Here is a 57,671-nt window from a genome sequence, read left to right as displayed (position 1 = left end):
CGCTGGTTGCCGTGCCCTGGAAGGCATGTGTCTGCGTGGGGCCGCCGTTGTCCGCGAGCGGCGCCAGCGCCAGGGCGCCGGGACTTACCTGAGTGAAGTCGGGATCGATGGCCGCGCAGGAGCCGTCGCTGTCCAGGTTCTGCCCGATGGCGTTGAAAACGGCCAGGTTGACGCAGTCGCCGCCGGCACCGTTCCCGGCGACGATCGAGTTCTTGATCGTGAGACTGCTGGCATTGCCGATGCCGCCGCCACCGAGGGCGCCGGTCACCGAGTTGCCGACGATGGTGGCGTTCTCGATGGTCATGACGCCGGCGTTGCCGATGCCGCCACCGCCCTGGCCGGTCGAGCTGTTGCCCGAGACCGTGCTGTTGCGCAGGGTCAGAGTGTCGAAGTTACCGATGCCGCCGCCGCCCTGACCGCCCGAGCTGTTGCCGGAGATCGTGCTGCCGACAATGGTCATCTGCGGCGATGTGTTGCCGATGGCGCCGGCACCGCCGCCGCCATGGTTGTTGCGGAAACTGCTGTCGACGATGGTCACGGCACCCGAGGTGCCGTCGATGTCGAGGCCGCCGCTCTTGTCGAAGGCCTGGTTGCCTTCGACCGTGACCCGCTCCAACGTCAGCGTCGTGCCACGGAAACTGATGGCCCCGCCGTCGTTGGCCTGCGTGCCTGTGCCATCGGCACAGCCGCCGCGCAAACTGAGATCGCGCAGGGTCAGTTCGGCTGGCTGGTTCGCCTGCAGCAGGCGGAAATCGGCGGGCGCCCGGTTGCCATCGAGCACGCAGCCGAGGGTGGAGCTGCGCTCCAGGGTGGCGCCGCGGCCGTCGATCAGCAGCGTTGAGTCGATCAGCGGCAGCGCGTTGTGGTCGAGCACCGCGTCTGCGCTGAGGAAGGTGTAGTTCGAGCCAATCGCCAGCAGCACCGTGTCGGCACCGCTGCCAGCCGGACAATCGCTGTTGTCGACCTGGGCATCGGCGTTGGCATTGCGGATGGCCTCGGGTAGCGAGCACAGGCCGTCATTGGCGATATCGACCGCGCCGGGTGCGACCTCCAGCGTGGCCGCGATGGTCAGCGTCGGACCCAGGAGGGCGAGAGCGAGAGCGCAGGCGAGCAGACGGTTGGGAATTCGCATCGTGAAGTGACCTCTGGCCGGAAACATCGTCGGTTTCGAGGTCCCCGAGGCACCGGGGCACGGTGGGGACCTGATCTGCGCTGACCGGGTCCCCACGGGGAATTCCTGGTGTCAGCAAGCAGCGCATTGGCCCCTTTTCACGGGGCGTGGCCACTCGCTCATCGATTATTTGCATACCAGACAAAGGCTCAACTGGCAGATCTGCTAGTTTGGGTCCGCTGGGGCTGGAACCGCGCACTGCAGATCGCTTTGCTAAACTGGTCCTGGCAGGGCCTCCTGGAGGGGTCATGGGATACGCGCAAGCCGACCATTCACGCGACTTTTCCTGCTTGCTGCAGCGCTTGCTGGCCTCGGAGTGTGGCGAGCCGGTTCGCGCCGTGCTCATCGAGAGCGCCCGTGAGCGGGGCGTGGCTGGCGTTGCGATGTTCAGCCACGAAGAGGCCGGCGCGCTGGAAGACACGCTGCGCTTCCACTGGGCGGAAGACCTGTCCGGCGCCCTCGGGGACGTTCCGCTGCTCGCCTTCGCCGAGGAGGTGGCCAGGCGCTCGCCGCGTCGCTTGTTCAACTGGGTGATGGTGCGCGACAAGCCCTTCTGGTTGGGGCAGGTGGCGCGCTATGTGCCGTTTTCGAGGACGCTGGCGCTGCATGCAACGGCGCGGCCGGGGATGCCCAGGCTGCAGGATCTGGTCGTGGTGCCCTATCGCCACCAGGGCCATTGCCATGCCTTGTTCTTCGGTTTCCATCGCGCCCCGGACGCCAGGGTGGTCGAAGAGCTCAACACCATCGCGCTCGCCTACGTGGCGAAGTGGCTGACCGAGCTGGTAACCGGGCGTCAGCAGACCCAGGCCGCGCGGGGAACACGCTTGAATCTCAACGAGCGACAACTGGAGTGCCTGCGTTGGGTGGTGGCCGGCAAGTCATTGCACGAGGTGGCGGCGATCACCGAGATGAGCTACGCCAACGTGCGCTATCACCTTGAGAAGGCCAAACAGGAGTCTGGTTTCGGCAGCCTGCAGCAACTGACGGTGCAGGCTGCCCTGGAGTACGACTTGTCACCCCTGGGGCCACGGCACCAGGCGTGAATTTCCTCAAGGGCAGCCTCGTGCTCTGGTAGGAGCGCCCTTGCGGCGCGACCGCTATTGCGCTGGTGTCGCTGGCCGGTCGCGACGCGAGGTCGCTACAGGCGAGCTTGGGGTTCATGCAGGCTCTCCATGAACCCATATCGTAATTTCTTGACGCGTCATTGCGAGGAACGCAGTGACGAAGCAATCCAGGATATCGCTGCATGCCCCCGGATTGCTTCCCCCTGATCTGGTCCGGGGTCGCAATGACGCCGGGCGTTCATGGTCCGTGGGCAGTTTCGGGTCGAGACAGGTGGCTCTCCATGAACCCATGTCCTAAGTCGTTGTATTGCCTTATTCCGGCAAGAGCCGGCTCTTGTAGCCCGAAGTGCGCGTAGCGCCCTGCGGGAGGTGGCGCCAGAGAGCCCCGCTGAGCCGCTGCGCGGCACAACGGGCTACGCGTACCAGGCGGGTTCATGGCCAGCATGCAGTGTCGAGCCGACACAGATGGCTCGCCATGAGCACAACAGGGTGGCAGATCACCCCGGTGCAATGACTCCGCTCTCGGCCAGACGATCCAGTTCGGCCTGATCCAGTCCCAGCCGCTCGCTCAGCACGGCGCGGGTGTCGGCGCCCAGCTGCGGTGGTGCTCGGTGGTAGGCCACGGCGGTCTCGGAAAACCGGAGTGGATTGGCCACCATCGGCACCTCCACGCCGCTGCCATGCGCCAGATTGAAACGCATGCCGCGGGCCTGGACCTGCGGGTCGGCGAAAACCTGATCCAGCGTCTGCACCGGCGCGCAGGGGATGCCGAGGCTTTCGAATTCGCGCAGCCAATCCGCTGCCGGTCGCTGGCGCAGTGTCAGGCTCAGGGTGTCGATCAGCGCATCGCGATGAATCACGCGCTCGGCGTTGCTGCGGTAGCGCGGATCCTCGGCCAGCGCGGGCAGGCCGATCGCCGCGCAGAGCTTGCGGAACTGGGCGTCGTTGCCGACCGCCAACATGAAGTGGCCATCGGCGCTCGGCATCATCTGGTAGGGCACGATGTTCGGATGCGCGGTGCCATGGCGCTGCGGTAGCTCACCGCCGACCAGATAATTCATGGCCTGGTTGGCCAGCCAACCCACCTGGCTATCGAGCAGCGCCAGGTCGATCTGCTGGCCCTGGCCGGTGGCTTCGCTGTGGCGCAGCGCGGCGAGGATGCCGACGACCGCGTACATCCCGGTCATCAGATCGGATACGGCCACGCCGACCTTCTGCGGACCGCCACCCGGCGTACCGTCGGGCTCGCCGGTGATGCTCATCAAGCCGCCCTGGGCCTGGATGGCGGCGTCGTAGCCGGCACGGTCGGCATAGGGTCCGGTCTGGCCGTAGCCGGTGATCGAGCAATACACCAGCGCCGGATTCAGCTGGATCAGGCTGGCGTAATCGAGGCCGTATCGGGCCAGCGCACCGACCTTGTAGTTCTCGACCACGATCTGACTCTGCCGCGCCAGTGCCCGCACCAGGTTGGCACCGGCGGGCTGGGTGAAATCGAGGGTGACCGAGCGCTTGCCGCGATTGGCGCTGAGAAAATAGGCCGATTCGGCCGTGGCGGCGCCGTGCCCGTCGGCCAGCCACGGCGGGCCCCAGCGGCGGGTATCGTCGCCGCTACCCGGACGCTCGACCTTGATCACCTCGGCGCCAAGATCGGCCAGCAGCTGCGTGGCCCAGGGCCCCGCCAGAATGCGCGACAGATCGAGGACGCGGATCCCGGCCAGTGGCCCCATGGCCCCGGCGCTCAGGGAGCCGTGCGACGCGCCAGGCGCATGCTGTAGGCAAAACGACCAGCGGGGTGCAGGCTGAAGGTGGCGCAGACGATTCGCCCCTCCAGTGCGTGATAGGAGCGCACGACGCGCAGGGTCGGGCTTTCGGCCTCCACGCCGAGCAGACTGGCCTGCTCCGTCGGCATACCGATCGCATCAAAAGTCTGATCGACATGGCCCATGCGCCCGAAATCCAGCAGTTTCAAGGCTGAATCCACCGCGGTTTCCGGCTTCAGCAGTGCCGCCGCCGACACCCCGCGGGCGGGACGTACCAGAATCTCGGTGGTGCAGATCGGCTCTTCCATATCCACGGCAAAACGCAGGCAGAACACGCGGATGATCTCGGCGCCGGTGCGCACGCCCAGTGCCTGTGCCATTTCCAGCGGCGACGGCATGCGCTCGCTGCGCTGCAGCTCCAGCCGCGTGACCCGACCGAACTGCAGCAGATCGTCGATGCCGCTGACCTCCTGCTGGTAGCGCATTGGTGGCACCGGCGCGGTGACGTGCGTGCCGGCACCCGGACGACGCTGGATCAGGCCCAGCGAATGCAGACGCGCCAGCGCGGCGCGCACCGTGTGGCGACTGACCTGGTATTCGGCGCTGATCTCGAATTCGGTCGGAAACTGGCTGCCCGTGGCATAGGCGCCCGACTCGATCTTGGCCAGCAGATCGTTGGCGAGCGACTGGTAGCGGGGTGTGGCGCGCGGGGTCTTGGTCATCACCGCAGTATCCGGCAAACCGGGCGATTTCTCCAAAGGCCACGCCGCATGGTGGCAGTGCTCATCCGGCTCCCAAGGCATACCGCGTACGACCAAGCACAGCGGCCACCAGCAGGAGCGTCCAGATCAGCAGCACCGGCAGCTTGACCCGAGCCAGCAGACGCGCCAGCCGCGCCTGATCCTGCTCGCCGCCGGCGCCATTCGAGATCTGCGCGAACAGCGCCGAGAACGGCCGCAGCCGCCAACGGATGATCAAGCCCAGGGCGATGATCAGCGCCATGATCGCGAGTTTCGCCGACAGCCAGGGCGCGCTGCGCCACAGGGCTGCCGCCAGACCGATGCACGCGCCCACCACCACAAGGCGAATCGCCGCGTCCATGCCGGCCAGGCCAGCGTGCCAGCGGCCCCGTCGCTGCGCGTATTCGGCCCAGACCAGCAACAGCCAGACTGCAGAGCCCAGCCAGACCAGCTCTGCCCCGGCGTGCCTGTCGGGCAGAAACTGGAGACTCATCGACATCGCCAGCCCGCTCGCCAGGGTCAGCACCAGGGCCGTGCGTGGCAGCATGTCGAGCCAGCTCATGGCGTTGGCGCAGAAGCGGCGCACGCTCATCGGCTGTGCTGGATCAACCACCCTCCCGCTCAGGAAGAACACGGCCAGATCGGTACCCAGCCAGCAGCCGATGACCAGCAGATGGACAACCGCGAGCAGGGCTTCATCCATGGCCGGCGCAGGGCATCAGAAAGGCTTGGCTGTGCCGATCAGGGCGACGCTGGCAATGCCGAGCCAATAGACATAGGCCAGCCGTCGACCGAAGCGGATCGAGCGTTCGAGGCGAGCCTCGATCAGGGCATCTCCCGGCGACTGATCGAGCCGACGAAACAGCAGCGTCCATTCGCGCATGATGAGTCGCAGCTTCAGACCGATCACCAGCATCAGCGCGTAGATCAGGATCTTGGCCGGATACCAGAGCATGCCGGCCTCGCCCCTGAACGGACCGTGGCCCAGCAGCGAGGAGACCGCGCAGCCGATCAGCAAGGGAATCAGCAGGAAGCGGACCGATTCATCGATGCGGGTCAGCCGCAGGCCACGATCTGTTTCCCGATAAACAAAGGCGGCCCAGCACAGCCCCAACCAGCTCAGGGCCAGAGTCCAGATCAGCCATAACCAGGGGCCGCCAAAGGGTGACACCGTCCAGATCGCGCCCATGTGCAGCCCCAGCGGCAGCAGCAGGATGATGCCGCTGCGGGCCAGGATATCGATGCGGTAGGCGGTTTCCATGTGGCGCCGTCGTTCCGCCAGCGGCAGCTTCCGATTGACGATGTGGTAGCTGGTCTGGAACACACCCCATTCGCCACCCAGCCAATAGACCATGGCCAGGATGTGCGCCCATTTCAGCAGCGTCAGCTCGCTCAGCCCCATCTCGGCCTCCGGCCAGTCCGATCGCCAGCTGCATGCGTAACCCAGGAAGGCCCTCTCCGGTGCCGTGAAGGGACGGCGCGGTCGATCCTGAGACGCTTCATTATCCCTTTCCGCTGTCGGACTGGTCCGTTGCGGATTCGGCTTCCAGCACCTTTTGCCTGTACACCGTCCAGGTGGTGGCGTTGGGCTGCGACCATTCTCGCGGAGCCGCCAGGAATTCCGGTGCTTGCTGCTTCAGATAGTCGTGGAAGGGCTGCGGCAGTTCGTCGACCCCGCCGAGCAGTTTCTTGCCATAGCCCGAGTAGATCAGCAGACCGGCGTGATCGCCCATCTTCATCCAGGGCAACCACGGACCTTCACGAAACCAGGCGATGGATATCGGCGCCGAGCTGATCGCCTCGTCATCGAGTTCAGCCTTGCGCGCGTAGAAACCGAAATGCTCGGAGCCCACGTACACCGGCCCGGTCGAAGACTCCGGATAGAGATCAGGCTGGATCGGATTCGGATAGGCCAGCGGCACATCGAAGCCGAGAATCACGTCATCGCCCATCTGCCGCAGCGGCAGCAAGCGAGGCGGTCCATCGTCCTCCCGCGGACCACCACCCAGCTGCTGATTGACCGGATCGTTCTGCACATCAAAGACTTTCAGCGTGGCGCCGGTCCAGGGGTTGTGCCATTGCTGCAGAATCTCGCCGGTCTTCGGATCCTTGTAGACCGCATATTCGCGCGACAGCATGCGCCAGCTGCCGTCCTCCAGCTGCTCCATGCGCGCCACATTCATGCCCTCGAAGCCGAACAGCAGTTTCGGGCGCTCGTCAGGAATGGCCGCAAACACCTGCCCCGACCACCAGGTCACCACGTCCTTGCCATCCAGGCTGCCGCGCATCTTCAGGTAGGCGCGCAGATTGTCGTCGGGTTTGGACAGATCGAGCGCATCGGCGACCACCGGCATCATGAGCGACGCCAGCAACAAGGTGCTCAAGGCCACACGCAGCATGAAACAGATCTCCAGGAATGGGCTCGGGCACCGACACGCTGCCCGATGCACCACGAGCATAACCACCTTCATGAGACTGCGCGCAGACACAGAACCCGGTTTGCGGCGCGACCGGCAGCTCGCCGCTCGCCGGCACTGGCAGACGGCGCAGGCCCCCAGCAAGAGCTACAACGCGGAGAACGCAGAGGACCGCGGAGGACGCGGAGAGAAGCAAATCTCATCTGGATACGCTCTTCTCTGCGTTCTCGGCGTTCCTCTGCGTTCTTTGCGTTCAATGTCTGACCACAGCCCACCGCGGCTCCCGGTCTTGGCGGTTACACCGAAACACCGCGGTCGCGACGCGAGGTCGCTCCTACCGAGGTCGCTTGATCGCGGATGAATCCGCTCCCACAGGGCCGCGGCGCCAAGGAGCGCCCTTGCGGCGCGACCGGTAGCTCGACCCCTGCGCGCGGGCACGCGGTGCAGGCCGCCCGCCAGAGCTTCAACGCGGAGAACGCGGAGGGTCGCGGAGAACGCGGAGAGAATCAAATCTCGTCTGGATACGCTCTTCTCTGCGTTCTCGGCGTTCCTCTGCGTTCTTTGCGTTCAATGTCTGACCACAGCTCACCGCGGTTTCCGGTCTTCGCCGATACACCGAGACTCCGCGGGTCGCGACACAAGGTCGCTCCTACCATGGACCTCGCTTCTCGTAGGAGCGCCCTCGCGGCGCGAATCGGTCGATCAACGCATGTCAAGCTCAGAAGCGCGCGCCCCGGCTACAATCTGCTGCAACGCAGCACTGCACTCCGGAGCGTCCGCGCATGCATCCCCGCCTGATCCTTGCCCGGCTCAAGGACCATCCACTCCGGCAGCCGCTGAACATCGAGTTTCACGCCAGACCGCCAGTGCCGCTGGCGGGTGCGGCGCTGGTTTCGCATCTGGTGTTCAAGCATGGCGCACCCACCGAGCAGGCCGAACGTGAGAATCTGGCACGCTGGTGTCAGGGTTTGAGCTGCACGGCGGTCGACAGCTCCGATGCTCACCTGACCCTGGAGACCGCCGCTTTCCGCATGCGCTGGGAACTGCATACCGAATTCTCCAGCTACACCTTCTTCCGTTCGCTGGAGGATGGCGAGCAGCTGGCGGCGGACGCCACGGCCTTCGACGGCATTCACCTGGACTGGATGCAGGGCATACCCGGCAAGCTGATGGTGGCCACCCAGATCGAGCTGCGCGCGGTCGGGGACATCCGCCCGGAGTCGGTGCTGGCCGGCCTGTCGCCCAATGGCAAGACCATGGTGGCCTCGCGAGTCGCCGACCACGCCGCCTGGATCTTCACCGACTTCAAGATCGAGAACGGCTTCTCGCGCTTCCTGGTGCTCAACGAAGCCATGACCCAGCGCCAGGCAGGACGAACGGTGCAGCGCCTGCTGGAAATCGAAAGCTACCGGATGATGGCCTTGCTCGGTCTGCCGGTGGCCAAGGAGGTCGGGCGCTGGCTGTATTCGAGCGAGCGACAACTGGCCGATCTGATGGACCAGATCAATCGGGCGGGTTCGCCCGAAGATGAGCGTCTGGCCTTGTCGGCGCTGTCGACACTGGCCTCCGAGGTCGAGCACTCGGTGGCGCGCACCACCTTCCGTTTCGGCGCCGCCAAGGCCTATCACAGCCTGGTCATGCAACGCATCGAGGAATTGCGCGAATCACGCATTTCCGGCCTGCCCACCTTCAATGAGTTCATGCAGCGCCGCTTGTTGCCTGGCATGAACACCTGCGAAGCCATCAGTCGGCGTCAGGAAGAGCTGTCAGCGCGCGTCGCCCGCAACAGCCAGCTGCTGCGCACCCGGGTCGACATCGAACTGGAACGCCAGAATCAGGAGCTGCTGGCGCAGATGAATCAGCGCGCGCGACTGCAGTTGCGCCTGCAGGAAACGGTCGAGGGCCTGTCCGTGGTGGTGCTGACCTACTATGGCTCGCAACTGGTGGCGTATCTGGCCAAGGGCAGCAAGCACCTGCACCATCTGGACACCGACATCATCACCGCGGTGTCGATACCGCTGATCGCCGTGGTCGTGGCCTGGGCCACCTGGCGCCGACGTCGGACGATCAACGAGGAGTAGGCGCTCCGGCCGGCTGCCCGAACGCGTGCCATCCGCAGCAACGAACATGCATGATCATGTTCCCCGGCAGCCCGGACCTGCGACCGTGCATTCCTCATGACTGCGCCCGACCACACAGCGGGCGAGGCTCCGCCAGCCATCCGATTCCGGGAGGCCCTGGGTTTCTGGCTGAAACTGGGTTTCATCAGCTTCGGCGGCCCGGCAGGGCAGATCTCGATCATGCATCAGGAACTGGTGGAGAAACGCCGCTGGATTTCCGAACGCCGATTTCTGCACGCGCTGAATTACTGCATGTTGCTGCCCGGCCCGGAGGCGCAGCAACTGGCAACCTACATCGGCTGGCTGATGCACCGCAGCTGGGGCGGCATTGTCGCCGGTGCCCTGTTTGTGCTGCCCTCGCTGCTGATCCTGGTGGCGCTGGCCTGGCTGTACCTGGCGTTCGGCGAGTTGGACGTGGTGGCCGGTCTGTTCCACGGCATCAAGCCTGCGGTGGTGGCGATCGTGGCCCACGCGGCCTGGCGCATCGGCAGGCAGGCCTTGAGGAACCGCTGGCTGTGGGCGATTGCTGCGGCGGCCTTCCTGGCGATTTTTCTGGGCCATGCGCCGTTTCCGATGATCCTTGCCGGCGCGGCTTTGATCGGACTGGTCGGCGGACGGCTCGCGCCTGAGGTCTTCGCGGTGGGAGGCCCTCGGCCCGTGGCTGACGGCATCCACCCACCCTGTGTGATCGACGATCACAGCGAACTCCCGGCGCATGCGCGCTTTCGCTGGCGCCGACTGGCATGGATTCTGGCCTGCGGGCTGCTGCTGTGGGCCATCCCGATGGCCTTGCTGACCAGTGCTTTCGGCTGGGAGCACACGCTGACCCAGATGGGCTGGTTCTTCACCAAGGCCGCGCTGCTCACCTTCGGTGGTGCCTACGCGGTGCTGCCCTATGTCTATCAGGGCGCGGTGTTGCACTACGGCTGGCTCAGCCCCACGCAGATGATCGACGGCCTGGCGCTCGGTGAAAGCACGCCGGGTCCGCTGGTCATGGTGGTCGCCTTCGTTGCCTTCGTCGGTGGCCATGGGCAAGCCCTGTTCGGTCCGGAACAGCTGTTTCTCGCCGGCGCCGTGGCCGCGACCCTGGTGACTTGGTTCACCTTCCTGCCGTCCTTTCTGTTCATCCTGGCCGGCGGCCCGCTGGTGGAATCCACCCGCGGAAACCTCAAGTTCAGCGCGCCTCTGACCGCGATCACCGCCGCGGTAGTCGGCGTCATCCTCAATCTCGCCCTGTTCTTCGCCGGCCATGTGCTCTGGCCTGATGGCCGCGCGGGCACCATCGATCTGTCCGCGGCCTTGATCGCGATCGCGGCTGGGCTGGCGCTGTTTCGATTCCGTCGCGGCGTCATCGAAGTGATCGCCGCGAGCGCACTGCTGGGACTGATCCTGCGCAGCAGCGGGCTCAGCGCCTGACACTCGAGTGGGTCTTCGCCAGAGAATCCCTAGTCCGCATTTCTCACACCTGTTGCGGAGGATCGCGCAGGGCTTTGCGACTAGCGCAAGGCGCGACAACGAGGAATGGTGATTCCATTGCGAGGAGGAGCAACGCCGCGATAGTCGCAAAGAACCAGCGAGGTCCGCAAAGCGGGCAGATGCAGCCAAACACTCCGTGACTGCTGCGTGCCTCGGAATCGCCTTGTACCACTAGGGAATTGGGGGCATCTGCTCGCGCAGGTGTGAGAAATGCGGACTAGCCCCCCAGCACCCGCAACAGCAGCCAGATCGGCGCGCCCAGATAGAAGGCCAGACGGATCAGCCACTCCAGGATGTGGCGGACTCCGGCAGCGCGACCGGGTTGCCACCCTTGCGCCAAGGCGTTGCCGCATTCGGCGCCCACCCGCAGCACCGCAGCAAACAGCATCAACCCCAGCGACCAGGATGCCCACCAGATCAGCAAGCCGCTCAACCAGGCCCGCAAGCCATAGGTGTAGTACTCGCCGAAGGTGCCGCCGAAGGCGATATGCTGGTGCAGGCGAAAGGCGGGCAGCGCCGCAACCAGCGGGAACAGGCCGAACTTGGTCAACCCCTGATCCAGCCAGGGACGCAAATTGGCGGCTCGGGCGGCGGCGTAATCGGCCATGTGTCCGAAGGCCGTGTCGATCAGTGTCACCGGCGCTCCCGCCGCGGACAGCGTGCGCAGCAGTGCACGCGGATCTGCGCAGACGATGCCAACGGCCAGGCGACGGCCTGAGACCAGTTCCAGATCGAAGCCGACGCCTGGCAAAGGCAGACGCCAGAGCCGGATGGCCGCAATGCTGGCCACGGGGATTTCGATCCTTTGCCAGCGCTGTTGCAGCAACAATTGCCCGGCGCGGACTCGAGCGGTACCGCCGCAGATGCGTGCGATCACCCATGCAGCGATGGCGGGTGCCAGCACCCCGGCGACGAAGATCTGAATCTGCACCAGTGAATTCACCTGCATGCCGTCGACCTGCAGCATCCGCACACCGAGCACCAGCAGCCCCAGGCCAGATCCGAGACGCAAGCAGGCGCAGACCCGCCGCCAGAACGGCGACAGCAGGGTCAATTCGAGGGCCGATTCTGCTTGGTGCAACGGCGCTCGCGCGGGCACTCGCACACGCCGCCATGCACGCCAAAGCTGGACGCTGGCCAACGCCAACAGCAAGGCCAGCGCCGCGCGGCCTACCCAGTCGCCCCAGCGCACCATCAGCGTCATCGGCGGATTGCTCACGGGTAGCTCGCCGGCCAACACCGCTTGCTGGCCCATTTCGGTACTGACCAGCACCTCGCCACTGGGGTCGATGTAGGCGCTGAGGCCATTGCTGGTGACCCGCAATTGCGGCATTCGGGTCTCGATGCTGCGAAAACTCGCCACCTGCAGATGCAATCGGGCCCCGATGGGATGGGCACTGAACCAGGCATCGTTGGATAGGCCGATGATGGCCTGGGCGCCGAGGCGCGCGCCGTCGATGGCCAGGTCCGGGCGCACATCGTCGAGACAGATCAGCGGCAACACCTGCAACTCGCGGCCATCGGCGGCGCGCAGCGGAAACACCCGCGCCCCGGATCCGGGCTGCCAGCTGCCAGTCCACGGCAGCCAATGCCTGAGCAACGGGCCATCCAGCCATGCCGGCACATGCTCGGTCAATGGAAAGGGATGGGTCTTGCGGTAGTAACCGAGCAAGCCCCTGCCCGGCTCGACGAAGGCCGCCGCATTGTATTCACCGGCAGCGTCCAGATCATAGGTGCCGAAGACCAGCGCCACGCCAGCCGTGCTGACGAAGTCGAGGATCTCCTGATCCAGCGCCGCTCCATCCTCGCTGCGCGGGTGGCCGAAAGTGGTGGGATAGACGGTCTCCGACCACAGCAGCGCATCCACGCCATGGTGCTCGATGGCCGCGCGTGACAACCCGAAGTGGGTATCGAGCACCTGCCGGACCACCGCATAGGTCCCCAGCTCGCGCCGCAGCCCCTCGTAATCGACAATCCCCGACTGCACCATGCCGATGCGCAGTGCCGCCACCGGTTGCTCAGGCGAGGTGGATTCCAGGCTGGATAAACGCAGCCAACCATAGCCTGCCATCAACAAGGGCAGCAGCGCCGACATCGCCAGCGGCAGCCGCAGCGCCCGCAGGCCGTCACGCCTACGCTGCCAGGCCAGCGCCAGCGCCTCGTTCACCAGGATCAGCAGCAAGGTGATGCCCGCGGCACCGCCGAGATCGGCCACCTGGCGCAAGCGCACGGCCGATGCCAGGCCGTGGCCCAGCGTGTCACCCAAGAGTTTCGGGATCAGCTGCTCGCAAGCCACCCAGGCACAAGCGCCGGCCAGCGCGAACAGGATCGGCCCGTGCCACGCGCGCGCCCAATGGCGAATGAGCGCGAAGACCAGCACCTGAGGCTGCAGGATTGGCGCCAGCAGACAGAGTGCGAGCACGCCGATCGGCGATCCGCCACCGGTGTAGCTGCCGATCGCCACTCCGAACCAGGTGAACACCGCCACCGCAAAGGCCACGCTCATCAGCCAGCCACTCAACAACGCGCCCGCCATTGTGCGGGCGCTGTTGAGGCTCAGCAGCCAGGGCGCCAGCGCGACGAAGCCCAGCGGCCAGCCACCCTGCGCATACAGCCCCAGCAGCACGGCGCTGACCAGGATGCCGGCGAGCATGAGCCATCGGGGAGTAGCGGATTGCGGCATGGTCTGGCCCTTGGGATTGGAAAGTCACGCTTGAGGTAGCCCGAAGGTGCCGCGCAGCGGCTCCCCGGCATTCCTGGATGGGGCGGGTGCCGGGGAACGCGCCTGCGGCGCGCACCCTTGGCCTACCTCAACGAGCGAAAAACGTCCAGACACGTCTGGAACCGCAACAGCCTTCAACCGCCCGCTTCACGGCTCGTGGGCCGTGTGGAGCCGAAACAGGTGGCTCGCGATGACGTCTGAGTCCGGCCCCTCATTCCGGCGGCGGCGGAATCTCGATATGCCGGATCGGCATTCCCGGTGGCGCCATGTCCGCGGGCACCACGCGGTCTTCGGGTACCGGTATGACCGCACCGTCGGCATCGCGGAACACGTAATCCGGCGAGAACATCAGGATGGCCTCGATCGGCTCGCCCTCGTCAGTCACCTGGTGGTGGCGCACATAGCCTTCCGGCAATTCGAAGTCCTCCGGCACCGCCAGTCCTTGCAGCGGCGGGCTGGTGCCAGGCGGATTGAAGGCGGCGATGCCGCCGGTTTCACCGGAGTCTCGCAAAGCCTTGATCAGCTCGGCAGCTGTCGGTTCCGGGTCGGTCGGTGACACATAGGTGGCGATGTCATTGGCATCGCCGGTGCGCCAGTCGGCTGGATTCGATGAGGTAGTGCTGGTGGCGGCCGGCGGCACCGGTCGCGGCAGCTCGGTCGGCATCTTGATGTCCTGCGGGTCGGCAAGCTCTGGCGCAGGCATCGCCGATATTGGCGCACCTGCGGAGCGATCAACGTCCCGTTTCATCAGCGGTGAATGCAGAAAGAGGTAGCCAATCAAGGTCCCCACCAGCGTCAAAACCAGCACCCGCAGGAAACGCGACCGCCCATGCCCCGGCGGTCGCTCGCGGATGATGCGCACACCATCGCCGTCCGCAGGGGACGGCGTGGTGTGCTTCTGGTCAGAGACCGACATCAGCCTGACTCAGCCTTGCCCGTCAGGGGCTGGCCGGATTGTAGACCGACATCGACCAGCCCATGCGCTCATGGCCGTACCGGTTCCAGATCGGACTCTTGCCACCGCTGAAACTGGTGTAGCGCGGCGCCCCGGTGCCGGTGCTGCCACCCCACAGACCCGCGGAGACAGTGCCCCCGGTGTAAGTGGGATGCACATCGTCGGACTGGATGTAGTCGTAGCTGCTGCTGGAACTGACAAAGTGCGTGTTGGCATCGCGCAAGGTCGATTTCAACGTGTTGGAGATGCGGTTCACATAGCTGCTTTCGCTTTCACCCGCCACGTAGCGCAGGGCCTCCGAATCGATCTGACCGTCGCCATTGCTGTCGTAGTCAGCGCCCATGAACTGGGCGAAGCTGTCGGCGCACTTGAAGCCCTTGAGGCGGGCGTTCTCGCACATCCAGTAGTTCATCTTGGCGATGATCGGGAGGAAGGTGTTGCGCATGTTCACCGTCGCACCGGTGCTGGCGTCCTTGCAGGTGCTCTGCACGTTATCGGCGTTGTAGCCCGGGTAGTACAGGTTGGAAATCACCTTGAGCTTGGTGTTCGGGCTGGCGTTGGCATTGATGTAATCCATCGCCGCGGCCACATAGGTCTTGCAGTTGGCCAGCGCCGTATTGAGCACGCCGTAGTTGCAGGTGCCCGACTGCCCCTTGAAGCTGGTGCGCGCCTGCAGACCATCATTGCCGCACATCTCGAAAGCCACCACGCGGGTGCTGCTGGCCTGCATGTATGAGCGTTCGGCCACGATCTTGTTGTTGTAGACATCCGAGGCAACCGCGCCGGACTTGGCTCGACGGATGCTCTCGATATCGGCATTCCAGATGGCCGACAGGTACTCGGCATCGACGGTGGGCGCCGAGTATTTCGCCGCCTTGCTGACCGAGCCGTTGTAGCCGGCATAGATGGAATCGCCATAGGCGACAACCCGATACTTGGCCGTGGTACCGGCCCGATCGACCGTCCACGACACGTTCTGGTTCAAGGTATTTGCTGCAACCTGGCCACCCAGAGCCAGTAACAGAATGGCAGGCAGTGACCTGCGGACTAAGCCACAAGAAAAAGTATTCATGATCCTCCCCATGAATAGATGTACGCCGCAGAAGTCGGATGACTTCTGTCCCAGTGACGAACAACATCAGTGCGGCCCGGAACCCGATGAAGGGCTTCCCATCCGGACCGCGGCGCAATGTACGCTGGCGTATGGATGGACGTCAATCAGTGTGACAGCGCATTGGAACATGAAAATTTTTTGTGCGCTGCATCAGCAACTTGTCTGCATTTTGAAGGCAGGCCACACCGGGCGTGCTGGTCCATGCAGATCGATCACGCTGCGTTGCGGCAATCAGGATTCAAAGCTCGTTTGCTAGCCAAAAAATATTTTCGGAAGCAGCTACCGACGAGCTCATGCGGCTGCGACAGCGGGTCTGGCTGATGGGTTTCAGGCGCCCGCCGAGGCGCTCTCGAACCTCTCGTTGATGCTGCCCGACCAGACCTCAGTCGGCTTCGAATTGCGTGGCGTTGCGGCCCTTGATGTGGGCGTAGAAACGCTTGATCTCGGCCATGTCGGCATTCACGTCGCCGGTCGGCTTGAAAACCGGACCGAGGCCGCTCACCTTGCGCTCGTAGTCCATGTAGGCCAGCACGATCGGCACCTGCGCGGCGATGGCGATATGGTAGAAGCCGGTCTTCCAGTGACGAGTCTTGCCGCGTGTGCCTTCAGGCGGCACTGCCAGTTGCAGCGGGCCGTCCGCCTCGATGATGGCCTGGGCCGACGCCGCCACCAGATTGTTGGCCTTGGAGCGATCCACGGCGATGCCGCCCAGCCAGCGCATGACCGGGCCGAATGGCCAACGAAACAAACTCTGCTTGCCCATCCAGTACACCCGCAGATTCAACACGAAAGCCACCATCAGCGTGTACGGCAAGTCCCAGTTGCTGGTGTGTGGCGCAGCGATCAGCACGCATTTGCCGGCGCGGTCAGGCAATGTGCCTTCCACCTTCCAGCCCGCAAGATGCAGAAACGCCCGCGACACTGCGCGCAGCAGGATGTTGACGACGGGCGTATCAAAAAGCGTTCGCTGCAATGGAGGGCCTGCAATGGCAATGGAGCGCTCAGGCCGTCAGCAAAGGCGCGATGGCTGCGCGAAGGCGTGGAGCATAGCGTCCCGAAAGTGTTCAATCTGGAAAGCCCGGCCGGCCTTCTACGATGCTTGACCAGCAGACTGGCCGGGTTGGCTTCCCTGCATCAGAGCAGAGCAAACTCGTGCTCGCCGCGTTCATAGACCACATGCGCCCTGCCCACCAGCATCGGATCCACCTTGCCAATGGTCTCCAGACTCTTGTTGGCATAGGGCAGCTTGTGCAGCACATAGCGCATGGCGTTCAGTCGGGCGCGCTTCTTGTCGTTGGACTTGATCACGGTCCACGGCGCGTCAGCGGTGTCGGTGTTGAGGAACATGGCCTCCTTGGCGCGTGTGTAGTCTTGCCATTTGTCGAGGGAGGCCAGGTCAACCGGCGACAGCTTCCATTGCTTGAGCGGATGTACCTTGCGCTCCTTGAAGCGCCGCTTCTGCTCCTCGCGACTGACCGAAAACCAGAACTTGATCAGATGAATCCCGCTGCGCACCAGGTTGCGCTCGAATTCGGGCGCCTGACGCATGAACTCCTGATACTCGGCGTCGGTGCAGAATCCCATGACCCGCTCCACGCCGGCGCGGTTGTACCAACTGCGGTCGAACAGCACGATCTCGCCCCGCGTGGGCAGATGCTGCACATAGCGCTGGAAGTACCACTGCCCGCGCTCGACCTCGCTCGGCTTTTCCAGCGCGACGACATGCGCGCCGCGCGGGTTCAGGTGCTCCATGAAGCGCTTGATCGTGCCTCCCTTGCCGGCGGCATCGCGGCCCTCGAACAGGATCATCACCCGTTGACCGGTTTCCCTCACCCAGGCCTGCAGTTTCAGCAGCTCGGTCTGCAGCAGATACTTCTGCTTCTCGTAGGCCTTGCGGCTCATCAGATTCTTGTAAGGATAGGCGCCATCACGCCAGCCCGGCGCCAGCTCCATGTCCAGCACCGCAGGATCCTTGGTCTCGGGCGCCGCACCTTCGCGTTCCAGCAGGTGCTCAAGCAGGCGCCGACGATCGTCAGGCGATTTGCCATCCAGCAAGGACTTGATGGTGGCGATCTCGTTTTCCAGCGCCGCGACCGCCCCCGCATCGGTCTCGAAATCAAGAATGGCTTTCGCACTCAACCGGGGAGGCACATCGCCCTGGGAAGCCGGCCTGGGAGATGCAGCATTCGTTTTCAGGGCCGTCACGCTGCCGCTTTCGCGCTCACGTCTGGATTCGGACATGGAACACCTTCGGACTGATCGGAACAATCCTCCATTGGGCACCCGAATTCAGGCGCGGAGCTTGATGAGAGTCAAAGCTGGCCGCCGCCTCGGATTCACGAGGCGACAACCGCCCTTGATCTCCGCTCAGCGCAAAGCGGCGCCGCAGCGCGGCGCCCTCCACAACAGCGACCCGAAAGCCCCGGTGCCCGACGCTGGAATGCGGTTCATGGAGAGGATCTACCGCAAGACCCGCGCCGCCGTCTCAGCTCCCGGCATCGCCCCGACGCTCGATCAGCAGCGCCTTCAGTTCGCGAATCTCGGCACGCATCGAGCGCACCTCCTCGTGCAGGTCCATCTCGATGTGATCGCGGGCCTGCTCCACCACCTCGACCAGCGCTTCGTGCTCGGTTTCGGTATAGCTCTGCATGGCATTGACGATGATGGCAATGAACAGATTGAGCATGGTGAAGGTGGCGATCAGGATGAAGGGCACGAAGAAGGCCCAGGCATAGGGAAAGCTCTCCATCACCGGCCGGGAGATGCCCATCGACCAGCTTTCCAGGGTCATGATCTGGAACAGCGTGTACAGCGAACGACCGATATGTCCAAACCAGTCCGGATACTGGGCAGCGAACAGATTGGTCGCGATCACGGCGAAGACGTAATAGATCACCGCCAGCATCAGCACGATTGACCCCAGACCCGGGATGGCGGCAAGCAGCGCACCGACCACCCGTCGCATCGAGGGCACGATGGTCAGCAGCCGCATCACCCGCAGCACCCGCAGCGCGCGCAGCACCGCGAAGGGGCCAGACGCCGGCACCAGGGCAATGCCCACCACGAGAAAATCGAAGATGCTCCACGGATCACGCCAGAAGGCAGCGCGGTACACCCACAGGCGGATCAGGATCTCCACGACAAACACCGCCAGAATGGCGCGATCCACCAGCAGGATGCCCTGCCCTGCCGCCGCCATCACCGCCGGCGAGGTTTCCAGCCCCAGCAGCACGGCATTGACCAGAATCAGGACAATGATCAGCGCCTGCACGCGCGGGTGGTTGATGAAGGCGCGTAGGCGATCACGCATCGGAGCTGGGGGTACAGACGGCAGCATGACGGGCTTGGGTTTCGCGATTGGGGTCGCGCATTCTTCGTTGTTTTGCCTGGAGACAACAAGCGGCTCAATGTCGCTCCGCGCGCTGCGGCCGACCGCAGCATCGGCTGGCGCCCGCACATTTCAAGATTCTGCCCGCGCTGCGCCTTCCGGTTGCCCGGAGCGCGGGCCAAGCTGGTGACGTCAGCCAATCTGGAGCCCCTCATGCCCGTACCCGCACCCAGGCGCTGCCTCTCGATGATGGCCCTGCTGATGCTGTCCATCGGGGGAGCTGCACTGGCCGCACCTGCCCAGCGTTGGATCAAGGCTGACACCGGCCTGTTGCCCAACCCCGACGCGCAGGCCTTGCCGACGACGGCACTGTTGCGCGGTTCCGAGGTGGCATTCAGGTGGCGGATGCCCGACTCGGACTACTGCCTGATCGAGAGCACCGGCCTTTTCGGCTACGTCCGCTGTGAAACTCTGGACCCGAAGCCGCTGGCATCGGCACCCGCTGCGGCAGTTACCATCAACGCCAATACCCGCTGGGTCAACACGGCCAATCTGCTACTGCGCAGCAAGGCACGCGCCGATGCGACCGTGCTGGGCCGCCTCGGCTTCAATGCGCCGGTGCAACTGCTGTCGGACGACAGCTCCGGCGACTACTGCGAGGTCCTCTCGGAGCGGTTCGGGCACGGATACGTGGCTTGTCGTTATCTCGCCAACAGCCCCGAGGACGAGAACGCCCTGCTAAGCCGATTCCAGGGGAATGGCCAGCCCAACCCGCGCTTCGATCCGGTTCGCGCCTTCTGGATACGACCCAGCTGGGAGCGGCTGGAAGTCCACGCCCAGGCGCTGGCCGATCGGCATCGCGAGGCTCCGGTCGGTGAACGCTGGCCGCGCGACGAAGACCTTGAGCAGATGAAGGCGGAACTGGCCAAGGGACTGTTCGCCCCGGCGCCGCCGGCGCTACCGGACTGGGCTGAGATGAAAGTGCTCATCGCCGCAGGGCGCCAATCGCAGACGCCGGAAACCACCACCGAATCGGAGGCGCCGACGGAGTTTGACCGACTGCGGCGAGAGATCCTGATGTCCAACTGGCCTTCCTGGCTAGGACTCTGGGGAGAAACCTTCGATGACCTGCACGGCAGCGGCAAGGGCCCGATATACGGTCTGGTCGAGGCACTGGATTTCCCGGCCGCCGTGCCCTCCTGGCTCAGGAGCGAGCAGGAAGTAGCGCCGCCAGACACAGCGCAGGCCCTCAGTGGCCGTTTCGGCATCATCCATCGCTGGCTCACCAAGCCGCGGCCTGCTCCAGCCGCTGACGAGAACTACGCCACACCGGGTCTGTACGACATGCTGAGTCGCACCCAGGTACTGGTTCGCCCGGTGCAACGGGTGCGTCTGTATCGCGATGGGCATCTGGACAGCGAAGCAACGCATGCCCGCAGCAGCGAGACGCTGTGGCGCGACACCGAGGAGCCCATGTGCAACGGCTGGGAGCTGGGATTCCGCTTCGGCGCGTCCGACGCGGAGATCTGGGCCTATTTCGGTGATGCCGAATTCAGCGAACAAGCCCGCAGCTCCGCACCGCGCCGGCCTGGCAGCCTGTATGAATTCATCGTGCCGACAGCGCTTCCGCACGACCGGGCCCTGGTCAGCCTGCGCCAATACCCCATGGATCGCGCAGCCACCGGTTTCGTCCACGGCAGCGAGTTCGCCTTCGACTTCGACCACGACGGGCACCCCGACATCCTGGTCTGGGAAGGCACCGGCCATGGCCCCGGGCATATGGACGGGGAAACCACCACCGACGACGCCTGGTACCGGCTGGTGCTCGCGAACATCAACGGCCGCTGGAAGATTCTGGGCAATGACAGTTTCAGCTATGGCTGTGGATGCTGAGCAGGACATCAGCACCCGTGCAGCGGGTCCAGGGAGCTTGTTGGACAGACCGGTTATCGTTGAACAACGCCGTGGGTTATGGAACTTTGTTGCGCCGGATCCTCGTCAATTTGAGATCGGAAATAGTCCGAGTACGCGAAGGTGGTGCGCAGCGGTGAGTAGTACAGCGCCTTGACGCCCGTCGACTCGGACAGGTCCACATCGATGCGGGCTGCGGGGTCCGCAGGCCGTTTCGTCTCACGGACGATCTCGTCGGGGGGCAGGAAAACGACCGCGTCGTAGTCCGGATCGCGCCAGAGCCAGGCGCGAGAACGTCGCAGCATGGCGACTAGCGAACCGGCAATGGACGCTTGAGGCGTCGCTCAGCGCTCTCCATGAACCCATATCGTAAGTTGTTGTTGCGTCATTGCGAGGAGCGCAGCGACGAAGCAATCCAGGGTACCGCCGCACGCCCCTGGATTGCTTCGCTACGCTCTCCATGAACCCATATCGCAAGTCGTTGATTTTCTTTGTCCACCTGTAGGAGCGCCCTTGCGGCGCGACCGCTGCGGCGGACCTGCGGCTTGCCGGTCGCGACGCGAGGTCGCTCCTACAGGCGGGTTTGTGGTTCATGGCCCGTGCGCAGTGTCGGGCCGATACAGGTGGCTCGCAATGACGCCGGGGGGTTCGTGGCCCATGGGCAGTTTCAGGCCGATACAGGTGGCTCGCTATGGATGCATCCGTCGCGCCCTGCTCTGGCTGCGTCATGTCCGGACGATCCCGTCCAGCTTCAGTCAGCCGCTGCCAAACCTCCAGAAGATCTTCCATGGCGTCCTCGTTTGACGGCCGCCAGTCTCGGCGATGCGGCCAGCATCTCGCAAGGCATTCCTATTCCGGCACAGCCCGGCTCTGGTAGCCCGAAGTGCGCGCAGCGCTCTGCTGGCGGTGATGCGACCAGCCCCGGTGAGCCTCTGCGCGGCACACCAGGCTACGCGTAGCAGGCGAGTTCGGGCGGGCCGGCCAAGGACCTGGTCGGTCCGGAGCGGATGTCCCTGCACGTCCAGGTCATCGCCCAGCTCGACCACGTCGGCTTCGGCGAAGTAGCCCCGTGAATCCGCTGATCACCCACGCCGACGCCGCCCGTGAACCCGGCCGAGCGGTGCTGGCAGACGTAGGCCGGCAAGCGCTGGTGACCCTCGAACTACCCATGCTGCCCAGCATCGGCCTACCCGATCGCGACCGCCTCATCGCCGTAGGCGAAAACGGCCAAAGCTGGCGCGGCCTCGTACGCGGCACCACGGTGTCCGCCAGTTGGAGCCAGAGCCTGATCGTCCGTCAGACCATCGAGGTCGAGCGGCATTGAGCAATTCGGGCCCGTCAAAGACGCCGGGCAATACGTAGCGCGGCTCCCGCACGCGTCGGGTGTGAAGTAGCGCGGCTCCGGCGCGCGTCGACTCCCGGTGAGCCTTGCACTTGTTCGCGCCGGCGGCCGCGAGTCACGTTCGGAGCGAAACCCCACAACCAGGATTCAAAGCAACCCCATGCCCAACCTCTGGCGCCAATTCCAGGACCTGCTACCTACCAGCACCACGCTGATCGGTACTGTCGTGACCACGCACGCCGACCACACCGTCAGCGTCCAACTGCTCGACGGCGGCCTGCTGCGCGTCGCTGGCACCGCCGCCGATGGCGCGCGCGTCTTCGTCCGCGACGGCCGCATCGAGGGCGAAGCACCCGAACTGCCTCAGATTGATATCGAGATCTGATCGCTTCGAACCGCACCACATCACATCGGGCCGCAAGGCCCACCCACAGCCCGCTGACCGCGGGCTTTTTTCATTTCCGCCAAAGGAGACAAGCCATGGTCACCCCCGTGATCGAAGGCGGCATGGTGTCCATGCCGATCCACGAGTTTCAGGAGATGCTCGAGCACGCCGTCGAACTCGGCGCCCGCAGAGGGCTCGCCGACGTCGGCCTCGAAGGCGATGACGCTGCCCGCGATATCCGCGCGCTGCGTGGTTTGCTCGATGCGCACAACGCCGCCGAACACACCACCTGGCAGACGGTCATCAAGATACTGACCACCGCGCTGGTGATCGCGCTGGCGACCAGTGCCGCCATCCACTTCAAGCTGTTCGGAGGGCGCTGATCATGATGACCCTGCTAGGCAGTCTGCTCGGCTTCGTCGCCAGCGCCTTTCCAGAAATCCTCAAGCTGCAGCACGAGAAAGAGGACCGCAAACATGAGTTGGCGCCACCTTCGATCGCCAGGTCGAAATGCAGAAGCTCGGCCACACCCGAAAGGTGGACGAGCTCAACATCAGCGCCGATATCAAGGAGACCGAACAGCTCTACAACTACGCCAACCGCGAAAGCGGTGTGCGTTGGGTCGAAGGCCTGCAGTCCAGCGTGCGGCCAGTCATCACCTACGCCTTTTTCGGCCTGTTCGCAGTGGTAAAGCTGACCTCGCTTGTCACGCTGGCACAAGCCGAGGACCTGACCTTCGCCAGCGCACTACAAGTGATCTGGGACGGCGAGACCCAGGCCCTGTTCGCCACCGTCATGAGCTTCTGGTTCGGCGGCCGAGCCCTCCAGCGCGCACGAAGCGTCAAATGAGCGCACCCAACGCACACCTGCAGACCAGCGACCCAGGCATCGCCCTGGTCAAATGCTTTGAGAGCTTCTGCGCCAGCATCTACCGCTGCCCGGCAGGCAAACCCACGTTCCGCAACCGCATGTCCGTTACCGATCTGCGAGTATCCTCGAATCAGCCCCCGATGCAGCCGATGACCCCGAGCACAGCGATTGACAACCCGCGCTGGTGTCCTTTCTGTAACCCGGAGCCGCAACGGGTATTCCTGCGATCGCGCAATGTCTATGCGCTTTGGGATGGGTTTCCCGTCACCGACGGCCTTGCGCTGATCGTTCCGTATCGGCATGTGCCGACCTGGTTCGACGCCGCCGACACCGAGCGTGCCGAGCTGTTTTCTGCCATCGACGCCGTTTGCTCGATCATCCGCGGGCGCGGCGGCACACTTCGACGATCTGTTGCGCCGCGGCGGTTCCTTGCGGCTGCTAACCGGCGACTATCTGGGAGTCACCGATCCGGACGCACTGCAGCGCCTGATCGATCTGCGCACGATCCACGGCGCGGCTAGCCTGGACCTTCGCGTCTATGTGACGGCCGGTCGCAGCTTTCATCCGAAAGCCTATCTGCTCACCCGCAGCTACGTGGATGGCGTCGCCTACGTTGGCAGCTCCAACCTGTCGTCATCGGCGCTCGGCGATGGCATCGAGTGGAACTATCGCATCGAGTCAGGACGCGATGCGGCGGGTATCGCGCTGGTTCGAGGGGCTTTCGAGACACTGTTTCGAGACCCGGCGACCCGCGATCTGGATGAAGTATGGCTGGCCGACTAACTTGGGCGACGGCCGGCCTTGGCATCGCTATCGACTGAGCCGGCGGGCGAACCGCCCGAGCCCAAACCCGGATCTCCCTGTTCCCAATGCAGTCCAAACCGAGGCACTGACCGCCCTCGTGGCCACCCGCGTCGAAGGCCTTCCGCGGGCTGGTGCGGGAACTGGTCGACTGGCGCCTCGCCGAATACCCGTCACGGTTGTCGGTCAAGCAAGACACGACCGGCTTCCTGATGAAGGCCAGCCACACCGGCGGTAAGCCAATCCTTTTCCTGCCAGATCGCAAACAAAATCCAGCGAGCGGCCGCTCGAGACGGTCACCCGCCGTGAAACGCTTGGGGGATTTTTTGAGATGGGTGTCCCGGCTCCGTGGTGCGGTCGAAAACAGGGTGTCCATCGTCGCTTCGCCCCCCATAGGGCGCGCCCGCGCTAATGATCCTGCTCAATCAATCTGCCTTAGGTAGGTTGTAATCGCTTGAATGTCCATGCGCCTTCGCTTAGAGCGGTGACGATGCCGGACGGCAAGGACAGCGGCAAAGCTATCGACCCACGTGAGCCGGCGGTGCGCAGCCTCCTACATTCCCACGGACAGCCTGCCCGCCGTTGGCGCGCTGGTTCAGCTAACCTGGTCAGATGAGCAAACTCGAACGCGGACTTTACGAACAGCTGGTTACCGGTCAACTCGAAAGGGCTCTTCGTGACCTCGATGCCCGGCTTGAACCGGAGACCTCCACCCTTCATCCCGAGGAAGCGGCGGATCGAATCTCGCTTCACTTGGGGCGGCTGTTGCGGCAGGCGATCGCGAGTCTGGAGAGCAAGCACCGCCCGGAGCAGGGTGCCTTGCTGGCCAGGAAGATCGTCGAGTTGCTTTTGGCCATGCCCGGGAAAGGGGTCGACCCCGGCGATGCCCCTGTCGCGCCGGCCAGCGTGTTGCGCTCGCTGCTGCGCCGGCTGCCGGATGGCACGCGGGAAGCCCTGCTACCACCCGTGATCCCGCTGCTCGATACGACGCTGCTGACCAACGCACCCGGGGAGCCTCGGGTCGGCGTGCAGCTTCAGTCGGAGATCGTGTCTGCGGATCGCATCGACGTGCTGATGGCCTTCGTCCGTCGCAGCGGTATTCGGCCGCTGCTTGCGGGGCTGCGTCGACATACACAAGATGGCCGGCCATTGCGCCTGCTCACGACCACCTATACCCAGTCGACCGAATTGGCCGCGCTTGAAGCCCTGCGCGACGCTGGTGCCGAGATCCGGGTGTCGTATGACACCTCAGGCACGCGACTGCACGCCAAGGCGTGGCTGTTCCATCGCGCCTCCGGATTTTCCACTGCCTTCATTGGTTCGTCGAATCTCACCCATTCGGCACAGGTGACGGGCCTGGAATGGAACGTCCGGGTTTCCGGCGCGCGCAATCCGGATGTGGTCGACAAGTTCTCGGCCGTGTTCGACAGCTACTGGGAAAGCACAGACTTCCGGCCCTTCGACGCAAAGGAATACCAGGACTTTACGCGTCTGCCCGAACGCAATGGCCCACAGATCTATTTGAGTCCGGTGGAGATCCGGCCCGAGCCATTCCAGGCGCGCCTGCTCGATCAGATCGCGCTGTCCCGCAAGCAGGGCTATCACCGGAATCTCCTGGCGGCGGCTACCGGCACTGGCAAGACTGTAATGGCGGCGCTGGATTACCAGCGCTTGCGACCGCAGCTGCCGCGCTCACGGTTGCTGTTTGTCGCCCACCGAAAAGAGATCCTGGATCAGAGCCTCGCAACCTTTCGCCATGCGCTACGGGACGCGGCCTTCGGCGAGCGCTGGGTGGACGGCGCAAGGCCAACTCGCTTCGAGCATGTATTCGCCTCGATCCAGAGCCTCAGTGCCGTCGGCTACGAGGATATGGCGCCCGATCACTTCGACGTAGTGATCATCGACGAATTCCATCACGCTGCAGCCGCCACCTACACGGCACTGCTCGGGCACATCAGGCCCATCGAGTTACTCGGGCTCACGGCCACGCCGGAACGCAGCGATGGCTTGATGATCCTCAAGTGGTTCGATCACCGTATCGCCGCCGAATTGCGGCTGTGGGATGCGATCGACCAGCACCGGCTCTGCCCCTTCGCGTACTTCGGGTTTCATGACGGCATCGACCTTCGCGCCGTACAGTGGCATCGCGGAAGCGGCTACAACGTCAACGAACTGAGCAACCTCGTCACCGGCAACCACGTCTGGGTGCGCCGTGTGCTCAAGGCGATACAGGATCAGGTCGACAATCCCGGACGCATGCGCGCGCTCGGGTTCTGTGTATCGATCGCGCACGCGCGCTTCATGGCCGCCGAGTTCACCCGGCATGGGTTGCCGTCAGTGGCCGTGTGGTCTGACTCCGATTCGCGCGAACGCGCCGACGCGCTGAGCGGGCTGGCCGATGGCACGACACGCGTGGTGTTTTCGGTGGATTTGTTCAACGAAGGCGTCGACGTGCCGCGGGTCGATACCTTGCTGCTGCTGCGGCCGACCGACAGCCCGACGCTGTTCCTGCAGCAATTGGGCCGCGGATTACGCCGCTACCCGGGCAAGAACCAGTGCACGGTCCTCGACTTCGTCGGCCACCACCGCAAGGAGTTCCGCTTCGACCGGCGTATCGGCGCACTGCTGCGCGGCAACCGCAAGGCGCTCGCCGAACAGGTTGAACAGGGCTTTCCGTTTCTTCCGGCGGGCTGCCACATGTCGCTGGACGCGGTAGCTGAGGACATCGTGCTGCGCAGCATTCGGGAAAGCTTGCCGTCGAACTGGCCACAGCGCGTCGAAGAGCTGGTGCGCTGCGCGCTGGAGCAACCCGACCTCACGCTGTTGGATTTTCTCGAAGCCAGCGGCCTTGCGCTCGATGATGTCTATACCGGGAACCGCTGCTGGTCAGACCTTCGCGAAGCCGCCAGCCTGGAAACGCATGCCCGCGGCGCGCACGAGGACGCGCTCAGGCGCGCGCTCGGCCGGATGCTGCACATTGACGATCGCGAACGGATCGACGGTTATCGAAGTCTGCTCAGGCATCCGTCGCCGCCGAGCGTGTTCGATGCAGATGAGCGGACGGCTCGGGTCATGTCGATGCTGGTCGTTTCACTCGTCGATCGAGCAATCGCGGTGGCATCGCTCCAGCAGGGCCTGGACCTGCTTTGGCAACACCCGCAGGTGCGGGCCGAACTTGTGGAACTGCTGGAGGTGCTTGCGCGTCGCGTGGATCACGTCCATCTGCCGCTGCAGTCGCATCCCGCAGTGCCATTGCAGGTACACGCGTGCTACAGCCGCCTCGAGATACTTGCCGCCTTCGCAAATGGCGGCACGTCGCGGCCACTCACATGGCGAGAAGGGGTCCGCTGGCTCCCGGATGCCCAGGTTGACCTGTTCGCATTCACGCTGGACAAGACCAGCGGGCATTTCTCCCCCACAACTCGCTACCGCGACTTCGCGATATCGCGAGACCTGATCCACTGGGAAAGCCAATCGTCGACCCGCTCGGACAGCGACACCGGAAGGCGCTATCGCAACCACGTCAGGATGGGCACCACGGTGTTGCTGTTCGCCCGCCTGCACGCCGATGACCGGGCATTCTGGTTTCTTGGACCGGCGACTTACGTCTCCCACGAGGGCGAACGCCCGATGGCGATCAAGTGGCGATTGCAGCATCCGTTGCCCGGCGACCTGTATGCACAGTTCGCGGCGGCGGTCGCCTAGACCGTGGCGAAGGACTGGCGCCCGTGCGGAGCAGGCCAAGGCCGAGTGTGTAGCCCGCATAGGTTGGGATAAGCGCATCCCAACATCGTTGTTTCCGGGAATCCCCTCGTTGGGGTTCGCTGCGCTCACCGCCAACCTATGCTGCGGGCGGCGACGTTGTTCACCCAAGTGCCAGCCCACTTGGGACCTCTGGTCGTCAGTGCGAGCGACCTGTTTTGGCCCGAAACTGCACACGGGCCATGAACCCCCATGGTGCCGGGCGTAGCCCGATGTGCCGCGTAGCGGCTCACCGGGGCTCTTTGTGTCACTGCCCGGAGAGCGCTGCGCGCACTTCGGGCTACGCCAAGCCGGCTCATGTTCGCCTACTGAAATTCAATGACTTGTGGGTTCATGGAGGGCGCAGCGAAGCGATCCGGAAGCGCAGCTTGAGAAGCACTGGATTGCTTCGTCACTACGTTTCTCGCAATGACACATCAACAACTTACGAAAATTCGGATTCCGGACGGATTCCGGACACCCACGCGGATTCCGGACACCCACGAGTGAGAATTTCTTGCGGCTTTTTGCGCATTTCGCCGACTGAGACCGGGCGCTCAGTTCGGGATCATCGACGCCATGACTTACGCCCGCTCGCCAATGATTCCTCGCGGCTCTCCCTGAGTCTTTCACTGCACAACCCCGATGGCGGCCCAGAACGCTTATCTGGAAGCCATCAATCCGGCGACGAGGCCGCCACGTCGCCGAGAACTCAAGACGGCACTGATGCGCTATTGCGAGCGGGATACGTTGGGGCTGGTGAGGATTGTGCAGGCGCTGGCGAAGCGTTGATGGCGAGACTCAACTGAACAAAATCGCACTGGGCGAGCTAAAATGCCGGTCAGTGTCTACGTCAAAACAGGTGTCCGCCATGAACTACCTGGATCGCATTCAGATCGATGCAAGCGTTTGCGGTGGCAGGCCGGTCATCCGCGGAACCCGTGTCCCAGTTGCGATTGTCGTAGGCAGTCTTGCGGCAGGGATGAGTTTCGACGACGTCGCACGCGAGTACGACCTCAGCGATGAGGACATCCGCGCGGCCCTGGGCTACGCCAGCGCCCGCGTTGGCGAGGAATCACTGCATCCGTTGCCTGCGCGCGCGGCGTGAGGTTCTTGCTCGACGCCAACATGCCGCGTTCAGCGTTGGTGGCACTTCGCGCGTTCGGCCATACCGCCGACCATGTGCGTGATATCGGCTTGGGCGACGCAACGGACGATCAAATAGCCGCAAGCGCTGCCGATGCGGCGGCAACTCTGGTCTCGCGGGATCTAGATTTTGCCGATGTTCGACGTTTCCCACCGCAGGACACGCAAGGCATCCTGGTGTTGCGCTTGCCTGACGATACGCGCGCCGACGAAATAGCCGCAGTGATGACCCGCTTTCTGAGTACGACGATGGTGGCGCATCTGCCCGGTCATCTGGTCATTCTGGAGCGAGACCGCGTGCGCTTCCGACCGGCGCTGCCGGTCGATTGAGCCTCGCGGCGGGCCTCGACGATAGCCGGCGAGAGCAAGCGACGACTCATGCCGTGCTCGTGCACAGTCCCCAAGAAGGCCCGGTCAAGCCGCGCACACATCGGGCTTTCTATTTGGCACTGGCTCGGGCGACGGTGGGGGCGAGTGTGGTGTTGCGCAAGCCGCCGCAGGGTGGATGATCAGGAGAGCCTCAGCACTCACCCGGAGTGCTGGAGTCGCGAAGCCGCGCTCCGAGTTGCGATCGTCGATTGCCGACCCATTTCGGCCGTTCGGCTTGCCCCTGGCGCCGGACCAAATACAGCATCCAGCTCAGCCGCCCAGCTCTGACATCGTGCCGGTCTCGGGCTTGCTTCGGACGCTGCCACTGACCGAGGTTGATGAAGTGAACCCGACCAGTGCTTGCAAGGCAGAGTCCCGCTAGGCTGCATTTCTCACACCTGTTGCGGAAGATCGCGCAGGGCTTTGTGACTAGCGCAAGGCGCGACGACGAGGAATGGTGATTCCATTGCGAGGAGGAGCAACGCAGCGATAGTCGCAAAGAACCAGCGAGGTCCGCAAAGCGGGCAGATGCAGCCGTACACTCTGCGTGCTGTGTGGCCACCGATTCGCCTTGCGCAACAACGGAATCGCGGCATTTGCACGCGCAGGTGTGAGAAATACGGGCTAGGCTACACCGAGTCGGGCCCGCAGCTTTTCCGACGCGGTTTGGCCGAGCAGCGTCTGATCGGTCGCGTCGAGTTCGGTGGACGCGCCGCGCTCGACGAGCAAACGCAGGATTTCCGGATTCGCCGCGATCGTCAGTGCGCGCCACCCGGCCGCGTCCGCTTGATCGACGGCGAATCCCGCGTCCAGCAAACATCGCACCGTCTCCACCGCCCCGACGACGCCGCCCGCCGCGCTTGCGCGATGCAAGGCGTTTCGGCCGTCCGGACCCGGAGCGGAGACATCGGCCCCTTCAGCAATGAGTAGCGACACGAGAAGGAAAGTGTGCTCGCTTGCCGCGCGCATCAGCGGCGTGTCGTGAGGCCGGCGAATCAGCTCTTCCATGAGCGGACTGATCGACGCATAGCGCTCCGCGAGTTGTCGCTCGTCGTCCCAGAGGAGTTGGCCATCCTGGCCCTTGGGAAGACCGAGGCCTGAGTGAAGTGCGATGGCCGCGTCGCCCGCGCGAGCGTTCAAATTTGCGCCTGCGGCCCGCAACGCGCGCAACGCGCGTTGCTGGAACGCATCGATTTCCGGCGACGAACGGAATTGGATGCCTCCGAGACCGAACAGGGCCGCGTCGACGGCGCACGCACATGCTGAGCCCGCTACCTTGAGAAGGAACGGCACGGCCCCTCCATGGATCTGCGCGGCGTAGACCAGTGCAGCGGGCTCGTCTCCCGGACGAACATCCATCACCTCGGCCTGGGTTTGCATGCCGTCGTCGTTCGAACCGGGAAAGTACACCGGCAAACCGCAGGTCTTCAGCGCGCGCAGAGCGTCCCACTTGCCCCGAACAACACAGTAGTCCGAGAGATCGCGCGCCAGTTCCACCCACTCTCCGAGGGGAAGCGGGCCGCGATGGGCAACCGACGAATGGTGACCAGGCAACGTGGTCGGATTCAGCGTGAGCTGAATGTCGAGCGTCTGACCGTCGTCAACAAGCGTTCGCAGATACGGTGCCAGCCGGTCGGGGCCATGATGCTGCGCGTCGGCCATCCACATCTCGGCCATGACGCCCCTTCCATGCCAGCCAGGCTTCAGCCGTTCCATCGGCGTCTCGCCGGTGAGATCGGCGAAACGTGGGTCCGCGCCATGAGCGAGAAGGGCGCTGATGGCTGAAGTCTGGTTGGAGGAGATCGCGTGAACGAGCGGGGTGTGACCGTTCTCATCAGTCGCGTCGACGTCGGCCCCACCGTCAACAAGCGCGTCGATCATTCTCGCGTGACTCACGCTGGCGGCGTAGTGCAGGGGCGCGCCCGAGGAATCCTTCAGGTTTGGATCGCCGCCTGCATCCAGCAGACGGCGCATGATGTCGACATCACGGCTCGCCGCGAAGTGCATGGGCGTGCTGCCATTCGTGAAGCGCTCGCTGACATCGGCGCCCGCCCGAAGCAAGGCATCGACGTGGGGCAGCTTGCGCTTTTCGATCGCGAGGGCCAGCAGAGAGCACCCGGAATTGAGTCCGAGATCCACGGAGGCGACAAGACCGTGCTGAGCGAGCAGTGCCGTCAAGCGGGTGGCGTCTGAATCTTGCAGCGTCTCGCGCATCCGCGCGCCGATGAATGCCCGGCTCGTTTCCAAGTCATCGGCGGCAACGTCAGCGGGCGCCAGAGTTCTGGCGAGTTCCGCGTGACCGACAGCCAGTGCAATGTCCGCGGCGGTTCGTCCCTTCGCGTCGCGCGCAGAGCGATCGGCTCCCGTGCTCGAGCAGGGCCTCGACGGCAAGGGTGTTCTTGACCATCGCTGCTCGCATCAGCGGCGTGTTGCCGTTGGCATCCACGAGATCGGGCGACAGACCCTCTGCGAGCAGTCGGCGAAGCATCCGCGTCGACGGCACATCAATGGCCACCCGCACGGCTTCCGAGATCAGGGGAGGCGGCAAGGGCCGGCTCGGCGGTCGCGATGGTGCTGGGGGTGAGGCCGGCCATGCGCAGCAGAGCGGAGAGCGCTCCGGGTGCGGGAACGGTCTCCCCGTGGTACAGACGGCCAATACGCGCCATCACTTCATCCGGCGCGACAGCCGTCCATTCCAATCGCAGGTCCCGGAACCTGAGCGATGTGTAGACGGGGTGGTCATGGTCGGCCCCGAAGATGTCGAGGTGGAAGCGGCTCCAAGCTGGGTGAACTCTGCGGGCCGCGATTCGATGCGGGTCCAGCCATCGACCGTGTCCGGCATGGACGACAGGCCGAGGGGTCGAAAAAAGCACAGCAGGCAAGCGCGGCGCACGATCGACAAACCAGATATCCGGTGCTTCGCCTTGCGAGCCGTGGTTGTATCCGACTTCGCCCAGTTGAACCTGATGACCGGTCATCCGCAGCACCATCAGCAGATAGGCCAGCGTCTCCTTGGTCTTGGCGCCCGCCTGAGCCAGCGCCTGAATGATTTCGAGGCGTGGCACCGTTGCCGCCTCCGCCAGGATTTCGCGGGACTGACCCTTCACTTCCACCGATGCGCCCGCGGCCAGCAAGGCCTTGACCGCGCGCGTCGATCCAGCGGCGGCGGCGAGAGCGAGGGCGGTTCGGTGATCGTCACTGAGCCCGTCGATCTCCGCGCCGTGCGTCAGGAGCCAGGCGATCGCATTCGCATCGTCAACAACGGCGGCAAGATGGAGCGGCGTCCAGCCGAGCCCGTCCATGGCATGAGCCCCGCGCGCCACGTCCGCGGGGGCGACCGCAGACAAGCGCCCTTCGCGCACGCCGGTGTGGAGCAGGGTTTCCGCCCAAACCGAGGCCAGATCGCGAACCGGTGATTCTTCGGACATGCGGCGCTCCTGTCGTGATCAGAAACCGGGCTTAGAGTGCACTTTCAACCGACCGCTTGTGGCCGACGTCTGCCGGTCAACTTTCCGCCGTTGCCGGTCAGTTTCGCTGGCGAGAGTGGTCAATTCTTGTGGCCAGACCGGCCAGATGGCTAGCGGTTTGCAGCACCCGAGCTACGTCCTGCCGGATCGTGCCTATCGGTACAGTTGCGCGTCCCATCGGATAAGCATGAGCATGGCCGGCAAGTTCGTAGTGAAAGCCGCGAGCAACGGCGACATCTACTTCCGACTGCAGGCGGGCAACGGCGGCAGAAGCGACCCGTAAGTCTCCAAGGTACCAGGAGCGCCGCCCGCGCTGGAACCGCAGCGTCTTCGACCCGGCCCTCGCCGCAGTCTGACCCCAACCTGCCAACCACGTCTGCCGTCCAACTTGCCCTTTTGAACCAAGCGTAAGTACTTGATCTGCCTCATGTTGGAAAAGCCGTCGATTGGTTCTTGGCTCTCTGGGGTCCAGGGGGACAGAGAGTGGGGGTGGGGTAGAGAGCACATTTAGGGCTTTTGGGCCCTCGACGGCAAGAAGCGAGGTCCACGCGCTGACCCCCAGGAACCCGCAGCCGTGCGCACTCGTCGCGCTTTCGGGCTGGCAAGGAGAGTCGGTTGGAACCGAGGAATGGTGGGGCAGAGCACCCCACGGCGCAAACAGTGAGGGCTGGGTCGGGGAGAACGGATGCGGGCGTTATCCGACGATCATCGAAAAGCACTTGCAGAAAGCTTTTGCATGTGTGCATCCCTACCCGTCGACTCGCGTCGCGGCAAATGACGACCACTGCTGATGTTTGGCGGCTTTGGACCGCAGGAACTCATCAAGATCCAGATTTCCGCACTTGAAGCCGGTCCGATCGTGGGCAGACTTGTCGAGCGCGCAGACGATCAGCGCCACTGGATGCCAGCGGCTTCGTAGTCGCGCATGGCCAGGATCAAAGCAGCGGTCGGCTGCGGCGGATTTGCAAGCGCGTCGAGCACGTCCCGGTATGCCTTCGACGTGACCGCCAACTGCTCGGCATCAGCAATCACGTTGCGCGCGCGCTCGAGAACTGGCGCCAGGACAAACTGGCTCAGCGTCACCCCTTCCAACTGCGCAGCACGAGCCAGCATCCGCTTGTCGTCGGGATGCAGTCGGATGTCCAGGCGATCGGTCGCTGCGTTCATCGGGATACTCGGAGTGTCATCCGCACATGGTACGGGGAACGGACACCTGCAACACCAGTTGTGGCTGGACACGGCCGAGGTAGGTTGGTGAAGGTGGCGTGCCGCCTTCCAGGCACAAGTGCATGAGTGGATCGCGCAACAGGGACGTCCCGACCCTGACCTCATCAATGGCGATCCCATCATCACTGGCTTGTCGCCGTTCAATCCCGAAGCCGCCGGACCACCTTGCCCCTGATGACACTGGGCAGTTCGATGTATATCCTTTTCGTATCTACATCGGGATCTCGTCATGACCACTGCCAAGGTGTTCCAGTCGGGCAACAGCCAAGCGGTGCGGCTGCCCAAAGAGTTCCGCTTCAACACGGGTGAGGTCGAGATTTATCGTCGCGGCAACGAAGTGGTGCTCCGCGAGAAGGCGCAGAGCCTTAGCCGGCTGCTCGAAGACCTGCCGCCTTGGCCGGATGATTTTGTCGAGCCTTCCGACGCGCCGCCGCAGGAACGTGAGGTGCCGTGATGGGGATGCGCTATCTGCTCGACACAAATATCTGTGTGTATGCCGTTTCCGGACGTCACCCGCTAGTCACGCGCAAGCTAGACCGCCAAGGCACCGGCAAGGTCGCCCTCTCGGTCATCGTGCTGGGTGAGTTGATGTTTGGCATCAGCAAGAGCCAAAGGCGCGCGGACGCGTTGTTGCGCCTGGACGCGCTGCAGCAGATCGCCGAGGTGAAGGAACTGCCGGTTGACGCAGCCGCGCACTATGGCGAGATCCGTGCACAACTTGAACGTGCCGGCACGCCAATTGGCAACAACGATCTGTGGATCGCCGCGCATGCGCGCGCTGCGGGCCTGATCCTGGTGACCAACAACGAGCGCGAGTTCGCCCGCGTTCCCGAGCTGAAACTTGAGAACTGGGCGGCATGACCACGTCGGTTGCTCAGGCCTGACCGCAATGAACTGATGACGATGGTCGCGGACCCCGTGCTACGTCTGGCAAAACGGACGCATCGAAAACATCGCTGCGGCCATCGGCACCGAACCCAACTTCGTGTCGAAATCCACCGAGGTTTCTTAGGCCGGACAGGTTTCTTGTTGCCCAAGAGCGGGTCGAAGGATTCACACCGGACACGACTGACGAGACTGTCGCGGATACGCTGAGCCAATCCAGCGAGTTCAGGCGCAACTTGCATTTTTGCCACATACGGCAAACAATGCCCATCAAGTCCACAATCTTGCCGTATATAGCAAATGCAGACCCTCCAGGAATTGGGCGCTTCCGTCGCGGAAAGGCGCCGTGCACTCGGCCTGCAGCAAGGTGAAGTGGCGGCGCGTACGGGCCTGAGCCAAGCGTCGCTGTCGCGCTTCGAGCGCGGCAAAGTCGCCGAATTCGGATCCCGAAAGCTGTTGTCCGTGCTCGCGGTGCTCGGCATGGAATTGAGCTTGGCCGAAATCGGCGCAGCGGGCTCCCTCGATGAACTGCGGCGCGAACGGAGTGGAGCGTGAGTTTGTCGGTCTATGTGCAGGGACGCGAAGTCGCCAAACTACAGGCCATCGGCGACTTCAAGAGCTCGTTGATCTACCACGAGGCCACCGCCCTCGACGACTTCGTGTCGCTGACCATGCGCGTACGTCGCGACCCTTATCTTTGGGACGACGTTCTCCACCCGATCTTCCAGATGAATCTGCCGGAAGGCTATCTGCTGCAGGTGTTGCAGGAGCAGTTCGGCCCACACATTGGGGCCAGTCCGATCGCGCTGCTGTCGGTCATCGGGCGCAACATGATCGGGCGCGTCCAGGTTGCACCGCCTGGCGCGAACATCGACCAACCATCACAGCCGGTCGACGTCGCGGCGCTGCTGCAGGGCGACAATTCCGAAGAGGCCTTTGCCGAGTTGGTTCGCCAGCACGCCACCAGTGGCGTATCCGGTGTGGTGCCCAAATTTCTCGATAGCAGTGCTCAGGCGATCAGCGCACCTCGCTTCAAGAAGTCCACGCTGTTTACCCACCGGCACATCATCAAAGGCTCATCGCGGCTGTTGCCCTTCGTGTCGCTCAATGAGCATCTGTGCATGCAGGTGGTGCGTCGGGTGATGCCGGCCGCGGTCACCGAGGTGTCGCAGGATGGCCAGGCGCTGGTCGTTCACCGCTTCGATGTCGATGGAGAGGGCGCCCGCCATTGGGGCCTGGAAGATTTCTGCGCGCTGCTCGGAATGCGCCCGTCGGCGAAGTACGAGACGACGTGGGAACGCATCGCCAAAGCCGTGCGCGATCATGTGCCGATCCGTCAGCGGCCTCAGACTTTGCGCCAGATGGCGACGCTGTTGCTGTTGACCTACGCACTGCGCAATGCCGACTGCCACGCCAAGAATCTGGCGCTGCGCTACACCAATCAAACCGACGTGCACCTCGCACCGGCGTTTGACGTGCTCACCACGGCAGCTTACCCGACCTATCAGAACAACCCGCCCGGCATCTCATTCATGGGCAAGAAGACGTGGGACCCGGGCAAGCACCTGGGCACCTTCATCACCGCCACTTTTGGCGTGCCTCTGCGTGATCAAATCAACCTGATCCGTCAGATCGCCGATGCGATGTCCGACATCGCCCCCCAGGTTCGCGATGCAATGAGCACGCATGCAGGCTTTCACGACATCGGCAAGCGAATGCTGCTTGCCTGGCGCCAGGGCATCGACGGTCTTCACGACCGGCGCGTCTATTCCTTGCCTGCTCCAGACCTGAGCACCGCCTTCGACAACATCTCCGATCCGTCGCCGGTCAAGGCGGAACGAGTGGTCGTTGGTCGCTCCGACTTGCTGGGACGGCGAAAGTAGTGCGGCGACTATCCCTGGCAGGTCACCTTTCTGCCCATTCGGATCATGATCGCGCTCTCGCGCAGGCCACAGGAGACAACCCTTGGAGATGATCGTCCTTTGCGGCATCCAGGCCTCCGGCAAGAGCAGTTTTGCTCGGGAACGATGGTACGAGTCGCACGTTCGCATAAACCTCGACATGCTGCGGACGCGCAAACGCGAGGACATTGTCTTGTATGCGTGCCTTGCCGCGAAAGCGCCCATCGTGGTCGACAACACCAACCCCACCCGTGGCCAGCGGCTGAGGTACTTGTCGCTTGCGCGCGCCGCAGGGTACGAGTCGGTTGCGCTTTACTACTTCCAGTCAACCGTCGACGATGCCGTGGCGCGAAACGCAAGCCGCGCCGAACACACGCGTGTACCGGAGATTGCGATCCGCGGCACGTCGGGAAAGCTGGAAATCCCGTCATTGGGTGAAGGCTGGGATCGACTGGTCACCGTATCGATCGCCGCCATCGGCGGATTTGAGACCAAGGAAGAACCATGAAGTTTGATGACCTCGACAAGCGAATGCGCGTCTACGAGACCACCAACGATCTGTGCGTGTTGCGCGGATTGCACATGGTTGCGCGCATCGACGGGCGCGGATTCACCCGCCTGACGCGAGAGTTGCAGCCGTTCGAGGCGCCCTACGACGAGCGCTTCCGTGACTACATGGTGGCAACGACCACACACGTCATGGATTGTGGATTTCGCGCGTTGTTCGGGTACACCCAGAGCGACGAGATTTCGATTCTGCTGAGTCGTGACGACGATACCTTCGGACGCAAGCTGCGCAAGCTCAACTCCATCCTGGCGGGCGAGGCCAGCGCGATGTTCACCTCGCAACTGGGCGCGCCGGCGGCATTCGACTGCCGCATCTCGCAATTGCCGGCCGAGCGCGATGTGCTTGACTATTTCCGCTGGCGCCAGGAAGACGCCGCGCGCAATGCCCTCAACAGTCACTGCTATTGGCTCCTGCGCAAATCCGGCGAATCCGCCACCGCCGCGACCCAACGCCTGCGCGGACTGACCACCGCAGCGAAAAATGAGTTTCTGTTTCAGGCCGGCGTCAATTTCAATGACCTGCCGAGTTGGCAGAAACGCGGCGTGGGTGTCAGTTGGGAAGTGGTCGAGGTTGAGGGACGTAACCCGCTCACCGGCGAGGTGACCACGGCCACCAGACGCCGGCTCAGACCGAACTTGGAATTACCGATGAAGGAGCAATTTGAGGAGTTCGTCGCACGGTCGATGATCGCAGACGCAGGGCAACCCGCCTCAATCCCTTTGGTACCCGTGGCAACCATTTAAGACGCACGTCCTCATCCATTTGCCCTGCAGCCATGTCGCTGGCCTCCTGCAAGGGCCCTGGCACGAAAGCGAAACAGCGCCTTCATATGCGCACCAAGGCAAACGGAGGAGTCAAAATGGAAGTAGTGCACATCAGCCAGGCGCAACTCGCTGCACGTTGGCAGGTCGCCGAGGCTTCACTCGAACGCTGGCGCTCCAACGGAATTGGGCCCAAGTTCCTCAAACTACCGGGGAAAGTGCGCTACCGCCTCGATGACGTCGAGTCCTTCGAAGAAGCCTGCCTCAAGAACGCAACGAGGGCGCTGACCAGTCAGGCAGGTTGACGCCATGGTCGCGCCTTCATCGACGACGTTTGAACTCGTCAATACGGAATCGGCGGCGGTTCGTGCGCTGCCAGGAAGCTCACCAGTTCGGATCCACCCATTCCTGGTTGGCCCAAGCATCCAGGGCCTCCGGCGCCAGGGCGTCAAGCTGCTGTCCTTGTGCCAATCGCGCGAGACACAGCGATGGGTACTTCGGATCGAAGCTCTCCAGCAGTTCGGCGAAGTGTCGTGTCGCTTGCGTTCGGCGTTGGTCCCACGGCCCCGCGACTGTCGAATTTTGCCAGCGCCCAAGGGCTGGCTGGGTCGATGCGCTGCCACAGTTGCGAGATCTGGGCTACGTGGGCGCCGAAATCCTCGGCGACAGGAGACGCCAGCGGCTTGCTTTGTCTCAGACCCAAGCAATTTTTGACGTTTCGAGATCTGGGGCTTTCGAGACTACTCTTCCGTTGACGTATCGCGGGCTGTCGGCACAGGCGATAGTTTGAGGACCAGGTCAATCAAGCCTTCAACCATCGATCTGCCCGAGAGCCCATCGAGCCAGCGCTGAGGAACCGCAACCAGTCCGTCCCGAATCCCCGCCAATCCGCCCGCAATGGCCGAAGTGGTATCAGTGTCGTCACCAAGCTGAATGGCGGCCCGAACGACAGCTTCATACGGCCGCCCCCGCAGCGCCCAGCGCGCTGACCACAGGCTATCGAGCACGTAACCGGAGCCATGGGGAAGGTAGCCGGGATCAGGAATGAGTACGAGCTGACGCTCGGCAGCCAGGTCGGTGCGGAAGCTCGAATAGTCGCTTGCGCCGTCGGCGCCCGATGCGAATCGCGTGAGGATCTCGGCGGCGCGGTCCCAGGCTTCGTCTTCGTGCAACTTCTGCCGCAGGCCGTCGGCCCATAGCACCAGCTGCGCACAGCAGAGTTGCGATCGCGGGTGCGCGTGCGTGGGCAGGCTCTGACGCATGGCTTTGTCGATGAGGTCGAAATCGGTGCTTCGATTCGGGTCGTGCAGCAGTGCGATCGGCAGCACGCGCATCAGTGAGCCGTTGCCGTTCACGCGCTCGCTATGACCGCCGGATAAGTGCGGTGGGTTGCCGGCTTTGATGCGCGCAAGGGCGTGGTAGGTCTGGATGCCGACGTCAAACACGCGGCCGCCTGCTTGCAGATGAGCATGATCGTGCCAGCGCACAAGGCGATCGGCGAAATCGACGAGATCAAGCCGTGGATGCTCGATCAGTGACTCGAACAGGCACAGCGCTTGCGAACCATCGTCTGACCAAGTGCCGGGCGCTACGCCCGGATGGCTCCGGCGGAATCCCGCGGGGGGCTCGAATTCGATCTGATCTGGCGGCGGAATGCTCGATGAGTCGCGGAACTCGTAGGGCACGCCAAGGGCGTCACCGATCAGTAGGCCATAGAGGCCGGCGGCGATGAAACTGCGGTCTCTTCCCGTCGTTGCGTTCATGTACTTCCTTCGGTTGGCATCAACGGTCGGTTACCGATTGCTGTTGTCGAGCGTTCCGCACCGAATCAGTGATATCCGCGCGCCGCAAGATCCGCCTTGATCTCACCATCGCGCTTCTGTTTGCCGGTGTAGAACGCCAGGGATCGGAGTTGCGGCGGCAGTCGGCCATCGATGAACGTGGCGTATTCGAGTCCGCTTCGATGGATGCGCAGAGTGGACAAGCGCGGCAGATCGGCCAGTCCCTGGATTCGTGCCAGCGTCTTGCAGTTGATCACGACGATCTCCGCGAGCTTCGGATTCGCTCCCAGCTCGATTTGCGCAAGCCGGATCTGGTCCTCGATCTGCACGCTCTGAAGTTCGGCGAAACGTCCGAGATCACCGAGGTCGGCTAGTCCCTGAACCCGAAGGACCTCGAGCCTTTGCAGCCGCGGCGCGGTCAATTCGGCGATCGAGGCGCGTCCGCCAAACCCCAGGTGCAGCGTTGTCAGGTTCGGCACGGCGCTGACGAAATCCAGCTCCTCGCTTTTCCGGAACGCCACGAGCCCGAGTGCCTGCAGCGACGGAAGCTGGCAGATAGACGCGATGTTTCGGGTGTGTCCAACGGTGTCCAAGCGCTGCAGCCGACCGCACGCGGCCAATGCGGCAAGATCGATTCGGCAGTTCTTCGTTTCGCCCAGCATCAACGCTTCGAGCGAGCCAAGGTTGATGGTCTTCAGGATGTCCGCGTTGTCGAGCTCAAACACGCCGAGGCGCAGTTCCTTGAGGTTGTGCAGTTGGGATAGTGCGTCGAGGTTGCTTGCTTTGGTGAGGCAATCCATGGTGACGCACTGCGCATCCGGCAGGTGCTGCAGAGCCGACGCATCGAAATCCCCGTTGTAATGACCGTAAAAGCGGATCGTGAGGTCGCGCCCGTGCTGTCTGGCCAGTTCATTCAACGTATCCAGTTGCTGCGCGGTGTAACCGGTGCGTGCGAACTGGACGATCACGCGCGTACCGGCCGCGATGTGCCGCGCAATTTCCTGCGCGTCGATCTCCGCCGGGCTGTCGATTCGATGGGTTCTCATGATGTTTGGCCGTCGCGATCAGTTTGATTTGAAGGGGCGCCTTCCCGGTGTGCTGGGCACAGCACCAGCAATCCATTGCGTTGTGACCGAACCAATTCTCCTGGCGCCGCGCAGACCTCACACATGTGAAATGACAGGTCCGCTGCGAGTTGGGTCAGAGCGCGATCGACATCTGTTGCGTTGTGCCAGCAAATGCGAAGTCCCCCAGTTTGACTTTCACCAGCCGCGATACAGGCGGCTTCCGAGCGGTTTTTCGCCCGCCTATCGCCGCAATTTGACACCAAACTGCCAACTACGTCTGCCGTCCAACTCGCCCTTTTGAACCAAGCGTAAGTGACTGATCTAGCTCATGTTGCAAAAACCGTCGATTGGTTCTTGGCTCTCTGGGGTCCAGGGGGACAGAGAGTGGGGGTGGGGTAGAGAGCACATTTAGGGCTTTTGGGCCCTCGACGGCAAGAAGCGAGGTCCACGCGCTGACCCGCAGGAACCCGCAGCCGTGCGCACTCGTCGCGCTTTCGGGCTGGCAAGGAGAGTCGGTTGGAACCGAGGAATGGTGGGCCCGCACGGATTCGAACCGTGAACCAAGGGATTATGAGTCCCCTGCTCTAACCGTTGAGCTACAGGCCCTTTTTCATTTCATCGCAACCGGCAATTTCCTGCTTGATGAAGCCAGCAAGGGGAACAGCTTTGATCTCACCGGCCCCGCAGCATAGCTGCGCGGCGTTCTGCCCTGCACGAGACATGCTCGTGCTCGCTTGGCGGCGATCGGGGGGTGGATTCTGCCGCAAAGTGGGTGGTTTCGGGAAACCCTCGTAGGAGCGACCTGGTGTCGCGACCCGTTGGTCGGCGCTTGCAGGCTCTGGTACAACGGCGCAAACCGCCAGCAAGAGCTTCAACGCGGAGAACCGCGGAGAACGCAGAGAGAATCCGGATTTGACCGATCCCGCTTTTCTCCGCGTTCTCTCTGCTTTTCCTTCGCGTTCTCTGCGTCCTGCTTCTGGCCGCGCACCGCGTCGGTTCCCGGTTTTCGCCGGGGCATGCGGAATGGCGGTCGCGACGCGAGGTCGCCTACGTTCGCGGACGGAGTCCGCTCCCACAGGTGGGGTGTGGAGGTCCAGTCAGTGCAGTGTCGCGCCCGGCGGCGGGCTGGTTTCGGGCGGGTGTTCTTGCCAGTACTGGCGGATATCGAGCAGTACGCTGGCCAGTTGGGCGACGACCAGATCGCGCTCGCGTTCGGACAGGGGGGCCATTTCCGGGTTGCGGATCTCGGCGAATACGCCGTCGTCCACGCCCAGGGCCACGATGGGGGCGAGCAGGTCGAGGAGGCTGCGATCTTCCTGCATGCGCAGCTCCCAGATTTCGGCGTTCAGATCCACGCCCAGACTGAATCCTTCGCACCAACCGCCAGCATCGACAGCGCGCTCGCCGGCATCGGTGTCGTGTTCGGCGAATACCGGGTCGTAGCTGTGCAGCTCCAGACCGTGCTCAATGGCATTCATCAGTCGCAGCAGCAGGTCGAGCAGGCGCTGCAATCGCGGCGAGGGCGCGCCCAGGGGCTCGCCGCCGAGGATCACCGGCAGCCATTCCTCGGGTCCGATCGGCTGTGGGCCGACGACCAGGGCGGTCAGCAAAGCCTGGGCGCCATCCAGGCGCAGTCCATCGTCGGCACCCAGCGATTCCAGCAGGCGATCAATTTCCTCGAAGTCCTGTTCGTCCAGCAGCAGCGCGGGTTCAGCCGGCTTCACGGCTGCAGTTCCACCCATACCGGTGCGTGGTCGGAGGGCCGCTCCCAGCTGCGCGGCTCGCGATCGATGCCGGCAGCGTGCGCACGTTCGCGCAGCGCATCGGAGACCAGCACGAGATCGATGCGCAGGCCGAGGTTACGGCGGAATCCGGCCTGGCGGTAATCCCACCAGGAGAACTGGCCGCCCTCCTCGTTGAACAAACGGTAGCTGTCGCTCAATCCCAGCTTCTGCAACTCGCCCAGTGCGGCACGCTCGGCGCTGGAACAGAGAATCTTCTCGTGCCAGGCAACGGGATCGTGGACATCGCGATCGTCCGGGGCGATGTTGAAGTCGCCGAGCACCACCAGCTGCGGATGGCGCTTGATCTCATCGGCCAGCCAGTCGCGCAGGGCGGCCAGCCAGGCCAGCTTGTAGGCGTATTTCTCGCTGCCCACTTCCTGGCCGTTGACCACGTAGAGGTCGATCACGCGGATATCGCCGACGGTGGCCGCCAGCACCCGTCGCTGCGGGTCATCGAATCCGGGAATGTCGTAGATCGGATCTGCAGCCTTGGTGCGGGTGAGCAGGGCCACGCCGTTGTAGGTCTTCTGGCCGCTTACGAGCGCGCGGTAACCGGCGCCTTCGATGGCCTCGTGCGGGAAATCATCGTCGACCATTTTGATTTCCTGCAGGGCCACGACGTCCGGCTGGGCGCTGTCCAGCCAGTCCATCAGGTGCGGCAGACGCACTTTCAGCGAATTGACGTTCCACGAGGCGATCTTCATGCCTTGATCATAGCCAATGCACGCCGATGGGGAAGGGCCGCGTCGGCCTCGATCAAAGCCTCCACGCCGGCGGGCCTATACTGTGGGTCTGTTCGCCTGAGGCTACGACTATGGACGGCACCACGCCCGATCTGCTGACTCCGATGCTGCAGCGCCAACGACTGGCCCACGCGCGGCGCACGCCGGATTACGCCCAGCGCATCGACGACCTCAAGCGTCTGCGCGCGGCGGTCAAGAAGCATGCGGAAGACATCGTCACGGCGATTGCCGCGGATTTTGGCCGGCGTTCGCGCCACGAGACCCTGATCTCGGACGTGATGACGGTGCTGCACGATATTGATTACACCACCCGCCGGCTGAAACGCTGGATGAAACCGAGCCGGGTGGCCACCGATCCGCAGTTCTGGCCGGCGCGTTCGCGGGTGCGCTACCAGCCGGTCGGGGTGGTCGGCATCATTGCGCCGTGGAATTACCCGGTGAATCTGGCGCTGATGCCGCTGGTGGCGGCCTTGGCTGCCGGCAATCACGCCATGATCAAGCCATCCGAGCTGACGCCGCAGACTTCTGATCTGCTGAAGTCGATGCTGGGCGAGATCTTCCCGGAGGATCGCGTAGCGGTGGTTCTGGGTGGGCCGGAAGTCGCGGCCGAGTTCTCGGCCCTGCCCTTCGACCATCTGTTCTTCACCGGATCGACCACGGTCGGTCGGATCGTCATGCAGGCGGCAGCACGCAATCTGACGCCGGTGACGCTGGAACTGGGCGGCAAGTCACCGGCCATCGTCGCCCACGATTATCCGATCGACACCGCTGCGGCGCGGCTGGCCTCGGGCAAGTTCCTGAATGCCGGTCAGACCTGCATCGCGCCCGACTATGTGCTGTGCCATGCGTCCAAGGTGGACGAACTGGTGGCGGCGCTGGAGCGCGAAGTGCGTGCGCGCTATCCCTCGCTGAGTCAGACGCCCGATTACACCAGCGTGGCCAACGATCGGCACTACGCCCGACTGGGAGCGCTGGTGGCCGAGGCCGAAGCCGGCGGCGCCCGGGTGATTGCGATCAATCCGGGGGGCGAGACGCTGGATCCGGCAAGGCGCATTTTCCCGCCCACACTGATTCTGGGCGCGCCGGCCGACAGCCGGGTGATGCGCGAGGAGATCTTCGGGCCGGTCCTGCCGATCCTGCCCTATGAGCATCTGGACGAAGCGATTGCCTACGTCAATGCGCACGATCGGCCGCTGGCGCTGTACCACTTCGATCTGGACAGCGCCCGCGTGGAGCAGGTGCTGGATCGAACGATTGCCGGCGGCGTCAGCATCAACGACTGCGTGCTGCACATCGCCCAGCCCGCGCTACCCTTCGGCGGCATCGGTCCTTCGGGTATGGGCCACTACCACGGCCACCATGGCTTCCTGACCTTCTCCAAGCAGAAGCCGGTGTTCTATCAGGCGCGCTGGTCTTCGTTCTCGCTGCTGAAGCCGCCGTACAAGAAATTGGCGGACACGGTGATCGGGTTCCTGACGCGGTAGGGATCGTCTGAACCTGTCTTGACCGTCATTCCCGCGCAAGCGGGAAGCCAGTGCTTTCAGGTGCTTGTACATGCCTGGATTCCCGCTTGCGCGGGAATGACGACCTGTTCAGAGGATCCCCGGCAGATCCTGCCGAGCAAGCTCGGCACTACAACAGCCTCGTACACCGTGGCCTTGGTAGAGCGGAGCTTGCTCCGCTGCCTCTGCTGAGCTTGGGGTATCGCTTCTGGTGTGCCCAGATTTGTCTGGACGCTTTGGGGCGGAGTGAAGCGTCCAGACAAGTCTGGACCTACAGGAGCCGCACAGTGTGGACCTGCAAGAGCCGCGCATCCTGCCGAGCAAGCTCGAGCAAGCTCGGCACTGCCAAGGCCTCGTACACCGTGGCGCTCGGCAGAACGGAACGTGCTAGGTAATCTTCCTCAAGGGCAGCGCGCCATCTGTGGTGCGCCGCCTCGCAGGTCATCTGCGGCGCGCGAGACTCAGGCCCGCCAGCGACAGCATCAACGCGATGAGCAGGAGTAGTGCCCGCGGGTCGTTCACCGGCACCGGATTCGGCTGATCGTCGCCGAGTATCGTGCCGATACCCTGCGCATCGGCGATGCTGGCCCCGACGGCTGCGGACAGATTGACGCTGAAAGTCTCGTCGGGCTCGACCATCGTGTCCGGAATGACGCTGATCAGCACGGTGGCGCTGGTCGCCCCCGCGGGAATCGTCACGGTGCCACTGCCCGCAACGTAGTCGGTCGGGGCGGTGGCGGTGCCGTCAGCAGTCTGGAAGTTCACGCTGATGGCACTGGTTGAGGGATTGCTGCTGCTGATCGTAAACATGAAGGGCGTCAATGCGCCCGCACCGCGTGAAGTCAGCCCCTCGTACTGGGCGACGTCGTCAATGGTGAGACTGGCGCTGTCGTCATTGAGTATGGTGCCGGTCGCGGTGCCCGTGGCGATACTGCCACCCACTGGATTGCTGAGAACGACCTGCAGGTTCTCGCTGGGCTCCACCAGATTATCGCCGATGACGGTCACGGCAACGGTCTGGCTGGTCTGGCCTCCAGAAAAGGTCAGGGTGCCGTTGGCGGCGACATAGTCTGCCGGCGCGGTGGCGCTGCCATCGGCAGTGGCAAACTGCACGCTGACCGGATCCTTGGCGGGGGCCGACAAGGTGACGGTGAAGCTCAGCGTCGAGTTGCTGCCCGTGCCTTCGGTGATGCTGGCGTTGGCGATGCTGAAACTGGTGGCATCGTCATTCAGGATGGTGCCCTGGGCGCTGCCAGTGCCGATGCTGACGCCGGCTGGCCCACTCAAATTGCTGAGGTTCACGGCAAAACTCTGATCAGGCTCGACCTCGACGTCTCCGACCACCGCCACCGCCAGCTGCTGGCTGGTCACCAGCGAGGCAAAATTGAGCGTGCCGCTGGCCTGCTGATAGTCATTGTCGGCGAGGGTCGCGGTGCCGTCGGCACTGGCGTAGTCCACACTCACGGGATCCTGCACCGGGTTCGACAAAGTCGCGGTGAAGGTCAGCAACGAGGTTCCCGAGTTGCCTTCGGCGATCGCGCCGCCGGTCAGGGTCAGCGTGGCGCTGTCGTCATTGGTGATGGTGCCGGTGCCACTGGCGATGATCATCGGCTGACCGCGGTTGTTGTTGGCGATCAGGTTGAGGGTGAAGGTCTCGTCAGCCTCCACCGTCAGATCGCCATTGACCGGTACCGTCACTGTGGCGCTGGTGGCGAGGGGCGCGAAACTCACCGAAACCGGTGCACCCTGATCGATGGCGGTGTAGTCAGCCGGGGCCACTGCAGTGCCGTCGGCCGTGTAAGCCAGGAAATCAAGGGCAAAGGCCGAGGGATTGCTCAGGCTCACGGTGAACACCGCGCTGACAGGGCCGGCATTGCCTTCCAGCACGGAGATACTGTCCACGGTCGGCGTTGGCGCAGCGTCGTCGTCCAGAATCTGACCGGCGCCCTGGGCGTCGGCCAGTGACGCGTTGACAGCATTGCCGAGATCAACAACGAATCCCTCGTCATTTTCGTCGATGTCATCGCGAGTCACCGGCACACTGACGGTCTGACTCAGGGCACCGCCATTGACGAAGCTCAGCTGCCCGCTGGTCGCGGTGAAGTCGGTGCCGGAAATCGCCGAGCCCGAAGCCGTGGCGTAGTCGACCGTCACCGGCAACCCGGCCAGTGGCTCGCTGCTCAGCGACACCGTGAAGACGGCATTGGTGCTGCCTGCACCGGTGCCTTCCACCACGGTCACATCATCAATGCTGATATCGATGGCGACGTCATCGTTGACGATGGTGCCGATGCCGGTCGCCAGTACGCCGCCTACACCGCGATTGCCGGCGGCGGTGACGCGGACCTCGAAGCTTTCGTTGGGTTCCACCAGGTTATCGCCGTTGACGCTGACCGCCAGCGCCTGGCTGGTCGACAGCGGCACGAAACTGACCAGAGTTCCGGGCTGATTGATCTCTGTGTAGTCGCTGCCCGGTGTCGCACTGACGCCGGCCGTATACACCAGGTAATCGATGGCTTGAGACGATGGATTGCTCAGCGTCAGTGTGAACGTGAAATCGCTGCTGCCGCTGTTGCCCTCGTTCTGGCTGACACTGTCGATGGACACGCTCGGAAATCCGTCGTCGTTGACGATGGTGACGACACTCTGATTGTCGGCGACCACAGCGCCGGTGGCGGCGCCCAGATTCACGGCAAAGGTTTCATCGGACTCGAACACCAGATCACCGTTGATCGGCACGATGATGACGCCGGTCAAGGCGCCGGCGGCAATATTCAGGGTGCCGACCGTGTTCGCGTAGTCGCTGTCGGCCACGGTAGCGCTGATGTCCGCAGTAGAGTAATCCACAGAGACGCCGCCCGCCGGCGCCGGCGCATCCAGCGACACGGTCACCGTGGCATTGTTGCTGCCGGCGTTGCCTTCGCTCAGGGAGACATCGTTAACGGTGATGTTCGGCACCACCGCGTCATCGTTGAGGATGGTCCCGGTGGCCTCAGCCGAGAAGATGTCGCATTCGAAGGGTTCGCCGTACGCCGACACGCCGAAAGTCTCATCGCTCTCGATATCGGTGTCGCGAACAATCGTGATGTCAAAAGTCGCCGTGGCGGAGTCAGCCGGAATGGTCACCGGAATGGTAAAGTTTTCGACATAGTCGACACCGCCGGTCGCCGTGAAGGCGCCTCCGTCGATGGTCTCGATGCCGAAGACGCAGTCCTCCTGAATGACCGGCGTGATGGTCGCCGTGAAGGTCAGCGTGGTGGCACCAGGCGGATTGCCCTCCAAGATGCTGGCATCAGCGATGGTCACCACCGGAATGACCGGGCCTCTCAAGATGTCGATAGACTCGGTATTCGTGCCGCCGTTGGGCTGTCCGGGCGTCAGCGAAGCCGGCGCCACGCCGACGGTCCATGCGGCCACCATTGCGGGTTCCGTCGTCACATCGCCGGTGAGCACGGCGCCGGTGCCGTTGCCAGGGACGCCGATGGTGACCTGACAGACGGCGCCGAAGGCACCGGGTGTCGAGTCATAGTTCACGCAGAATCCATCCGGGGCAATGGTGGCACCCGTGGCCACGGTGTCCACCCAGACGACATCGGTGCCGGCAAGATCGCCACCGGCCGTGACGACGGTGATGTTTGCGCCGTTGGTGGGAAGAGTCAGATTCCAGTCGTCGTTGTCAGGATCGTAGCTGGCATCGGCCGCCGGGCCGGTGGCTCCGCTGATCACGATGATCGTGCCGGCACGAAAGCTGGCGGCGATGGTCGCCATGTTGGCAAATCGGTAGGCCCCGAGCTTGCTGCTGGTGGCGGCCTGAGAATCACCCACAAGGTAGGTTTCCAGCTGGGCCGCCGTCAGGTCCTGACGCAGCACCACCTCGATCCACTCATCGGTGGTTGACAGATTGCCGTTGCGAAAGAACTCGTTGACGATGATGGCCTGAGCGCTGGCGGACCACGACAGGGCGGCCAGCAGCAGGGCAAGGACGGAGCGAATCAAGGTCATCATCTTGCAGTCAGGCCTGTTGGAATATGCGCGAATTGTCCGCGTCTGCTCCGTTCTGGACAAGCCTGACGTGCGAGATGCCGCCGCCCGACGATCAGCGACCGACGACTCGCTCACCACGGCGATAGGCGATCGCCTCGGTCAGATGCGCTGTGGCCAGGCTCTCGGCACCCGCAAGATCGGCAATGGTGCGCGCCAATCGCAAGATGCGGTGATAGGCCCGGGCCGACAGGTTCAACTTGTCGATGGCACGCTCCAGCAGACGCTGGTCATTCGACTGCAATTCGCAGTCGCGGGTCAGTTCGCGGGTGCCGAGCAGGGCATTGGGCTTGCCGGCGCGCTTGAGCTGGCACAGACGCGCCGTCTGCACCCGCGCCCGCACAGATTCGCTGGCCTCCCCGGGTGGCGCATGATTGGACAGGGCGGTGGTTGGCTGTCGCGCCACTTCGATATGAATGTCGATGCGATCGAGCAGCGGACCAGAGACCCGGCTGCGGTAGCGCGCCACCTGGTCCGGCGAGCAATGGCAGCGTCCTGAAGGATCGCCGTAGTAGCCGCAGGGGCAGGGATTCATCGCCGCCACCAGCTGGAAACGCGCCGGAAACTCGGACTGGCGCGCGGCGCGGGAGATGATGATCCGACCGGACTCCATGGGCTCGCGCAACACCTCCAGCACGCTGCGGTTCCACTCGGTCAATTCATCGAGGAACAACACGCCGTGATGGGCCAGCGAGACCTCGCCAGGGCGCGGATGACCGCCGCCGCCTGCCAGCGCCACGCTGGAAGCGGTGTGATGCGGAGCGCGAAAAGGTCGCTGGCGCCAGGCGACGGGATCAACGCCGGCGCCGGTGATGGAACTGATGGCCGCCACTTCCAGCGCCTCATCGTCGGCCAGCGGCGGCAGCACCCCCGGCAAGCGGCTGGCCAGCATGGTCTTGCCACTGCCCGGCGGTCCTACCATGAGCAGATTGTGGGCCCCGGCCGCGGCCACTTCGAGGGCTCGCCGCGCTGCGAGCTGACCACGGACATCGGCCAGATCCAGGGAATTGGCGGCTTCACCCACGCTGGCGTTCGGCGGCGGACAGGATGGCAAGCTGTGCCGACCGCGCAGGTGGGCTGCCACTTCGAGCAGGCTGGTCGCCGACAGGGCCGCCCCGTTGGCCACCAATCCGGCTTCAATCGCGTTCCCGCGCGGGACAATCGGAATTCGACCCTGCTCCAGTGCCCGCAGCACCGCTGGCAGCGCGCCTCGGACCGAGCGCAACTCGCCTGACAAGGCCAGTTCGGCAATGAATTCGTAGCGTGACACGGCCTCAGCCGGCAACTGCCGCGAAGCCGCGAGCACGCCGATGGCGATCGGCAAATCGAAGCGTCCGCCCTCCTTGGGCAGATCCGCTGGCGCCAGATTCACCGTCATCTTCTGCTGCGGCACCTCGAAGGCCGAATTGATCAGCGCCGCCCGCACCCGATCGCGACTTTCCCGTACCTCGGCTTCCGGCAAGCCCACAATTGCCAGGCCTGGCAAGCCACCGGACAGGTGCACTTCCACCGTGACCAGCGGCGCCTGTACCCCATCTTCGGCGCGCGTGTACACCACAGCCAGCGACATGGTCGGGCTCCTGTTCGGGTTGTTGGTTGTTGGGACTCGGGACTCGGGACTCGGGACTCGGGACTCGGGACTCGGGACTCGGGACTTCAGAATTGCCCTGTCGTGGCGTCATTGCGAGGAGCGTAGCGACGAAGCAATCCAGTGCTTCGTCGCACGCCCCTGGACTGCTTCACTGCGCTCTCCATGAAGCCATGTCCCAAGTTGTTGATTTGCTTTTGTAGGTCACGTTGCTCGCGTAGCGAGCTACGTGACGCATTTCGATGTCACGTAGTCCGCTCACGCGGACAACATGACCCACGACTGGAAGAAGCGTCCAGACAAGTCTGGACCCACAGAAGCAGCGCGCCGCGGTCCTCGCCACCGCGCGATGCGGCTTGTACCGACAACCGACAACCGACAACCGACAACCGACAACCGACAACCAGAACCCTACCCGGCGCTCTCCATCTCGGCCAGGCGCTTCTCCAGCGCTTCCAGCTTCTCGCGGGTACGCCGCAGCACCAGGCGCTGCACCTCGAATTCCTCGCGGGTGACCAGATCCAGCCGTGACAGGCCGGCTTGCAGCGCGCTGCGGAAATTGCGGGTCAGGTCCTCGCGCGCCTCGCCGACCGAAGCCGGCAGCATGGCGCCGAGGCGCTGGGACAGTTCTTCCAGGGTGCGCACATCAATCATCGAGCTAGCCTTGTTGGGCAGACATTGGTGACAAGTCTAGTCCGCCCGCAGTCGCGGCGCTGTCAGAAAATTCTGACTTGGTTGTAGGAAATTTGCCTCGAATGCGGTTTGCCGATGTCTCACTCCGGATTCACGCATGGCGCCGTGCGCATCTGGCCAACGCTGTTGACCACCACGCTGATGCCTCCGATGCCACCTATCCACAATTCACCGCTGTCCAGCAGTGCGGCATCCCAAACCCTTGCCGGCAGTGCGCGCCAGGGCAGACTGACCCAGTGTCCGGCGTCGCTGCGGGTCAGTTGTTGCAGTTGGCTGCCATCCTCGCGCATCGGTTTTTCGGTAATGGCGATGAGTCGATCACCCACGCGGAAGATGTCCAGGGTGTTGTCCGAACTCAGGAGCTGGTGCTGACCGTCGTCACCAACATGGAGCAGCTCCCCTCCCCATTCACCGCGATTGCTGCCTGCAATCCAGCCATCCTCCACGCGCAAGGCAACATCGGGTACCTGCGTTCTTCGTGGACGGTAGAGCGGTGTCGGGTCGAAAGAAACGTTCACTTCATAGGCCAGGGTCGTCAGGATCTGCTCCGAGGTGTCGATGCGCAACTTTCGAAGGGCAGGCTCGGGAGGAACCGGAGCGGGGGGCAGCAGACAGTAGCCGAATCTTTCGCCCAGCTGATCTCGGTAGGCAGCGGATTCCCTTCGGCGACGATCGCGACTGGAATGCTCCGCCCAGGGACTCTCGCCCTCGATCTGCGCCAAGGTAATCTGGGCCTTGGCGCGGATGAGGGGCAGCCAATGACGGTTTGCCACCCGCTCTACGGCAGGCCTGGCCCCCTGCGCAGCCAAGCGGCCGAGTGTGTCCAGGATGACCCATTGCAGGCGCACGTCGGCCGGATCCTCGAGCAAGTCCATCAGGGGATAGACTGCGGGCTGGAAACCGACAAATCCGATCGCCATTGCCGCGCCCCGACGGAGTTCCCAGTCGGTACTGGAAAGCAGTTCGACCAGTTGTGGCCCGGTGCTCATTGCCACAGGACCGGCGATGGCGATGGCTCTGAGCAGTTGCGAATCAACGTGGTTTCGAAGCCGCTCCTGAAAAATCTCGCCGCTGACGGAAGCGCCGATCTCAAGCAGAGTTTGGTCGATCCAATCGCGCAGCTGCGGCCGCATTGCGCGTAATTCGAGCAGGATCGGCTGCAATCCGAGTCCATCGTCTTCGAGAGCCGCGATCATCCCGAGGATTCCCCGGATGTACTCGTCGGAATCGGAGATACCCAGAGCCAGGTCGCCGAGCGCGGGAGCTGCTCGCGCCCGATCCGGGCCGATTTTCCGGAGTACCTCAGCCAGTTTCCAGTGGTCCGGACAGCGGTCGGCTCCCGAACAATGCGCCGCTTCGAGGATGGATGGGACTACCATGAGATCACAGGATCTCAGCTCCTCCAGCGCCTGATTCTCCGGATCACCGGTGGCCGCCAGATATCGGGTCAGCGCTGCAGAACAAGTCGCGGCATTCCGGCCGACGTGCGCGGTCGACTCGCTGGCAGCATCCAAAGGAATGGCGAGCAGGCCGAGCCCAAACACCAGGAGATCAAGCGGACTTGGACAACCCATACGGCGTGCTGCTCCTGGAACTATCGATGGCAACTCGGCTCGATGATTCTCGCGCAGGCTACCGGCAAGGTCTGCCTACTTGCCGATACAGAAGCTGCTGAAGATCGCACCGAGCAGATCATCGCTGCGGAAACGGCCGACGATCTCTCCCAGTGCCTCGTGCGCCAGGCGCAGGTCCTCGGCTGCAAGTTCACCCTGGCCTGAATCCAGCGCATGGGCGCGGGCGGCAGCCAGCTGCGCCTGAGAGCGCTCAAGGGCGTCGACATGACGCAATCGGGCGCTGAAATCGCCGCTGCTGCCCTCGCCGAGGCCAGCATGCTCCAGCAGCGCGCGGCGCAGCAGATCCATGCCCTCGCCGTGCTTGGCCGAGAGCCACAGATGCACGCCATCGGAACGGCGCTCCACCCGCGCCGGCTCGGCGCCCAGATCGATCTTGTTGTGCACTGTCAGCGTGGCAATGCCAGCCGCCAGACCCAGGGCTTCGAGCTCCGCACGGTCGGGCGCATGCCCACACGCCCCGCTGCCCGGCTCCCGCTTCCCCGGGTCCCCGGTCCCGGGTCCCGGGTCCCGATCCTGCTCCCCCGAGTCCCGAGTCCCGAGTCCCGAGTCCCGGCTGTCACCCGCCTCCACCACCCACAACACCAGATCCGCCCGATGGGCTTCGCGACCGGCGCGGTGGATGCCCTCGCGCTCGACCTCGTCTTCGGTCTGGCGCAGGCCGGCGGTGTCGACCACGGTGATCGGCAGGCCGTCGACATTCAGCGCTTCGTGCAGCACATCGCGGGTGGTGCCGGGGATGGCGGTGACGATGGCGCGATCGTGCCCGGCGAGCGCGTTCAGCAGGCTCGATTTGCCGACATTGGGCGCGCCGAGGATGACCACGCGCAGCCCGTCGCGCAGGCGCTGACCACGGCGGGCGCCGGCCAGCAGTTCATGCAGCGCCATGTCGATGACAGCAAAGCGCGAACGCACTTCGCTGGTGCGCAGGAAATCGATCTCCTCCTCCGGGAAGTCGATGGCGGCTTCGACGTAGACGCGCAGATCGATGAGCTGGCGTGCCAGGGTGTTGATGCGCTGGCTGAACTCGCCCTCCAGCGAACGCAAGGCGGCGCGGGCGGCGCTTTCGGAACTGGCGGCGATCAGATCGGCCACAGCTTCGGCCTGGGCCAGATCCAGCTTGTCGTTGAGGAAGGCGCGCTCGCTGAATTCCCCAGGCCGGGCCAGCCGCGCGCCCAATTCCAGACAGCGTCGCAGCAACACGCCCAGCAATACCGGCGACCCGTGCGCCTGCAGTTCGATGACATCCTCGCCGGTGTAGGACCTGGGGGCCGGAAAGGCGATCAGCAGCCCCTCGTCGATCAACTCGCCGCGGTCGTCACGGAATCGGCAGTGGTGGGCAAAGCGCGGTTTGGGCTCGCGTTTCAGGAATTCCTGCGCCATCGACAGCGCCCGCGGCCCGGAGACGCGGATGACACCGATTCCGCCGGCACCGGCAGGCGTGGCGATGGCGGCGATGGTGTCGGTGCGGGGCGACGCGAGCATGTACGAGTTTCCCTGACGGTGCTGGGCAGGAAGGGTGAAACGTCAAACGTCAAAAGTAAAACGGCGGCGCAAGCGCCGCCGTAGTTGACGTTTCACATTTCACTTTTGACTGATGGCGATCAAGCTGGGGTCAAGCGACCTCGCTCCGCACCTCACTTGTTGCTCGCCTCGATGCGCTTGGTGATCACCACCTGCTGGATCAGACCGAGCAAGCCATTCGACAGCCAGTACAGCACCAGACCCGCCGGGAAGAAGGCGAACATCACGCCGAAGATCAGCGGCATGGTTTGCAGCACCTTCTTCTGGATGGGATCCATGCCCGGCGTTGGTGTGAGCTTCTGGGTGAAGAACATCACGGCCACATTCAGCACCGGCAGGATGTACAGCGGATCCTTGATCGACAGATCGTGTATCCACAGATAGAAGGGCGCCTGTCGCAGTTCGACCGCCTCGAAGATCACCCAGTACAGCGCAAAGAACACCGGCAGCTGCAGCAGCATCGGCAAGCAACCGCCGATGGGGTTGACCTTCTCCTTCTTGAACAGCTCCATCTGCGCCTGCGCCATCTTCTGGCGATCGTCACCGAAGCGTTCCTTGAGCGATTCCAGCCGCGGCTGCAGCTTGCGCATCTTGGCCATGGAGCGGTACTGCGATTCGCTCAGGCGGTAGAAGGCGAGCTTGACCAGCAGGGTCAGCAGGATGATCGACAGACCCCAGTTGCCGACCAGATCATGGATATGGCTGAGAATCCAGAACAGCGGCTGGGCGATGAAGGAGACCATGCCGTAGTCGACCGTGTACTGCAGACCTGGCGCCACCTTGGGCAACTCGTTCTGCAGCTTGGGGCCAAGGTACAGCCGCGCACCGATACTCTGGGTCGCGCCCGGCGCCACCTCGACCAGGGGCGATTTCTGGCGCATCAGAAAGCGCTGCGGCAGATTGCCGTTGGCCGGCAACACGGCGGTTTCGTAGTGGGTCAGCTCGGCCGGGTCCGGCACCCAGGCACCGACGAAATAGTGTTGCTGCATCGCCGACCAGCCACCGGCAAAGCTGCGGGCAAATGGCTCTTCGGCGAAATTCTCGAACTTGAGCTTCTTGAACTTCTCGTCGGGGCTGTAAACCGCGGCGCCAACAAAGGCATAGAGCTCGGGATTGTTGAAGGCAAAGGCATGTGGCCGCGGCAGAGGCACGCGCTGCATCTGACGATACTGACTGCCCAGCCAGGGTGCGCCGGTCTGGTTGCTGATTTCATGGCGCACGCCCACAGTGAAGCTGCCACGCTCCAGCCGGATGATCTTGCGCACGGTGAGGCCGGAGGCATCGGTCCAGGTCAGTGGCACTTCCAGGGCATCGCTGCCGTCGGCCAGTTTGAACTCGTCACCGTCGATGCTGTACATCGCCGTGTGGTCGGGGGCAGGCTGGTCCTTGGCTACCAGACCCGACTGGGTCACGTAGTAACGGCTCAGATCTTCGCTCAGCAGCTTGAAGGGTACGTCCTTCTGCTCCAGGCTGACCGGATAGGTCTTGAGTTCGGCCTGGCGGATCTCGGCGCCGCGGGTGGATACGGTCAGACGCAGCACATCGTTGGCGATGATGATGCGACGGCCTTCATCGACAGCCGCCGCGCTGGCGACCGGGGCTTCCGTCGCAGCGCTGGTCTCCGGCGCCGGCGCGCTCGGGACTTCTCCCGCCGAGGGCACATCGGAGACCGTCGGCACCTCATCGCCTGCCGCCGCGACCGCAGGGGTTCCGGCGGCCTCTGCCAGCGCCGTCTGTTCGGGCGGCGGCGCGTAATCGCGTTGCCAGGCGGTCCACAATTGCATGCCCACCAGGGCAATGCCGAGCAGCAGGAACAGACGCAAATTGCTCATCAAGGGCTCTCCTCGCTGCCGGGCTCAGCCGACACGCGAACGGATGCTGAAACAGGGGTGGAAGCGGCGATCACGCGATCGAACAGGGCATCCAGATCGGTGCGCAGACTTTTCCGGTCGCCACGCACCACTTCGCTGCGAGGCGAGAGCACCAGATCGACTGCCGGCATCAGACCGCGACGGACACGAAAACTCTCGCGTGCCATGCGCTTGACCAGATTGCGGTCATGCGCCGCGGGCAGGTGCTTCTTGCCGACCGCAAATCCGATGCGGGCGCCGTCGGCAGTTCCGGCGGCGACCACACAAACAAAAAAGCGGCCGCGTTCTCGACGGCCGCTCTTGAATACTGCATCGAACTCACGCGGCAACAGCAGCCGGGCCCGACGCGGAAAGCGCGATCCCGGCATTGCCTGCGGATTTAGGGGATCAGGCGCTTGCGGCCTTTCGCGCGACGGGCATTCAAAATGGCTCGGCCCGAAGGGGTGGCCATCCGGGCGCGGAAGCCATGAGTGCGAGCACGCTTGAGCTTGCTCGGCTGATAAGTGCGCTTCATGGCGAACTCCAGAGATCGGTTTGAGAAAAGAGCGGCATAGTAGCCGGCAGTCCATCGAGTTGTAAAGTCGGGTCAGGAGACAAATTCAGCCCGCAGGGTGGAACCCACCCACCCACGCCGCCCCGATCCTCGCGCCCAAACTACCCAGGCGGACTCCGCCATCAAACCCCGGCAATCCCGATGGCGGATTCGCCTGCGGCGGAACCGCCGTATTTCAGGCCACCGCCGGATTCAGCGTGTAGGTGCCGGTCAACTCGGCCTCGGCCAGCACATGACCGTGCATGGCCTTTTGCAAGTCAGCGGCGGTGAATCGTCCGGACAGGCTCAGCGTGGGCACATCCAGCGCATAGACCCGAAAGTGGTAGTGGTGCAGACGTTCGTCATTCCACGGCGGACAGGGGCCGTCATAGCCGTAATAGTCGCCATCACCCATGAATCCGGTGTAGTCATTGATGCCCTGGCAACTGCCGGCGGGACCTGCAGGCGCCTGCTTGCCGCCCTTGACCACACCGTCGGAGCAGCTGCCGGTGGCAATTTCGCGCACATCGGAAGGAATATCGGCCATCACCCAGTGGATGAAATCGATGCGCGGCAGATCGTGGGCGATGCTGCGGCCGGCCTGATTGCCGTCATCGAAGACACTGGGCACGTCGTCGTCCACGCAAATCAGGGCGAAGGACCGGGTGCCGGG

Annotated in this window: 52 protein-coding genes and 1 tRNA gene (2 of these 53 cut by a window edge); 22 read left to right on the top strand and 31 right to left on the bottom strand. The window is 63.9% G+C overall.

The window, feature by feature from the left end:
- A protein-coding gene (locus H7A19_15125; protein ID MCP5476162.1) for a hypothetical protein crosses the window boundary here: on the bottom strand, positions 1-1,159 show its 5' portion. 176 nt of this gene lie to the left of the window's left edge; only the first 1,159 of its 1,335 coding nucleotides appear in the window; the start codon lies at positions 1,157-1,159; the stop codon falls past the left edge of the window.
- A gap of 260 nt (positions 1,160-1,419) precedes the next feature.
- Between H7A19_15125 and H7A19_15120 the strand changes: the two genes are divergently transcribed.
- Entirely contained in the window at positions 1,420-2,214 is a 795-nt protein-coding gene (locus H7A19_15120) for a hypothetical protein (GenBank protein MCP5476161.1), read from the top strand.
- A gap of 518 nt (positions 2,215-2,732) precedes the next feature.
- Here the strand turns inward: H7A19_15120 and H7A19_15115 are convergent.
- From H7A19_15115 to H7A19_15095, 5 genes are all read right to left on the bottom strand, one after another.
- Positions 2,733-3,962 carry a CoA transferase gene (locus H7A19_15115; protein ID MCP5476160.1) on the bottom strand — a complete coding sequence of 410 codons (1,230 nt, stop codon included), beginning with the start codon at positions 3,960-3,962 and terminating at the stop codon, positions 2,733-2,735.
- Between the two features lie 11 nt (positions 3,963-3,973).
- Positions 3,974-4,717, bottom strand: coding sequence for a GntR family transcriptional regulator (locus H7A19_15110; protein MCP5476159.1), 744 nt, complete (start codon positions 4,715-4,717; stop codon positions 3,974-3,976).
- A 61-nt stretch (positions 4,718-4,778) separates the two neighbouring features.
- Complete coding sequence (locus H7A19_15105; protein MCP5476158.1) at positions 4,779-5,438, bottom strand: hypothetical protein; 660 nt, start codon at positions 5,436-5,438, stop codon at positions 4,779-4,781.
- 15 nt (positions 5,439-5,453) lie between these two features.
- Entirely contained in the window at positions 5,454-6,137 is a 684-nt protein-coding gene (locus tag H7A19_15100; GenBank protein ID MCP5476157.1) for a hypothetical protein, read from the bottom strand.
- Positions 6,138-6,237: 100 nt separating this feature from the next.
- A complete protein-coding gene (locus H7A19_15095) occupies positions 6,238-7,134 on the bottom strand; it encodes a DUF1838 family protein (GenBank protein ID MCP5476156.1) in 897 nt (298 codons plus the stop codon).
- A gap of 800 nt (positions 7,135-7,934) precedes the next feature.
- Here H7A19_15095 and H7A19_15090 point away from each other — a divergent pair.
- Complete coding sequence (locus H7A19_15090) at positions 7,935-9,233, top strand: DUF3422 domain-containing protein (protein MCP5476155.1); 1,299 nt, start codon at positions 7,935-7,937, stop codon at positions 9,231-9,233.
- Between the two features lie 96 nt (positions 9,234-9,329).
- On the top strand, positions 9,330-10,688 hold the full coding sequence (gene chrA / locus H7A19_15085) for a chromate efflux transporter (protein MCP5476154.1): 1,359 nt from the start codon (positions 9,330-9,332) through the stop codon (positions 10,686-10,688).
- Between the two features lie 277 nt (positions 10,689-10,965).
- On the opposite strand, the gene lnt is transcribed toward chrA, so the two are convergent.
- The 6 genes from lnt to H7A19_15055 form a co-directional block, all read right to left on the bottom strand.
- A complete protein-coding gene (gene lnt, locus H7A19_15080) occupies positions 10,966-13,401 on the bottom strand; it encodes an apolipoprotein N-acyltransferase (protein ID MCP5476153.1) in 2,436 nt (811 codons plus the stop codon).
- 280 nt (positions 13,402-13,681) lie between these two features.
- Complete coding sequence (locus H7A19_15075) at positions 13,682-14,386, bottom strand: hypothetical protein (GenBank protein MCP5476152.1); 705 nt, start codon at positions 14,384-14,386, stop codon at positions 13,682-13,684.
- A gap of 22 nt (positions 14,387-14,408) precedes the next feature.
- On the bottom strand, positions 14,409-15,497 hold the full coding sequence (locus tag H7A19_15070; protein MCP5476151.1) for an SGNH/GDSL hydrolase family protein: 1,089 nt from the start codon (positions 15,495-15,497) through the stop codon (positions 14,409-14,411).
- Between the two features lie 424 nt (positions 15,498-15,921).
- Positions 15,922-16,512, bottom strand: a complete 591-nt coding sequence (locus H7A19_15065; protein MCP5476150.1) for a lysophospholipid acyltransferase family protein — start codon at positions 16,510-16,512, stop codon at positions 15,922-15,924.
- A 161-nt stretch (positions 16,513-16,673) separates the two neighbouring features.
- Complete coding sequence (gene ppk2, locus H7A19_15060; protein MCP5476149.1) at positions 16,674-17,780, bottom strand: polyphosphate kinase 2; 1,107 nt, start codon at positions 17,778-17,780, stop codon at positions 16,674-16,676.
- A 244-nt stretch (positions 17,781-18,024) separates the two neighbouring features.
- The gene (locus tag H7A19_15055) at positions 18,025-18,849 is read right to left on the bottom strand and encodes an ion transporter (GenBank protein ID MCP5476148.1); all 825 of its coding nucleotides are present in this window, start codon (positions 18,847-18,849) and stop codon (positions 18,025-18,027) included.
- Positions 18,850-19,080: 231 nt separating this feature from the next.
- On the opposite strand from H7A19_15055, the gene H7A19_15050 reads away from it, so the two are divergent.
- Positions 19,081-20,760 carry a hypothetical protein gene (locus tag H7A19_15050; protein ID MCP5476147.1) on the top strand — a complete coding sequence of 560 codons (1,680 nt, stop codon included), beginning with the start codon at positions 19,081-19,083 and terminating at the stop codon, positions 20,758-20,760.
- A gap of 53 nt (positions 20,761-20,813) precedes the next feature.
- Here H7A19_15050 and H7A19_15045 read toward each other — a convergent pair whose 3' ends face one another.
- Complete coding sequence (locus H7A19_15045) at positions 20,814-21,083, bottom strand: hypothetical protein (GenBank protein ID MCP5476146.1); 270 nt, start codon at positions 21,081-21,083, stop codon at positions 20,814-20,816.
- 764 nt (positions 21,084-21,847) lie between these two features.
- On the opposite strand from H7A19_15045, the gene H7A19_15040 reads away from it, so the two are divergent.
- From H7A19_15040 to H7A19_14995, 10 genes are all read left to right on the top strand, one after another.
- A complete protein-coding gene (locus H7A19_15040) occupies positions 21,848-22,102 on the top strand; it encodes a hypothetical protein (GenBank protein MCP5476145.1) in 255 nt (84 codons plus the stop codon).
- A gap of 178 nt (positions 22,103-22,280) precedes the next feature.
- Positions 22,281-22,505 (top strand): hypothetical protein, encoded by a 225-nt coding sequence (locus H7A19_15035; protein ID MCP5476144.1) that lies wholly within the window; start codon positions 22,281-22,283, stop codon positions 22,503-22,505.
- A 95-nt stretch (positions 22,506-22,600) separates the two neighbouring features.
- A complete protein-coding gene (locus tag H7A19_15030; protein MCP5476143.1) occupies positions 22,601-22,888 on the top strand; it encodes a hypothetical protein in 288 nt (95 codons plus the stop codon).
- 127 nt (positions 22,889-23,015) lie between these two features.
- A complete protein-coding gene (locus H7A19_15025) occupies positions 23,016-23,354 on the top strand; it encodes a hypothetical protein (protein ID MCP5476142.1) in 339 nt (112 codons plus the stop codon).
- Positions 23,351-23,896 (top strand): HIT domain-containing protein, encoded by a 546-nt coding sequence (locus H7A19_15020; protein ID MCP5476141.1) that lies wholly within the window; start codon positions 23,351-23,353, stop codon positions 23,894-23,896. Before H7A19_15025 ends, H7A19_15020 begins: the two co-directional genes overlap by 4 nt.
- Positions 23,805-24,158 (top strand): hypothetical protein, encoded by a 354-nt coding sequence (locus H7A19_15015; protein ID MCP5476140.1) that lies wholly within the window; start codon positions 23,805-23,807, stop codon positions 24,156-24,158. Before H7A19_15020 ends, H7A19_15015 begins: the two co-directional genes overlap by 92 nt.
- A 630-nt stretch (positions 24,159-24,788) precedes the next feature.
- Entirely contained in the window at positions 24,789-27,881 is a 3,093-nt protein-coding gene (locus H7A19_15010) for a DUF3427 domain-containing protein (GenBank protein MCP5476139.1), read from the top strand.
- Between the two features lie 681 nt (positions 27,882-28,562).
- Positions 28,563-28,709 carry a hypothetical protein gene (locus H7A19_15005; protein MCP5476138.1) on the top strand — a complete coding sequence of 49 codons (147 nt, stop codon included), beginning with the start codon at positions 28,563-28,565 and terminating at the stop codon, positions 28,707-28,709.
- A gap of 79 nt (positions 28,710-28,788) precedes the next feature.
- Positions 28,789-29,025 (top strand): DUF433 domain-containing protein, encoded by a 237-nt coding sequence (locus H7A19_15000; GenBank protein MCP5476137.1) that lies wholly within the window; start codon positions 28,789-28,791, stop codon positions 29,023-29,025.
- A 5-nt stretch (positions 29,026-29,030) separates the two neighbouring features.
- Positions 29,031-29,393 (top strand): DUF5615 family PIN-like protein, encoded by a 363-nt coding sequence (locus H7A19_14995; GenBank protein MCP5476136.1) that lies wholly within the window; start codon positions 29,031-29,033, stop codon positions 29,391-29,393.
- A 663-nt stretch (positions 29,394-30,056) separates the two neighbouring features.
- On the opposite strand, the gene H7A19_14990 is transcribed toward H7A19_14995, so the two are convergent.
- The 4 genes from H7A19_14990 to H7A19_14975 all read right to left on the bottom strand — a co-directional run bounded on the left by H7A19_14990 (position 30,057) and on the right by H7A19_14975 (position 34,066).
- Positions 30,057-31,646 (bottom strand): ankyrin repeat domain-containing protein, encoded by a 1,590-nt coding sequence (locus tag H7A19_14990; protein MCP5476135.1) that lies wholly within the window; start codon positions 31,644-31,646, stop codon positions 30,057-30,059.
- A 49-nt stretch (positions 31,647-31,695) separates the two neighbouring features.
- Entirely contained in the window at positions 31,696-31,947 is a 252-nt protein-coding gene (locus H7A19_14985; protein MCP5476134.1) for an ankyrin repeat domain-containing protein, read from the bottom strand.
- Complete coding sequence (locus tag H7A19_14980) at positions 31,937-32,860, bottom strand: ankyrin repeat domain-containing protein (protein MCP5476133.1); 924 nt, start codon at positions 32,858-32,860, stop codon at positions 31,937-31,939. The genes H7A19_14985 and H7A19_14980 overlap by 11 nt, the downstream gene beginning before the upstream one ends.
- 927 nt (positions 32,861-33,787) lie before the next feature.
- Positions 33,788-34,066, bottom strand: coding sequence for a DUF1778 domain-containing protein (locus tag H7A19_14975; protein MCP5476132.1), 279 nt, complete (start codon positions 34,064-34,066; stop codon positions 33,788-33,790).
- A 289-nt stretch (positions 34,067-34,355) separates the two neighbouring features.
- Between H7A19_14975 and H7A19_14970 the strand changes: the two genes are divergently transcribed.
- From H7A19_14970 to H7A19_14940, 7 genes are all read left to right on the top strand, one after another.
- The gene (locus H7A19_14970; GenBank protein ID MCP5476131.1) at positions 34,356-34,580 is read left to right on the top strand and encodes an AbrB/MazE/SpoVT family DNA-binding domain-containing protein; all 225 of its coding nucleotides are present in this window, start codon (positions 34,356-34,358) and stop codon (positions 34,578-34,580) included.
- Positions 34,581-34,585: 5 nt separating this feature from the next.
- On the top strand, positions 34,586-34,987 hold the full coding sequence (locus tag H7A19_14965; protein MCP5476130.1) for a type II toxin-antitoxin system VapC family toxin: 402 nt from the start codon (positions 34,586-34,588) through the stop codon (positions 34,985-34,987).
- Between the two features lie 324 nt (positions 34,988-35,311).
- Positions 35,312-35,566 carry an XRE family transcriptional regulator gene (locus tag H7A19_14960; protein MCP5476129.1) on the top strand — a complete coding sequence of 85 codons (255 nt, stop codon included), beginning with the start codon at positions 35,312-35,314 and terminating at the stop codon, positions 35,564-35,566.
- 2 nt (positions 35,567-35,568) lie between these two features.
- Entirely contained in the window at positions 35,569-36,894 is a 1,326-nt protein-coding gene (locus tag H7A19_14955; GenBank protein ID MCP5476128.1) for a HipA domain-containing protein, read from the top strand.
- Between the two features lie 82 nt (positions 36,895-36,976).
- Complete coding sequence (locus H7A19_14950) at positions 36,977-37,420, top strand: ATP-binding protein (protein ID MCP5476127.1); 444 nt, start codon at positions 36,977-36,979, stop codon at positions 37,418-37,420.
- On the top strand, positions 37,417-38,223 hold the full coding sequence (locus H7A19_14945) for a guanylyltransferase (GenBank protein MCP5476126.1): 807 nt from the start codon (positions 37,417-37,419) through the stop codon (positions 38,221-38,223). Before H7A19_14950 ends, H7A19_14945 begins: the two co-directional genes overlap by 4 nt.
- A gap of 116 nt (positions 38,224-38,339) precedes the next feature.
- A complete protein-coding gene (locus H7A19_14940; protein MCP5476125.1) occupies positions 38,340-38,546 on the top strand; it encodes a DNA-binding protein in 207 nt (68 codons plus the stop codon).
- Between the two features lie 435 nt (positions 38,547-38,981).
- On the opposite strand, the gene H7A19_14935 is transcribed toward H7A19_14940, so the two are convergent.
- From H7A19_14935 to xth, 5 genes are all read right to left on the bottom strand, one after another.
- The gene (locus H7A19_14935; GenBank protein ID MCP5476124.1) at positions 38,982-40,004 is read right to left on the bottom strand and encodes an ADP-ribosylglycohydrolase family protein; all 1,023 of its coding nucleotides are present in this window, start codon (positions 40,002-40,004) and stop codon (positions 38,982-38,984) included.
- Between the two features lie 65 nt (positions 40,005-40,069).
- A complete protein-coding gene (locus tag H7A19_14930; protein ID MCP5476123.1) occupies positions 40,070-41,068 on the bottom strand; it encodes a hypothetical protein in 999 nt (332 codons plus the stop codon).
- A gap of 551 nt (positions 41,069-41,619) precedes the next feature.
- Positions 41,620-41,695, bottom strand: a tRNA-Ile gene (locus H7A19_14925).
- Positions 41,696-42,186: 491 nt separating this feature from the next.
- Positions 42,187-42,813 carry a YecA family protein gene (locus H7A19_14920; GenBank protein ID MCP5476122.1) on the bottom strand — a complete coding sequence of 209 codons (627 nt, stop codon included), beginning with the start codon at positions 42,811-42,813 and terminating at the stop codon, positions 42,187-42,189.
- Positions 42,810-43,577, bottom strand: a complete 768-nt coding sequence (gene xth / locus H7A19_14915; protein ID MCP5476121.1) for an exodeoxyribonuclease III — start codon at positions 43,575-43,577, stop codon at positions 42,810-42,812. The genes H7A19_14920 and xth overlap by 4 nt, the downstream gene beginning before the upstream one ends.
- A 110-nt stretch (positions 43,578-43,687) precedes the next feature.
- Here xth and H7A19_14910 point away from each other — a divergent pair, with 110 nt between their 5' ends.
- Complete coding sequence (locus H7A19_14910) at positions 43,688-45,100, top strand: coniferyl aldehyde dehydrogenase (protein MCP5476120.1); 1,413 nt, start codon at positions 43,688-43,690, stop codon at positions 45,098-45,100.
- A gap of 459 nt (positions 45,101-45,559) precedes the next feature.
- Here the strand turns inward: H7A19_14910 and H7A19_14905 are convergent, their stop codons facing one another.
- From H7A19_14905 to H7A19_14865, 9 genes are all read right to left on the bottom strand, one after another.
- Positions 45,560-49,123 (bottom strand): hypothetical protein, encoded by a 3,564-nt coding sequence (locus H7A19_14905; GenBank protein ID MCP5476119.1) that lies wholly within the window; start codon positions 49,121-49,123, stop codon positions 45,560-45,562.
- Positions 49,124-49,214: 91 nt separating this feature from the next.
- On the bottom strand, positions 49,215-50,729 hold the full coding sequence (locus H7A19_14900) for a YifB family Mg chelatase-like AAA ATPase (protein MCP5476118.1): 1,515 nt from the start codon (positions 50,727-50,729) through the stop codon (positions 49,215-49,217).
- A gap of 429 nt (positions 50,730-51,158) precedes the next feature.
- Complete coding sequence (locus H7A19_14895) at positions 51,159-51,401, bottom strand: accessory factor UbiK family protein (protein MCP5476117.1); 243 nt, start codon at positions 51,399-51,401, stop codon at positions 51,159-51,161.
- A 119-nt stretch (positions 51,402-51,520) separates the two neighbouring features.
- Entirely contained in the window at positions 51,521-52,984 is a 1,464-nt protein-coding gene (locus tag H7A19_14890; GenBank protein MCP5476116.1) for a HEAT repeat domain-containing protein, read from the bottom strand.
- A gap of 105 nt (positions 52,985-53,089) precedes the next feature.
- Complete coding sequence (mnmE, locus tag H7A19_14885; GenBank protein ID MCP5476115.1) at positions 53,090-54,556, bottom strand: tRNA uridine-5-carboxymethylaminomethyl(34) synthesis GTPase MnmE; 1,467 nt, start codon at positions 54,554-54,556, stop codon at positions 53,090-53,092.
- 152 nt (positions 54,557-54,708) lie between these two features.
- Entirely contained in the window at positions 54,709-56,427 is a 1,719-nt protein-coding gene (yidC, locus tag H7A19_14880; GenBank protein MCP5476114.1) for a membrane protein insertase YidC, read from the bottom strand.
- The gene (rnpA, locus tag H7A19_14875; protein ID MCP5476113.1) at positions 56,427-56,834 is read right to left on the bottom strand and encodes a ribonuclease P protein component; all 408 of its coding nucleotides are present in this window, start codon (positions 56,832-56,834) and stop codon (positions 56,427-56,429) included. Before rnpA ends, yidC begins: the two co-directional genes overlap by 1 nt.
- Positions 56,835-56,845: 11 nt before the next feature.
- A complete protein-coding gene (gene rpmH, locus H7A19_14870) occupies positions 56,846-56,980 on the bottom strand; it encodes a 50S ribosomal protein L34 (GenBank protein MCP5476112.1) in 135 nt (44 codons plus the stop codon).
- Positions 56,981-57,194: 214 nt separating this feature from the next.
- Positions 57,195-57,671, bottom strand: partial view of a YbhB/YbcL family Raf kinase inhibitor-like protein gene (locus tag H7A19_14865; GenBank protein ID MCP5476111.1) — the 3' portion only. It continues 135 nt past the right edge of the window; 477 of the gene's 612 nt are visible here — the last part of the coding sequence; its start codon lies off the right edge, out of view; it ends in the stop codon at positions 57,195-57,197.

The sequence above is a fragment of the Rhodanobacteraceae bacterium genome (assembly GCA_024234055.1).
Lineage (GTDB): Bacteria > Pseudomonadota > Gammaproteobacteria > Xanthomonadales > SZUA-5 > JADKFD01.
This window is presented reverse-complemented; position numbering and strand designations above follow the sequence as displayed.

What these genes read in the sequence shown, in the direction of transcription:
- H7A19_15120 (MCP5476161.1), top strand. Translation starts at nt 1,420, where the DNA reads ATGGGATACGCGCAAGCCGACCATTCACGCGACTTTTCCTGCTTGCTG.
- H7A19_15115 (MCP5476160.1), bottom strand. Translation starts at nt 3,962, where the DNA reads ATGGGGCCACTGGCCGGGATCCGCGTCCTCGATCTGTCGCGCATTCTG.
- H7A19_15110 (MCP5476159.1), bottom strand. Translation starts at nt 4,717, where the DNA reads ATGACCAAGACCCCGCGCGCCACACCCCGCTACCAGTCGCTCGCCAAC.
- H7A19_15105 (MCP5476158.1), bottom strand. Translation starts at nt 5,438, where the DNA reads ATGGATGAAGCCCTGCTCGCGGTTGTCCATCTGCTGGTCATCGGCTGC.
- H7A19_15100 (MCP5476157.1), bottom strand. Translation starts at nt 6,137, where the DNA reads ATGGGGCTGAGCGAGCTGACGCTGCTGAAATGGGCGCACATCCTGGCC.
- H7A19_15095 (MCP5476156.1), bottom strand. Translation starts at nt 7,134, where the DNA reads ATGCTGCGTGTGGCCTTGAGCACCTTGTTGCTGGCGTCGCTCATGATG.
- H7A19_15090 (MCP5476155.1), top strand. Translation starts at nt 7,935, where the DNA reads ATGCATCCCCGCCTGATCCTTGCCCGGCTCAAGGACCATCCACTCCGG.
- chrA (MCP5476154.1), top strand. Translation starts at nt 9,330, where the DNA reads ATGACTGCGCCCGACCACACAGCGGGCGAGGCTCCGCCAGCCATCCGA.
- lnt (MCP5476153.1), bottom strand. Translation starts at nt 13,401, where the DNA reads ATGCTCGCCGGCATCCTGGTCAGCGCCGTGCTGCTGGGGCTGTATGCG.
- H7A19_15075 (MCP5476152.1), bottom strand. Translation starts at nt 14,386, where the DNA reads ATGTCGGTCTCTGACCAGAAGCACACCACGCCGTCCCCTGCGGACGGC.
- H7A19_15070 (MCP5476151.1), bottom strand. Translation starts at nt 15,497, where the DNA reads ATGAATACTTTTTCTTGTGGCTTAGTCCGCAGGTCACTGCCTGCCATT.
- ppk2 (MCP5476149.1), bottom strand. Translation starts at nt 17,780, where the DNA reads ATGTCCGAATCCAGACGTGAGCGCGAAAGCGGCAGCGTGACGGCCCTG.
- H7A19_15055 (MCP5476148.1), bottom strand. Translation starts at nt 18,849, where the DNA reads ATGCGTGATCGCCTACGCGCCTTCATCAACCACCCGCGCGTGCAGGCG.
- H7A19_15050 (MCP5476147.1), top strand. Translation starts at nt 19,081, where the DNA reads ATGCCCGTACCCGCACCCAGGCGCTGCCTCTCGATGATGGCCCTGCTG.
- H7A19_15045 (MCP5476146.1), bottom strand. Translation starts at nt 21,083, where the DNA reads ATGCTGCGACGTTCTCGCGCCTGGCTCTGGCGCGATCCGGACTACGAC.
- H7A19_15035 (MCP5476144.1), top strand. Translation starts at nt 22,281, where the DNA reads ATGCCCAACCTCTGGCGCCAATTCCAGGACCTGCTACCTACCAGCACC.
- H7A19_15030 (MCP5476143.1), top strand. Translation starts at nt 22,601, where the DNA reads ATGGTCACCCCCGTGATCGAAGGCGGCATGGTGTCCATGCCGATCCAC.
- H7A19_15025 (MCP5476142.1), top strand. Translation starts at nt 23,016, where the DNA reads ATGCAGAAGCTCGGCCACACCCGAAAGGTGGACGAGCTCAACATCAGC.
- H7A19_15020 (MCP5476141.1), top strand. Translation starts at nt 23,351, where the DNA reads ATGAGCGCACCCAACGCACACCTGCAGACCAGCGACCCAGGCATCGCC.
- H7A19_15010 (MCP5476139.1), top strand. Translation starts at nt 24,789, where the DNA reads ATGAGCAAACTCGAACGCGGACTTTACGAACAGCTGGTTACCGGTCAA.
- H7A19_15005 (MCP5476138.1), top strand. Translation starts at nt 28,563, where the DNA reads ATGGCGGCCCAGAACGCTTATCTGGAAGCCATCAATCCGGCGACGAGG.
- H7A19_15000 (MCP5476137.1), top strand. Translation starts at nt 28,789, where the DNA reads ATGAACTACCTGGATCGCATTCAGATCGATGCAAGCGTTTGCGGTGGC.
- H7A19_14990 (MCP5476135.1), bottom strand. Translation starts at nt 31,646, where the DNA reads ATGCGCGAGACGCTGCAAGATTCAGACGCCACCCGCTTGACGGCACTG.
- H7A19_14980 (MCP5476133.1), bottom strand. Translation starts at nt 32,860, where the DNA reads ATGTCCGAAGAATCACCGGTTCGCGATCTGGCCTCGGTTTGGGCGGAA.
- H7A19_14975 (MCP5476132.1), bottom strand. Translation starts at nt 34,066, where the DNA reads ATGAACGCAGCGACCGATCGCCTGGACATCCGACTGCATCCCGACGAC.
- H7A19_14970 (MCP5476131.1), top strand. Translation starts at nt 34,356, where the DNA reads ATGACCACTGCCAAGGTGTTCCAGTCGGGCAACAGCCAAGCGGTGCGG.
- H7A19_14965 (MCP5476130.1), top strand. Translation starts at nt 34,586, where the DNA reads ATGCGCTATCTGCTCGACACAAATATCTGTGTGTATGCCGTTTCCGGA.
- H7A19_14960 (MCP5476129.1), top strand. Translation starts at nt 35,312, where the DNA reads ATGCAGACCCTCCAGGAATTGGGCGCTTCCGTCGCGGAAAGGCGCCGT.
- H7A19_14945 (MCP5476126.1), top strand. Translation starts at nt 37,417, where the DNA reads ATGAAGTTTGATGACCTCGACAAGCGAATGCGCGTCTACGAGACCACC.
- H7A19_14940 (MCP5476125.1), top strand. Translation starts at nt 38,340, where the DNA reads ATGGAAGTAGTGCACATCAGCCAGGCGCAACTCGCTGCACGTTGGCAG.
- H7A19_14935 (MCP5476124.1), bottom strand. Translation starts at nt 40,004, where the DNA reads ATGAACGCAACGACGGGAAGAGACCGCAGTTTCATCGCCGCCGGCCTC.
- H7A19_14930 (MCP5476123.1), bottom strand. Translation starts at nt 41,068, where the DNA reads ATGAGAACCCATCGAATCGACAGCCCGGCGGAGATCGACGCGCAGGAA.
- xth (MCP5476121.1), bottom strand. Translation starts at nt 43,577, where the DNA reads ATGAAGATCGCCTCGTGGAACGTCAATTCGCTGAAAGTGCGTCTGCCG.
- H7A19_14910 (MCP5476120.1), top strand. Translation starts at nt 43,688, where the DNA reads ATGGACGGCACCACGCCCGATCTGCTGACTCCGATGCTGCAGCGCCAA.
- H7A19_14905 (MCP5476119.1), bottom strand. Translation starts at nt 49,123, where the DNA reads ATGATGACCTTGATTCGCTCCGTCCTTGCCCTGCTGCTGGCCGCCCTG.
- H7A19_14900 (MCP5476118.1), bottom strand. Translation starts at nt 50,729, where the DNA reads ATGTCGCTGGCTGTGGTGTACACGCGCGCCGAAGATGGGGTACAGGCG.
- H7A19_14895 (MCP5476117.1), bottom strand. Translation starts at nt 51,401, where the DNA reads ATGATTGATGTGCGCACCCTGGAAGAACTGTCCCAGCGCCTCGGCGCC.
- mnmE (MCP5476115.1), bottom strand. Translation starts at nt 54,556, where the DNA reads ATGCTCGCGTCGCCCCGCACCGACACCATCGCCGCCATCGCCACGCCT.
- yidC (MCP5476114.1), bottom strand. Translation starts at nt 56,427, where the DNA reads ATGAGCAATTTGCGTCTGTTCCTGCTGCTCGGCATTGCCCTGGTGGGC.
- rnpA (MCP5476113.1), bottom strand. Translation starts at nt 56,834, where the DNA reads ATGCCGGGATCGCGCTTTCCGCGTCGGGCCCGGCTGCTGTTGCCGCGT.
- rpmH (MCP5476112.1), bottom strand. Translation starts at nt 56,980, where the DNA reads ATGAAGCGCACTTATCAGCCGAGCAAGCTCAAGCGTGCTCGCACTCAT.